Genomic DNA, 57,671 nt, shown 5'->3' on the forward strand with positions numbered 1-57,671 from the left:
GTTGTTATCGAGACCATCTTTGGTCTACCTGGTATCGGCAAGTTATTCGTCAATGCTGCTTTCAACCGTGACTACTCGCTAGTAATGGGGGTAACCATCCTGATTGGTTTCCTATTCATTCTATTCAACGCCATCGTTGATATTCTACTAGCAATGATTGACCCGAAAATTCGCTACTAACAGGGAAGTATGGTTATGTTAACGAAAAAAGAGAATCTTGAAGCGGTCGAGAAATTTGCAGAGAATCTGGAAGTTGAAGGCCGTAGTTTGTGGCAAGACGCCCGTATCCGCTTTATGCGTAACAAAGCGGCAATGGTGAGCTTGTTCATTCTTACATTGATGACACTGGCGGTAATCTTTTTACCAATGATTGCCCCTTACACATTTGATGATACTGACTGGTATGCGATGCACGTCGGTCCAAGTGCTGAACACTGGTTTGGCACGGACAGCTTAGGCCGTGACCTTTATGTGCGTACGCTGATTGGCGGTCGTATCTCTCTAATGGTTGGTGTTCTAGGTGCATTGGTTGCGGTTGTGATTGGTACGCTTTACGGTGCGGCTTCTGGTTTCATCGGCGGTAAAGTTGACCGTATCATGATGCGTATTCTTGAAATCCTATACGCGGTTCCGTTCATGTTCCTAGTTATCGTACTGGTAACATTCTTCGGTCGTAATATTGTTCTTATCTTCGTCGCTATCGGTGCTATTGCGTGGCTAGATATGGCTCGTATCGTACGCGGTCAAACGCTAAGTCTACGTAGTAAAGAGTTTATTGAAGCGGCAAACGTTTGTGGTGTGGGTAATTGGAAAATCATCACTCGCCATATCGTTCCAAACGTACTGGGTATTGTCGCGGTTTACTCGACACTGCTTATCCCAAGCATGATTCTGACAGAATCATTCCTTTCATTCCTTGGTCTTGGTGTTCAAGAACCGATGACAAGTTGGGGCGCACTTCTACAAGAAGGTTCGCAAACAATGGAAGTAGCAATCTGGCAGCTGGCGTTCCCAGCAGCGTTCATGGTTGTGACTCTATTCTGCTTCAACTACGTCGGTGATGGCCTGCGCGATGCGCTGGATCCAAAAGACAGATAATTAAAAATAGAAAGAATAAAGGAAGCAATGATGAGTTTATTAGATGTCAAAGATCTGCGCGTAGAATTTACCACTCAAGATGGTATCGTGACCGCAGTAAACGATTTGAACTTCTCTCTAAACCAAGGTGAAACCCTAGGTATCGTAGGTGAGTCGGGTTCAGGTAAATCACAAACCGTATTCGCTATCATGGGTTTGCTAGCGAAGAACGGTATCATTTCTGGTAGCGCGAAGTTTGAAGGAAACGAGATCCTTAATCTGCCAGAAAAAGCACTGAACAAGGTTCGAGCAGAACAGATCGCGATGATCTTCCAAGACCCAATGACGTCTCTTAACCCATACATGAAAGTTAGTGATCAGCTTATGGAAGTTCTGATGCTACACAAAGGTATGGGCAAGGCAGAAGCGTTCGAAGAGTCTGTTCGTATGCTTGAAGCGGTAAAAATTCCAGAAGCTCGCAAGCGTATCACTATGTACCCACACGAGTTCTCAGGCGGTATGCGTCAGCGTGTAATGATCGCCATGGCGCTGCTGTGTCGTCCAAAACTGCTTATTGCGGATGAACCAACCACGGCATTGGACGTAACGGTTCAAGCGCAGATCATGGATCTGTTGAACGAGCTTAAATCCGAGTTCAATACCGCAATTATCATGATCACGCACGATCTTGGTGTTGTAGCGGGCTCTTGTGACAAAGTACTCGTAATGTACGCTGGTCGAACTATGGAGTACGGCACAGTAAACGAGATTTTCTACAACCCAAGCCACCCGTATGCGGAAGGTCTGTTAAAAGCGATTCCTCGTCTAGATACAGAAGGCGAGATCCTGCCAACAATTCCAGGTAACCCGCCAAACTTACTGCGTCTGCCACCTGGTTGCCCTTACCAAGAGCGTTGCCACCGCGTGATGGATCGTTGTAAACGCGAAGCACCAATCTTGACACCATTTGGTGATGGTCGTCAGCGTGCATGTTTTTCTGAATGGGAGGCTTGGAGCAAATGAGTACAGATAAAAAACTAATTCTGGATGTGTCTGATCTGAAAGTTCACTTCAGCATTGCATCGAAATCAGCGTGGCCTTGGTCAAAGCCTTCGAGCCTAAAAGCCGTAGACGGCGTAAATGTTCGTCTGTACGAAGGCGAGACTCTTGGTGTAGTAGGTGAGTCTGGTTGTGGTAAGTCTACGTTTGCTCGCGCGATCATTGGTCTTGTTGAAGCTACCGACGGTGAAGTGGTTTGGTTGGGTCAAGACCTGACGAAAATGAAAGACGTTCAACGCCGCGAAACGCGTAAAGAAATCCAAATGATTTTCCAAGATCCTTTGGCTTCTTTAAACCCGCGAATGACAGTGGGCGACATCATCGCTGAGCCGCTAGAGACATTCTACCCAGAACTCAATAAGCAAGAAGTGAAAGACCGCGTTAAAGAGATGATGGCGAAGGTAGGTCTATTACCTAACGTGATCAACCGTTACCCACACGAATTCTCAGGCGGTCAGTGTCAGCGTATCGGTATTGCTCGTGCTCTTATCCTAAAGCCTAAGATGATCATTTGTGACGAGCCAGTATCGGCGCTTGATGTATCGATTCAGGCTCAGGTAGTTAACCTACTGAAAGAGCTACAAAAAGAGCTTGGTCTTTCTTTGGTATTTATCGCGCACGATTTGTCCGTTGTAAAGCACATCTCTGATCGTGTACTGGTTATGTATCTTGGTAATGCGGTTGAGCTCGGTGAATCAGACGCTTTATTTGCCGATCCAAAGCACCCATACACTCGTGCCTTGATGTCAGCGGTTCCAATTCCTGATCCGGAGTTAGAACGCAACAAAAAGATTCAAATGCTAGAAGGGGACTTACCGTCACCTATTAGCCCACCATCAGGTTGTGTTTTCCGCACTCGTTGCCCACAAGCGACGGATGAGTGCTCGAAGACTAAACCAAATATCCAAGGCTCTGATGTTCACGCAGTTTCCTGTTTGAACGTAGCGATATAATCTAATTCAGCCTGTGACGGGCTTAAGCGCGGCTCCTTTTATAGGGTCGCGCTTTTTTTATGCCTACGATTTTTGTTGGTTTAAGTTCATTCGAAATTCTTGAACAAGATGTACTAAGTGAACGGATTCTAAGCTCAGTATGAATCGCTAATATAGTAGAAGACAAGATATGAGGAGAGCAGTTATGGGTAAGTTAGTTGAAGGCGTTTGGCAAGACGTATGGTATGACACTAAATCAAGCAGTGGGAAGTTCGTTCGTGAAGATGCGGGTTTTCGCCAGTGGGTAAAGAATAAACCGGATGCAACATTCCAACCTGAGTCAGGCCGTTACCACCTTTATGTTTCGCTTGCTTGTCCCTGGGCACATCGCACACTGATCTTCCGCAAACTCAAAGGTTTGGAAAAACACATAGACGTCACGGTCGTTTGCCCAGATATGCTAAGTGAGGGCTGGCAGATGGGGTTGCCAGAGCCACTGTTTGGTCATACTCGAATGCACCAAATCTACACTCAAGCCAAGTCTGATTACACAGGTCGCGTTACTGTTCCGGTTTTATGGGATAAAAAGACCAACACCATCGTGTCGAATGAATCGTCTGAAATCATCCGAATGTTTAACACCGAGTTTAACGATTTAACGGGGAACAAAGATGACTACTACCCAGAGCAACTTCAAAGTGTGATCGACCAGTGGAACGACTACATTTATCCGAACGTGAATAACGGTGTTTACCGTTGTGGGTTTGCGACAACGCAAGAGGCGTACGAAGAGGCGTTTGATTCATTGTTCGCAGCACTGGATAAAATCGATGCTCATCTTGCGACGCATCGCTACCTAGCGGGCAACAAAATCACCGAAGCCGACTGGCGCTTGTTTACGACTCTTGTTCGCTTTGACGCAGTATACGTAGGCCATTTTAAATGTAATAAACAACGCATTGCCGACTACGCAAACATTCAAGGCTATTTGAAAGAGCTATACCAAGTAGAAGGTGTGGCAGAAACTACAGACTTCTACCACATTAAGCGTCACTACTATTTCAGTCATACGGGTATCAACCCTACGCAAGTGGTACCAAAAGGCCCTGAACTAGATTTGGATTCACCACATCGGCGAGATGTTTTGAGCTTGCTATAAATTGCAGTAGAAAACTCTTTAATTGGACTTTTCTGAAGCGAAGCTGAACAGCTGTCCTATATGGTTTCTGCCCGTAATATTGCGGGTGGTATAGTGGTCGGCTGTTTTTTAGTGAGATACCTACAGTGAACAGCTTTGCTACTCAATCTTTATCAGCTTTTAGCTCACAGCTTAAGCGTGAATTAACGTCAATTTTAAAGTTTATACAAGGCGATTACCCAATTTATTTTTTGATTGGAATCGTTACGCTTACGGTAACTACATTTGCCCACTTGAATGGTTTCAGTAATCATATTTCACTATTTGCCTATATGTATGCGATGCCATTCGTTGTGCTTATTACGCTCTCTGTTGTTGGTGTTGGCTACTTTTTTATTTTAGCGGCACGCCGCGAGCCTAGACCTATCCAATGCTATTTGAATCTTCTGAAAGTTGCGCTTAATCATCGTGCTAGGCTGTGTGCAGCTTTTGTCTTGCTAACTGCAATTAGTGTGTTTATTTCAAGCTTTTCGACCATGAAAGGCTTAATTCCTCTTGTTCATCCTTTTGAGTTTGACCTTCTCTTTCACGATCTCGACTTCTGGTTACTTGGTGGGCACGAACCTTGGCTTGTTTTTCATTCAATATTTACATCGCCATATGTCATTTTAGCCATCAACTATAGCTATAAAATTTGGTTTTTTCTTCTATGGGGAACACTAAGCTATTTCCTTCTTCTTAGGCCATCAGTTCTTCGTTCACAATATTTATTAAGCTGGATACTTTGTTGGACTATTTTGGGTATGGTTGTCGCAATGACCCTGTCGTGTGCTGGGCCTGCCTTTACCGCAAGACTAAACCCAACTAACCATGATTATGACGCACTGATGTTTATATTGAATCAACACAACCTTTGGCTGGAGTCACATCAACTAACTGGAGTAATGGCACTCAAAACTCAAGATGACCTATGGCACGCTTATGCCAACGGGAAAGAAATGCTTGGAAGCGGTATTTCAGCAATGCCAAGTATGCATGTATCGATGGCGGTTTTAATGATGCTTGGGATGAATAAGGTAAATAAAAAGCTAGGTATCCTATTTGGCTTGTTCGCTAGCATTATTTTTGTTGGTTCATTTTCGCTAGGGTGGCACTACATGATTGACGGCCTTGTTAGTGGGCCAATGACATTATTTATATGGCGTGCGACAGGGCGTTTCGTTAGCTCATTATCCTTGCAGAAGAAAATCTAGTTTATAGTTTGCTTTTTATGGAGATACTCACAACATTAGGAGCGAAACGACTTAAACTTATGATATGAAACCGATCTTTTGTGAGGTGGGAAATGGATATCAATGAGTTTGTCAGTGGTGAGCATCTAATTTGGAATCTGTTTATTGCCCTGTTATTAGGTGCAATTGTCGGAACCCAACGCGGTTGGGTAATGCGTAACAGTGTTGAAGGCAGTCGAGTTGCGGGGATTCGCACTTTCTCTTTGGTGGGGCTACTTGGCGGCCTGATCGGTATTCTTGCTAAGATCTACACGCCTTTGTTACTTGGCTTTGCTCTTATTGCTTTGGTTATTCTTGCTTGTATTGCATTTGTGATTCAGCAAAAAAAGAGCGAGGACATCAGCATTACAGGTGTGGTCAGTTTAGTGATTACGTTTGTACTCGGTAGCCTGGCTGTTTCTGGTGAGGCCGTTCTTGCAGCAGCGGCGGCAGTTATCACTGCAGTTGTGCTGGACAATAAGAAAGAGCTTCATCAAGCGTTGCAGCGTTTACAAGAATATGAGTTGGATGCGTCTTCTGCTTATTTCCATCGTTTTATTGCCTCTTCTACCTAACCAAGCGTACGGTCCTTGGAAGGCACTGAATCCTTATGAGATTTGGTGGATGGTGGTGCTGATCGCCAGTATTTCATTTGTCGGTTATTTCGCGATTAAGATCGGCGGAGCGAAGCGGGGCATATTGTTTACGTCTGTCTTTGCTGGCTTAAGTTCTTCTACCGCACTTACGTTGCAGTTCTCTCATCTTTCACGTGAGCAGGAAGGTATCAGCCCTCTGCTCGCAAGCGGAATCTTGTTGAGTTGCGGCACTATGTTTCCTCGCTTGTTGATTGTCCTATCTGTTCTCAATCCTCAATTAGTCAGTCTGTTATGGCCGATAGTCTTGGTCATGATGATTGCACTTTATTTGCCGGCTTGGTGGATGTGGCGTCGAAGTGAAGTCGAGAAAATAGAGCAATCGAACAAACAGACTAACCCGTTGGCGCTTCAATCGGCACTGTTCTTTGGTGTTGTATTAGCGATCATTATGTTGTTATCTCATGCGCTTTCAGATTGGTTTGGTAGTGCGGGTATCTTAGTTCTATCTGCGGTGTCAGGGATTACGGATGTTGATGCCATTTCACTGACTTTAGGGCGTCAAAGTACTCAGTCATTGGCGATAGAGGTTGCTGTGCTCGGGATATTTATCGCGGCGTCAGTGAATACCATTGTTAAGATGGGGATGGTACTCATGATAGGTGCTCGTCAACTGTGGGCTAAGGTTGTTCCACCTATGTTGAGTGCGGTTTGTTTGGGTGGGCTTGTCTATTTGGCGCTTTAGAACAAATAACCGTCTGATGCAAAAACAATTTATTAGGTCGCGAGCTAGGTTCCAATCTGTACTTATCAATCAAGTAAAACTCATTCCTTTTTCTATACTGATTCACCAAGTGCTGGGCTTTCGTTCCAAGCGCTAGGAATCTGAACAAGGAAGAAACGATATGATTACTGTATTTCCAGGAGTGGTCGAAGGGACGGGCTTTAAATGGAAAACCGTGGAACAACCTATCACTAAATATAACGACGCTGTGGCCTATTTACGTCAATCTAGTGCGGCGGCAGCACTATTAGATTTTCTTTCGGGAGGCGAAGAGGTCACGTTGCTTTGTACAACTGATACTACCAGCAGCTTTTTTCCTGCAGAAATCGTAAAACAAGCAGGCTGCAATGTTCGCGGCAGTTTGGTGACTTGGAATCCTTTTGATAGCTTGAATGTAAACGACATTAAGCGCAATAAACCCGTTGGACGCAGTCGTGTGCCAAATAACAATGTATCTAGAGGGACGCAGTCACCAGCGGTTGGGCTTATTCATGAGTTTGGCCACGCGCGTCAATACATGTTGAAACGAGATTGGTTCATGACGCACTATCGCGCTGCCTCAAGTGGTAGCGATAGCGATCGACTCATCATAGAAAATGATAACTTGCTTACCGTAGAGTCCGTTGTTGCTCGCCAGCTCAATGAAGGTGTGCGTTGGAAGTATAGGGACATCGGATCGAGTAATACGAATTTGAACGTTCAGTATCAATTGAATCGTCCAATGGACCCGATTCTTGTATAGCAACATGAAATAAAAAACCTCGCCGTGGCGAGGTTTTTTCATTCAGAAAGGTGCGGTTAATTAGTTAACTGCTTTTTCTTTTGCTTGGTCAGCTTGATCTGCCTGAATCGCAGTTAGAGCAACTGTGTATACGATATCGTCTACTAGTGCACCGCGAGATAGATCGTTTACAGGCTTGCGCATACCTTGCAGCATTGGACCGATAGAAACTAGGTCTGCTGAACGTTGTACCGCTTTGTAAGTCGTGTTACCAGTGTTTAGGTCTGGGAATACGAATACTGTCGCTTTACCTGCAACTGGAGAGTTTGGTGCTTTAGAAGCAGCAACGTTTTCCATGATAGCCGCGTCGTACTGTAGAGGACCGTCGATTACTAGGTCTGGACGTTTCTCTTGAGCAAGTTTTGTTGCTTCACGTACTTTATCTACGTCTGCACCCTTACCAGATTCACCAGTAGAGTAAGAGATCATAGCAACGCGAGGGTCGATACCGAATGCCGCTGCAGAATCAGCAGATTGGATAGCGATTTCAGCAAGCTGTTCCGCTGTAGGATCTGGGTTGATCGCACAGTCACCGTAAACCAGTACTTGGTCAGGTAGCAGCATGAAGAATACAGAAGATACGATAGACGCATCAGGTGCAGTCTTGATGATTTGGAACGGAGGTACGATAGTGTTCGCTGTGGTGTGAACCGCACCAGAAACTAGACCGTCAACTTCGTCGTTCTCAAGCATCATAGTGCCTAGGAATACTGAATCTTGTAGCTTCTCACGAGCAACAACTTCAGTCATGCCTTTCGCGCCACGTAGCTCAACTAGACGAGCAACGTAGTTTTCACGAACTTCATCAGAGTTGATGATCGTTACGCCAGCACCTAGTGTTACACCTTGCTGCTCAGCAACGCGACGGATTTCGTCTGGGTTACCTAGAAGCACACATTCTGCAATGCCGCGCTCAGCACAGATCGCTGCAGCTTTCACTGTACGTGGCTCGTCACCTTCAGGAAGAACGATACGCTTGCCTGCTTTACGAGCGAATTCAGTTAGCTGGTAACGGAATGCTGGTGGGCTTAGACGACGAGACTTCTGAGTGCCCTCAGTCATAGACTCGATCCAGTTACCGTCGATGTGACCCGCAACGTGTTCGTTGATGAACTCGATACGCTCTTTATCGTCAGCAGGAACTTCAATGCTGAAGCTCTGTAGGTTTAGAGAAGTCTGCCAAGTGTTACCTTGTGCTTTGAAGATCGGCAGGCCTGTTTCGAATGCTGGCTTACATAGACCAGAAATCTCTTCAGGGATGTCGTAACCGCCAGTCAATAGAATAGCACCGATATCAACGCCGTTCATTGCCGCAAGCGCTGCTGCAACGATAACGTCTGGACGATCTGCTGAAGTAACAAGTAGAGAACCTGGTTTGAAGTGCTCAATCATGTTTGGCAGAGAACGTGCACAGAAAGTGATGCTCTTAATACGACGAGTCGCAATGTCACCTTCGTTGATGATGTCAGCATTTAGGTGCTGAGCCATATCAATAGCACGAGTAGCGATCAGATCGATGCTCCATGGCACACAACCTAGTACACGAATTGGAGAAGTGTTGAAGATTTCCATCACTTTCATTTCGTTTTGCTTCGCGCTGTCTGCATCGTCAAAGATTTCAGATAGGTCAGGGCGAGTACGGCCAGCTTCGTCAACAGGTGCGTTTAGCTTGTTGATGATAACGCCAGAGATGTTCTTGTTCTTAGTACCACCGAAGTTAGAACATGCTACTTCGATGCGCTCTTTAAGTTGAGCTGGGTTATCGGTACCTGGAGTTGCAACAAGAACGATTTCCGCACCTAGAGTTGCTGCGATTTCCGCGTTCACTTGGTTAGCGAATGGGTGCTTACGAGTTGGTACTAGACCTTCGATAAGCGTCACGTCTGCGTCTTTGTTGATTTGGTTGTAACGTTCAACAACCGTTTCTAGCAGCTCGTCCATGTTGTCGTTACCGATTAGGCTTTCTGCAACAGACATCGCTAGAGGTTGACCGATCTTCATATCGCTGTTGTAACCAACGATTGTTGAAGTTAGATCAGGTTGATCGCCGCCAGAACGTGGCTGTGAAATTGGTTTGTAGAAAGAAACCTTAACGCCTTTGCGCTCCATAGCGCGAAGAACACCCATGCTTACGCTAGTTAGACCGACACCAGCACTTGCAGGGATAAGCATAATAGTACGAGACATTCGTAGAGTACCTTTAGCTATTGGGGGATAAAAGCTCAACTCTTATTCCATGAGGTTCAGAGAATAGGAGTTGAGCCCCTAAGAAATTCGTTTGGAAGAAAAACTGGCTAGCCGAGGGCTAGCCAGTTCATTCTATTAAAGACCTGCTAGGCGTGCAGTGTCTTCAGCAATTACTAGCTCTTCGTTAGTAGAGATAACCATTGCTGGGATACGGCTGCTTGCTGTAGTGATAGTACCTTCGCCGCCGAAACGAGCTTTAAGGTTAGCTTCACCATCAACTTCGATACCGAAGATACCTAGACGGTTTAGAACCATTTCACGGATAGGGCCAGAGTTCTCGCCGATACCACCAGTGAAAGTGATTGCGTCTAGACGACCTTCCATAGAAGCCGTGTAACCTGCTACGTATTTAGCTAGACGGTGACAGAACACGTCCATTGCACGAGTTGCTTCTTCTTTCTCACCGTAGTTGTCTTCAACGAAACGACAGTCAGAAGTCACTTCAGTTAGACCTTGTAGGCCAGACTCTTTAGTTAGCATGTTGTTGATTTCTTCAACAGAGTAACCTAGAGCATCGTGTAGGTGGAATACGATAGCTGGGTCGATGTCACCACAACGAGTACCCATTACTAGACCTTCAAGAGGAGTAAGACCCATAGAAGTATCTACAGATTGACCGTTCTTGATCGCACAAACAGATGCACCGTTACCTAGGTGACAGTTGATGATGTTAACTTCTTCAACTGGCTTGTTTAGTAGACCTGCAACTTCACGAGTGATGAATAGGTGTGAAGTACCGTGCATGCCGTAACGACGGATACCGTGTTCTTTGTATAGTTTGTAAGGAAGAGCGTATAGGAAAGACTCTTCAGGCATAGTTTGGTGGAACGCAGTGTCAAATACAGCAACGTTTTGAAGCTCTGGGAAGTTGTGCTTAGCAGCTTCGATACCGATGATGTGCGCTGGGTTGTGAAGCGGTGCGAAAGTCGCAGCGTCTTGAATACCCTTAAGTACTTCGTCAGTGATCAGTGCAGATTGAGTGAACTGTTCGCCACCGTGAACGATACGGTGACCGATAGCGCCTAGGTTAGCTTTAAGCTCTGGCTTAGAAGCAAGAATAGTTTCAACCATGAACGCTAGCGCTTCTTCGTGTGCTGCACCGTTGCCTAGTTGAGCTTCGTGTTTACCATCAAGTTTCCACTTGATACGTGCTTCAGGAAGGTGAAGACATTCAGCAAGACCTGATAGGTGCTCTGCACCTGTTTCTGCATCAACAACAGCAAATTTAAGAGAAGAACTACCGCAGTTTAAAACTAAAACTAGCTTAGACATGTGTGACTACCTGTTATTCGTCTGATCAAAATCAGTTAAAGGATGAAAAATTAATCACAAGAATAGACGATACCATCGAGGGTGCGTACTAATCTTGGTCAAAAATCGTTCTAATTCCGTATAAAAGAATAGTGATGAACCCATCCATCACTATGATGCGATCCGTGCAGATAGGAATCTCAAGTTGCTTAAATTGTAAATAACGGCAACAATGAGATTGAGGGTCTGCAAAGGATAGCGATAATAGGCAATGATAACAAAAAAATTTTGAAAGAATATTAACTTTCATCAATTTTTTGCGCCTTCAGTTGAAATGTTCAACTATTTTTTAGTGAGAGAGTGGTATGAGTAATAAAGTCGGATTGTTCCATAGCCTGAAAGATGGCCAAAACTACATGGAGATCTGGCCGGTTCGTAAAGAGCTGACCGCCATTTTTCCCGAACAACGCATTATCAAAGCAACGCGTTTCGGCATTAAAGTGATGCCGGCAGTAGCGGCGATCAGTGTTCTCACTCAAATGGCTTTTAACAATTACAATGCGTTACCGCAAGCCATTGTCGTCGCATTATTTGCCATCAGCATGCCTTTACAAGGGATGTGGTGGTTAGGCAGTCGTTCTAATACCAAATTGCCTCCAGCACTTGCGTCTTGGTACCGAGAACTGCATCAAAAGATCACTGAGACTGGCTTTGCACTTGAGCCAGCAAAAGCAAAACCAAGATACAAAGAATTGGCGATTATCTTGAACAGAGCTTTCCGTCAGTTAGATAAAACTGCGCTGGAGCGCTGGTTCTAATCTCGACAACAACAACCCTCAAGTCAATGTTATGAAAATGGAGTGAGCCTTTGTCACTCCATTTCTGTCTGTTCTACATTTCTCCATCCCACCGTTTTCTGGGCTGTCAAAACTATCTTTAATAGCGGCGTCGCGATCACAAATGTTACTTTGTTGTTAAATCTTACTTTTATTTACCGAGAGTTAGCGTTAATAATGAAAACGAGATGCACAAAAAGTGCACAGAAAACACGACATCCCATCTTCTGATAACCATGCTGGCATCATAATTTTTACGAACGCTCGTGGTACAAGGATGAAGAGACATCAAGGAGTAATGATGAGAACGAAACGTTTACTAGCCACCGCCATTTTAGCTGCTACGGCGACTTTTTCTTCCGCCAGCGTGTTTGCCAACACCGCAACCGTAGCGGTGTCCCAAATCGTTGAGCATCCAGCGTTAGATGCTACCCGACAAGGCTTATTAGACGGTCTAAAAGCCAAAGGTTACGAAGAGGGCAAAAACCTCGAGTTTGATTATAAAACTGCCCAAGGTAACCCCGCGATTGCCGTACAGATCGCTCGCCAATACGTCGGTGAGAATCCAGACGTTTTAGTGGGTATTGCAACGCCCTCTGCTCAAGCTCTGGTTTCAGCGACACGTTCAATTCCTGTGGTATTTACTGCGGTAACGGATCCGGTGGGCGCAAAGCTTGTGAAATCCATGCATCAGCCGGGGAAAAACGTCACTGGCCTTTCTGACTTATCACCTGTGGCACAGCATGTTGCTTTGATTCAAGAAATACTCCCAGCCGCTAAAACCATTGGTGTGGTTTACAATCCAGGAGAAGCAAACGCGGTGACGCTGGTACAACTGCTAAAAGAAAGTGCAGCAGCAAATGGATTAGAAGTCGTGGAAGCGACAGCATTGAAGAGTGCGGATGTTCAATCGGCGACGCAAGCCATTGCCGCTAAGTCGGATGTGCTTTATGCGCCAACAGACAACACAGTCGCAAGTGCGATAGAAGGGATGATTGTTGCGGCAAATCAGGCGAAGAAGCCAGTGTTTGGTGGTGCAACGTCTTACGTTGAAAAAGGTGCCATTGCCAGCCTCGGGTTTGACTACTATCAGGTCGGTGTGCAAACCGCGGATTATGTTGCTGCGATATTAGAAGGTAAAGAACCGGGTGAGTTAGATGTCAAAGTTGCGACGGGCTCTGACTTAGTGGTGAATGAAGGTGCTGCGACCAAACTCGGTATACAGTTACCTAGCGCTGTAGTGAAACGTGCAACTAGCATGCAATAAGAGTCCTTATCAGGTTGGTAAAATGCTGACCTGATTTATGCAGAGGGAGCAGTTATGTCTGCATTTGCTTTTTTTGGTGCGCTTGAGATCGGCTTGATTTATGGCTTGGTTGCATTAGGCGTTTACCTAACTTTTCGTGTTCTCGACTTTCCCGACTTAAGTGTTGATGGCAGCTTTCCAATGGGGGCTGCCGTGGCTGCAACTGCGATTGTTGCGGGCATCAATCCTTGGATTGCCACCGGAATGGCTGTCATTGCTGGTGGGATGACAGGGTGGGTAACGGCTTTTCTAGCGGTTCGATGTGGCATTCTTCACCTATTAGCTTCCATCCTTACCATGATTGCGGCGTTCTCTATCAATATTCGCATCATGGGCAAGCCCAATATGGCCCTTCTAGGTGAAGACACCATTCTTACCCCGTTTGAAGCCATAGGGGACTCTATGTACATCCGGCCGTTAGTTGTCGGTGTACTGGTCTTGTTCTCTGCTTGGTTTGTGGTGCGTTTACTGAACAGTGATTTTGGCCTTGGTTTAAGGGCTACAGGCGTCAATGCGCGTATGGTTGCAGCGCAAGGAGCCAGTACAGGGTTTTACACCTACTTTGGCTTGGCGCTATCTAACGGTTTTGTTGGCTTTGCTGGGGCCTTGTTTGCTCAGACCAATAGCTTTGCTGATGTGACCTCTGGTGTCGGTACGATAGTGGTTGGTCTTGCGGCAGTGATTCTTGGCCAGACACTCATTCCAGGTCGCAAAATATGGGTGGCGGTATGTGCGGTCATTATTGGCTCGGTTTTATACCGACTTGCTGTCGCGTTTGCTCTGAGCTCTGGCATGTTTGGCTTACAGGCTTCCGACCTGAATCTCGTTACGGCGGTGCTTGTAGCTGTAGCTCTAATTGCACCAAAGCTAAAACAAAAAATGAAAGCCAAACAACGCGTTAATGACGCCAAACAAACGGCATCTAAAAATGGTTCAGGGGAGGCGCTATGATTGAGTTAAGTAATATTCAAGTAACCTTTAACCTCGGAACGATTTTGGAAAACCGAGCGTTAAAAGGCGTATCTCTGGATGTGCCTGAGCACCAGTTCCTCACTGTGATTGGGTCTAACGGTGCGGGAAAGTCGACTCTGCTTGGTGCGGTGACTGGTGAAACACCGATGATTGGTGGGCAAGTCATTATCAACGGGCAAGACGTAACACGAAAGAGTGTGGACCAACGTGCTACGCAGTGTGCGAGAGTTTTCCAGGATCCTTTAGCAGGGACTTGTGGGGACTTATCCATCGAGGAGAATATGGCTCTAGCGTACATGCGCGGTAAGCGTCGTGGTTGGGGAATGGCGATTTCTTCCAAACGACGTAAACTTTTCCAGGAGAGAATCAGTATTCTTGGTTTGGGTTTAGAGGACCGGCTAGGAGACAGTATTGGTCTGTTGTCAGGCGGCCAACGTCAAGCCGTGAGTTTGGTCATGGCAACACTATCAGACAGTAAGCTGTTGTTGTTAGATGAGCATACTGCTGCGTTAGATCCGCGCATGGCGGCTTTTGTTATCGATCTAACCAAGCGTATCGTCAGCGAGTTCAACCTCACAGTGATGATGGTGACGCACTCAATGAAAGACGCGCTGGCTTGTGGTGACAGAACGGTCATGCTGCACCAAGGTGAGATTGTTCTTGATGTCGCAGGTGAGCAACGTGCCAATATGCAAGTTCCGGATCTCCTAAAGATGTTCTCAAAGGTGCGAGGAGAGGAATTAGCGGACGACAGTTTATTGTTGAACTAATCTAAGCAAACACAGAACTACGCCTACCAAACGTGATCCTCCTTGAGAAATAACCTGAATGGTCGTTTTAAAAGGAGGATTTTTCGGTAAATACTCTTAATTAAAATAGTGGAATATTCCAATACTAAGAGCACTTGCCATGACCCTTCCATTTATCTTCCATAGCCAAACTGATGATGGCCTCACTTTTGATGGCGATTTGCTAACCGTCATCCTGAAAACCGAGAACACTGATTTTGATACCGTGCACGTTCGTTGTGAACCGGATAATGAAGAATACCTGATTAGCATGTCACGCAGCGGAGAAGCTGGTGAGCTTACTCTCTGGAAAGCTCAGTTTGCGTCAAATAAAGACCGTGATGTGACTCACTACGTCTTCAAACTGCTCAAAGGCAAGCAGCAGTTTTGGCTCGATGGCAGAGGTGTACATAAACGTATGCCGCCCAAAGAGTTTCACTTCAAACTCAACACTCAATCTCAACCGCCAAGTTGGGTACAAGAGCAGGTCTTTTACCAAATTTTCCCGGACCGTTTTGCCTCAAGTCGGTCTGAGCAAGTCACCCAAGATGATTATGCTGCCTATGACCCAGACGCACTGGTTAAGTCATGGGGAGACCCTGTTGGTTCTCATAAAAATACGGGTGCGCGCGAGTTCTTTGGTGGCGACTTAAAAGGCGTAGAGAAAAAACTGGATTACTTGGCCGAACTTGGTGTAACAGCACTTTACTTCAACCCAGTTTTCACAGCGCCAAGCAACCATAAATACGACACCACAGACTACTTCAAGATTGACCCAATGTTTGGCTCGAATGAGCAGTTTGCGCAGTTGTGTGAGCAAATTCGTGGTAAGCAGATGAAGATTGTTTTGGATGCGGTGTTTAACCACACATCAGTTCATCACCCTTGGTTTGATCTTAAACAAGAAGACCAAGGGGCTTATGGGAATCCAAATTCTGACTTTCGTGATTACTACTTCTTCGAGGGACAAACCAACAATTACATTGGATGGAAAGGTATTGGCAATCTACCGGTTCTGAACTTTGAGAATGAACAAGTTCGTGACCATATCTACCAAGGTGAAGAGTCGGTCATCAAATATTGGCTTAAACCGCCTTATGCTGTCGACGGTTGGCGCTTCGATGTGATTCATATGTTAGGTGAGGGCGATGGCGCAAAGAACAACGCACACTATGTGGAAGCTTTTCGCAAGGCCACAAAAGAGGTCAATCCCGATGCCTATGTGTTAGGGGAGCATTTCTTTGAAGCGACACAATGGCTTCAGGGGGGACAAGAAGATGGCGCGATGAATTATTACGGCTTTGCTCATCCGGTTCGCGCTTTGATTGCCAAACAAGACATCATGTATGACCCAATTGATATTGATGTCATGGAGTTTAAAGAGTGGATAGATGAAGCTCGGGCTAAAATCCCATTTGCAAACCAACTCTCTCAGCTTAATCAGTTAGATAGCCATGATACTGCCCGTTTTCTGACGCTTTTGAATGGCGATGAAGAAAAAATGCGAGTGGCATTGTTGTTGTTAATGACTTATGTCGGTACTCCATGCCTTTACTATGGTAGCGAAGTGGGGTTAGAAGGGAGTTTAGATCCGGACAATAGACGTTGCTTCCCTTGGGAGGAATTAGATGGTTCTCAGTGGTTTCCTTTCTATCAGGTATTGATTGGAATTCGTAATAAATACAGGTCATTACAGTCAGGGAGTATACAATGGTTGCACTGTGATAAAAGCACAATGGTGTATGCCAGACAGTGGAAAGAAGAAACAATAGTTGTGGCATTTAACTTAAGCGAATACGACAAAATTGTTAATTTACCTTTATGGCAACTTGGCTTAAATGCAAAGCACTTGCATCAATTATTAGACAATGGTGAAGTTATCGATGCGCAACGTCATTTTTCTGTCAATATCCCAGCAATGAACTGCAAATTATGGCAGTTGGAGTGACACGTTAGCTCAGATTTATTAAAATTTATGAATACATAAATGAAAAACTATAAATAGCCCTTTGGTAACTTACGCTGTCGAAGGGCAAATAATAACTGAAACAATGGTGTTTAATGGGTAATAAAAGGCGATTTAGCCTCAAGTTTGTCATCTTCTTCCCGCTATTTTTGTTTATCGCAGTCATGATCGTGACTGCGAAGAACTATTACGATGCAATGAATCGCTACATTACGTTGGAATATGCGCAGATTGATCGCGCGCTTAACCGAGCGATTAAAGTACTTACCGCTTTAGACTACAGCTTTGTTAATTACTCAAATCCAGCCCATCCTTTGTTTCAAGAACACAACCATATGATAAGAAATGGCATGTGTTACGTATGGCCCATCGATGTATTGCTCTTAGAAAATAAACATTCGGGAGGTTTACCTGCGGTCGAACTGGATTACATGATTGTTGGTCAAAAAGAATTGTGTGAGCAAGGTTCTGATCTGTTTAATTTGGCAGAAAAGAAAGCGGGTTTTGCGCCGTCTTTGTCGTTCCTGCATGACATTGAATCGCACATTATAGGTATTCACTATATCGACCAGCGTGGCTACGTTATCTCATCACCAGATACCTATGCAGAGAACTTTTCCCAAGAGCTATGGAATACGCTAAAAGCGCGACCATTTTGGCAAAAGACAGCTCAAGAAACCGTAAAAGTCACCATGTCTGGTCCTGCGCCGATGCTGGCACGTCGTGATGGTCAAGTTATCAGCTTGACAGTGCCGATTTATGAGAAGGCTGTTCATCAAGGGGTTCTATCCATTGATTTTGATGTCGATGCACTCCTCAAGACCAATGAGAATCTCGCGGGTAAGCTGCATATTATTTCTAACGTCACGCCGATACCTCAAAACGCAATGCGAATTCAACCTGTGGAGCACGACCGTTTAAGTGCTAACCACAGTATTTTTTATGAATACAAGCTTTGGGATGAATTTAAAAACCTGATTGCGTTTGAGAAATACAGTGTGGCTGTGGCTTTCTTTATTTACGTTTTGAGTACAGTGGCGTTGTTCCTAGTGAATACACAAACAGAGCGCCGTTACTTCAAGGAATTGGCCGCTAAAGACCCCATGACAGGACTATTAAACCGCCGCGGTATTCAAGCGGTGTGGCGAAACAAAATGACCAAAAAGCACGTTGCTTTAGCAGTGTTTGATATTGATGATTTTAAGGCGATTAACGATACTTATGGTCATGATGTAGGTGATGATGCGATTCGCTTAGTCGCCAAATGTATTCGAGATAACATTCGACATTCCGATGTCGCGTCACGCTTTGGTGGAGAAGAGTTTGTCTTGGCTATCTATGATGAAGACTTTGACAGCATGCTAAGAATTTTAGAGCGTGTAAGAAAAGCGATTGCCAAACACTCCATTAAAATCGTCGACGGAGGCTTTACGGTTTCGGGTGGGGTTGAATTTAAGTCTGCGGCTCAATTGGAAGGTTTTGATGAGCTGTTTAAGCTTGCTGATGAAAAGCTTTATGAAGCGAAAAGTACAGGTAAGAACAAAATCTGTTATTAAGCGACTTAAGCAATTTGTTGTTGGAAATTAGACATAAAAAAGGGCGAATTCATCGCCCTTTTTTAATGTCGGTAGGTTAAGCGACGCGCGCGTGCAATTCATCTCGATAACGTTGAATGTACTCGACAATAGGGGCGGCTTTGTTAAACGTACGGATTTCTCGGAACAGTTCTTTCGCTTCTGGATACGCTTGTCGCAGATAAGAGAACCATTGTTTTACGCGATTCGGGTAGTACAAGCCTTTGTCGCCCTTCATTTCAAACTGTGAGTAGTAAATCAATAGATCAACCACTTCTGACCAAGGCATAGGCTGGTGGTTGTGTTTAACCATGTTTCCAAGGTTAGGAATGTTGAATGCACCTCGGCATACCATCAAAGAATCAACGCCTGTGGTCGCAATGCAACGTTGGCCATCTTCATAATTCCAGATTTCGCCGTTAGCGATTAATGGGATATCGAAACGCTCACGAATCTTCGTAATGTATTCCCACTTAATTTCAGAAGCTTTGTATCCGCCTTCTTTGGTACGAGCATGAACCGTGAGCTCATTCGCTCCAGCTGTTTGAATTGCGTCTACAATCTCAAAACAGTCTTCAGGGTTCTCCCAGCCAAGACGAATCTTTGCGGTCACTGGAATATCATTAGGCACGGCATCACGACATGCTTTAACCACATTGTGGATGAGTTCAGGGTGCTGTAACAAGGCTGCACCACCTTTACTCTTGTTCACCAACTTTGCTGGACAGCCAAAGTTCAAATCAATACCGCGCGCGCCAAGCTCCGCCGCTTTTATCGCGTTTTCAGCCATCCAGTTTGGTTCTTGCCCGAGTAGTTGGACATGGACAGGTACACCAGATGCAGTTTGAGAGCCTTGCAGAAGTTCAGGGCATAAGCGATGGAAAACATGATCTGGAAGAAGCTGATCGATCACACGAACAAACTCTGTCACACAAAGATCATAGTCGTTTATTTCAGTCAGGATTTGACGCATCAAATGGTCCAAAACCCCTTCCATCGGGCCTAATACAACTCGCATAGCTTGCCTAATACAGTTTGGTGAGAAAAAGGAGGGCGATTGTAGCGATGTGAGTGAAGTTTGTCATTAAAAGAGTCATCCGCTTGGAGTGACATCAACTTGCATTCTATATACCCAAGCATCTCGAGGTTACTTGGGTATAAGCTCTGAGGTATAATGCCGCCAAATTCATGGGAAACCAGATGTCATGCAATATACATTGATAGAAAAAGGTGAAGTCCAATTAGATGAGTCTTCACTTTTTATTGAAGGCGCGGTACTCGCAGCCAACTTAACGACGAAACCTTTAGCTCCAGAAACTTGGCTAGAGCCGCTATTAGGTGAGGGTTTTAAAGCGATTCAACCAGCAGTAGAAGAACAGATTCACAAGCAGCACAACTATATCCTGCGTAATGAATACTCGATTCTAGAGTTAACAGATAGCAATACAGAGCAGCTAGCAGACTTTGCAGAAGGCTTTATGTCTGTATGGACAACCATTGAGGAACAATGGCATGACGTTGCGCTTAATGATGGCTTAGAGCGCATGCTGCAAGCATTATTGACGACAATGATGTTGGCGATTGATGAAGAGCAAACACAGCAACAAATGCGTGATGCTGGCATCGTAACACCGCCTGCGCTTTCTGATTTTGTGGACCAGCTTGACTTGATGATCAATGAAGTCGCATTAGGCGCTGATGAGCTGATGGTCGGTAAAAAGTCGAAGAGCTTAAATCCATTCAAAGGTGTAGGCCGTAATGATGCATGCCCATGTGAGAGTGGTAAGAAATTTAAGCAGTGCTGTGGGAAGTAGATTTCACTCGCTGACTTGACGTGAAAAAGCCGACCTGAGGTCGGCTTTTTCATAACTATCGCCTGGTTATTGAACCGTGTTATTGGATCGGGTTCTTTCTTTTTGGGCTTACAAATTGAGCAATAAGAACGAAAGCAAAAGCGATCAAGTTACCGGCAAAAATAACCACGAGCCATTGTGGCATCGATAATCCAAAGAATTGCCATACGATTTTTGCACAATCACCATACGCTTCAAACATCCATGGTGCCCATTGATTTAATGGCGCCCAGCTTGGGAACGTAACAAAGAGATCGCATGTAGCAAACGGCGATGGATTAAATTGGTAATCGACATGCTGCATTGCCAGCATTAAACCCTTATATGCACTTGCTCCCCAAGCTGCAAGCGCAATCCAACGCGTTATTGGGTTGTTTGGTGCAATAAGGCCGAGCATTGCAGCTGCCCCAATACCTAGCATGGCTACGCGTTCATAAATACACATAACACAAGGGGCGAGCATCATAACGTGCTGGAAAAATAGGGCACAGGCTTCAAAGAAGACAATAGCAAGAAGAAGTAGAAGCCAAGATAAGCGTCCCTTCGAAAACTGGTTTAGTGATGCGAAAATAGTCACGGGTTTCAATCCTGTCTGAAATATAAAAAAGCTCTGATTACTCAGAGCTTTTTAACGTGGATAAGTTTCCTAATCAACTCATATTTTTAGTGTCCACCTGACACAACGGGTGCTAGATCACCACTACTAGGCACAATCCAACCAGCATCGTAGAAGAATGCGGTTGCAGGTTCTAGGAAGAACATGATGCCCATCAAACCTACAAGAGCAAGTACGATAGTGTATGGCAATGCCATGACAACCATGCGGCCGTATGATAGACGAATCAATGGTGCCAGTGCAGATGTTAGCAAGAATAGGAAGGCTGCTTGACCGTTTGGAGTCGCAACAGAAGGTAGGTTAGTACCTGTGTTGATTGCTACTGCAAGTAGGTCGAATTGTTCACGGGTGATTTGACCGTCGATCAATGCCGCTTTCACTTCATTGATGTAGACTGTCCCTACGAATACGTTATCCGATACCATCGACAATAGACCGTTTGCGACATAGAACAACGCAAGTTGCGTACCTTTGTCTTCAACGGCGAGAACCGCGTCGATAACAGGTTTAAACAACTCTTGGTCAATGATAACGGCTACAATCGCGAAGAATACCGCTAGTAGTGCCGTGAATGGCAGGGCCTCTTCAAAAGCTTTACCCATTGAGTGTTCTTCAATCACACCCGTGAACGAAGTCGCGAGGATAATTACCGAAAGGCCAATCAGACCAACTGCTGCCAAGTGTAGTGCAAGTGCTGCAATTAACCACACGGCAATAAGACCTTGAATCCAAAGTTTAGCGACGTCTTGATTTGTACGTGTTTTGCGTTCTTCTCGGTCGAAATCAACAAGGATTTGACGAACGTTATCAGGCAGTTGTGCACCGTAACCACAAATTTTCAGCTTCTCTACAACTGCACAAGTGATCAAACCGCAGAAGAAGACTGGAAGTGTTACCGGTGCCATGCGAATCAAGAACTCACCAAAGAACCAACCAGCTTGGTCAGCAATGATTAAGTTTTGTGGTTCGCCAACCATCGTCGTTACGCCACCTAGTGCGGTACCTACACCAGCATGCATAAGCAGTGAACGTAAGAAAGCACGGTAGTTTTCTAGGTCGTCACGAGTTAGCTCAGTGATGGTGTCATCTTGAGTATGATCGTGGTCGCCAATTGGGTTTCCTGAAGCCACTTTGTGGTAAATCGAGTAGAAACCAACGGCAACGCTGATAACAACTGCGATTACGGTCAGCGCATCCAAGAATGCTGACAAAAACGCGGCAGCGAAACAGAATGCGAGCGAAAGTAACGTTTTAGAACGGATACCAAGCAGGATCTTCGTAAAAATGAACAGCAGAAGCTGTTTCATGAAGTAGATACCCGCAACCATGAATACCAATAGTAGAAGTACTTCGATATTGGCAACTAGCTCATGCTTCACCTGGGCAGGGCTAGTCATACCGATAGCAACCGCTTCTATTGCGAGGAGGCCTCCGGGTTGAAGTGGGTAACACTTCAGCGCCATTGCTAATGTGAAAATAAATTCCGCTACTAGCAACCAACCTGCAACAAATGGGTCAATTAAGAAGAAAACAATCGGGTTAATAATTAGGAAGGCTATAATGGCAACTTTGTACCAATCAGGCGCTTTACCAAGGAAGTTCTTGATAAAGGCATTTCCGAGCGACATCGGCATGATAATTCTCTTTATAACAAAATTATGAATAGACACTACAATAGTGCTTAAGTATCTGTTTGTTAGACTTATTATTTAGTCTTTTAAAACAATAACTTAGAAAAACAACAATCCATTGTCTTACTGTAGTCTTGCCAAGTTACTTCCCCTGAACTTAAGCACCGCTCACTTTCGACCGCAACTCTACACCTCGGCATTTTATAGTCAATAACAAAACGTGATGCTTCCGACTAAAACTGCTTTTTATTTGTAATAACGCGATCAAAACGGCGTTACTATACCACGAAAAGCTTAAAAAAAATCACCTTGGAATTTAAAACGAAGTCAATTACGAGAAAAGAGCAATTAAGAAAGAATATTAATCGTAAAACACAAATTTATTTTGCATATTTTGAGCAGAAAAATGTGACGAGGTAGGCTTTATTTTATATGACTTTATGACTGCTGTATTTTATACAGAATATGACTTTTGCGCCTTTGGTTCCAAGTGGTTGGTATTTTAAATTGAAGATATATGTAGAGTATTAACTCTATATTGAGAAATCGTTTCATTTATTGATCGTTAATTTTCGCTAATCGTTAAGTAGTGGTATGATGAGTGGTATCGACCCTTAGAAATCAATATTGGATAAAAACAGAATGGTCATTAAGGCTAAGAGCCCTGCGGGTTTCGCAGAAAAATACATAATCGAGAGCATTTGGAACGGCCGTTTTCCTCCTGGCTCAATTTTACCCGCTGAACGTGAACTATCTGAACTGATCGGGGTTACTCGAACTACACTACGTGAAGTATTGCAACGTCTTGCTCGTGATGGATGGTTGACTATCCAGCATGGTAAACCAACCAAAGTGAACCAATTCATGGAGACTTCTGGTCTGCATATCTTGGACACGCTAATGACGTTAGATGTTGATAACGCGACAAACATCGTTGAAGATTTGCTTGCGGCACGTACGAATATCAGTCCAATTTTTATGCGCTATGCATTCAAAGCAAACAAAGAGGCGTCTGAGCGTACAATCCAGAACGTAATTGAATCTTGTGAAGCACTTGTTAGCGCACCTTCTTGGGATGACTTTATTGCCGCGTCTCCATATGCAGACAAAATCCTGCAAAGTGTCAAAGAAGACAACGAAAAAGATGAAGCAAAACGCCAACAGATTCTGATTGCTAAGACGTTCAACTTCTATGACTACATGCTGTTTCAACGCCTTGCATTCCATTCTGGCAACCAAATTTACGGCTTGATTTTTAACGGTTTGAGAAAGCTTTATGATCGTGTAGGCAGCTACTACTTCTCGAACCCAGCATCACGTGATCTGGCATTGAGATTCTACCGTCAGTTGTTTGAAACCTGTGAAACAGGTCAGCGTGATCAGCTACCGATTTTGATTCGTCATTACGGTATGGAAAGTGCACAGATCTGGAATGAGATGAAGCTGCAACTTCCAACCAACTTCACTGAAGACGACAGCTAAGCTTCAACTTAACGACGTTTTCAAGAATAAAGAAACCGCAGTCACTCGACTGCGGTTTTTTATTTTAACTACTAGGCTAAAGATAACTTTGGTAGCGGTTGATACAGGACTTCAATAATATCTGACAGAATGTGGTCGTAAGTGTTAAATATGGTCAAAGATAAATCCGAAGTAATATCATACAACTTCTCTACTTTAAGCGTGTTGATATCCCCATCAATGTATTCGTTGAGTGCCTGTATGGAACTTACTGATGTAGGAGAGGCAAGGCTCAAAGGGCTGATAACCACAAGCTGATTAAGCCTTCTTATCATTACTGACGCATAATTGCGCATTCGTTCAGGACCGCCGCGATCTTCCATATCTTGGATACTGATCCGTAACTGAGTTAATGTTTCTAAGCTGTCGATGACAGTTTGCCAATTCATGTGATATTCGTCATTAAGTTCATCTCTTTGAGCGATAGCCAACCACGCAATGGTCACTTCATCCATCAGGAACAAACAGTGACGAATTAACCGGCCATGTTCCATCTGATTACGTGCTACAGAGTTATCCTCCCACTGCTCCATCAGTTTATCGATTTTGATTTGCAGCACGCGATACATGGGTTTGTTCTCGAAGTGTGACGTATCAAGTAATAGGTGTAACTTATTGCTCAACTCACGATGGACGTGTTCTATCTCATTTTCGTGGTTTTGATGATATTGGAGAGAGTGGTGAGTCATTGCTCGATGACGCCGTAATAGGTAGACAACATCACGCAATAAACTGAGTAGCTGGTATCTACGAGCACGTTGCTTCTCGCGCTTCGCAGCCAAGTGATAAATCCCCGCCAGAATGGCAATTGAAATGAAAGTTGAAATCAAAACAAACATAACCAACTCCTTGTTAGTGCTTTTGACCTAGCAAGTAAGTAGGAGCAGTTTTAATGCCAATAATTAAAGTCAATAAAAACAGGGTGTTATGAGTTTTGATTAAAATCAGGCGTACAAATTTGGTGCGTACTCTCACCAAAAGTGTGAATTTGGTCAAAAAAAAATCCCCGCCGAATTGGCAGGGATTTTTAAGCAATACGATAACGTAATGAATTACATTACACGCATACCTGGCTGAGCACCTTCGTGTGGCTCAAGGATCCATAGGTCGCTGCCGCCAGGGCCCGCTGCTAGGATCATGCCTTCAGACATACCAAACTTCATCTTACGAGGTTTTAGGTTCGCTACCATTACGGTTAGCTTGCCTTCTAGCTCTTCAGGTTTGTAAGCTGACTTGATGCCAGAGAATACTTGGCGAGTCTCACCACCGATGTCCAGTTGGAACTTCAGTAGCTTGTTTGCTTTTGGCACTTCTTCACACGAGATGATGCGCGCGATACGCATATCAACGGCTGCGAAAGCATCAAACTCAATCTCTTCAGCGATAGGATCTTTGTCTAGCTCAGTTTGGCTTGCTTTTTCTTTCTCAGCTTCAGCTTTCTCTTTTGCTGCTATTTCTGCCGCTGCATCTTCTTTAGAAGACTCAATCATCGCTTCCACTTTCTTAGGATCAATTCGGTTAAATAACGCTTTGAACTTAGTGATCTCGTGATCAGTTAGCGGAGTAGCAACGCCTTCCCACGTTAGCTCTTCGTTTAGGAAAGCTTCAGTGCGAGCCGCAAGCTCAGGCATCACTGGTTTCAGGTAAGCCATTAGTACGCGGAATAGGTTGATACCTACAGAAGAAACTTCTTGAAGCTCTTTCTCTTTACCTTCTTCTTTTGCAAGAACCCAAGGTGCTTTCTCATCGATGTACTGGTTCGCTTTGTCTGCTAGCGCTGTGATTTCACGGATAGCACGGCTGAATTCACGAGTTTCGTACAGCTCACCGATACGCTCAGCAGCTGCAACAAATTCGTTGTAAAGCTCTGGTTCCGCAAATTCAGCAGATAGCTTGCCTTCAAAGCGCTTAGTGATGAAACCTGCGTTACGAGAAGCTAGGTTAACAATCTTGTTTACTACGTCAGCGTTTACACGTTGAGTGAAGTCTTCAAGGTTAAGGTCAAGGTCGTCGATACGGCTATTTAGTTTCGCTGCGTAGTAGTAACGTAGACACTCAGGGTCTAGGTGGTTTAGGTACGTGCTCGCTTTGATGAATGTGCCTTTAGACTTAGACATCTTAGCGCCGTTTACTGTTACGTAGCCGTGTACGAATACGTTGTTTGGCTTACGGAAACCAGAACCTTCTAGCATTGCTGGCCAGAATAGGCTGTGGAAGTAAACGATGTCTTTACCTATGAAGTGGTAAAGCTCAGCAGTGCTGTCTTTCTTCCAGTATTCGTTGAAGTCTAGGTCATCACGCTTGTCACATAGGTTCTTGAATGAACCCATGTAGCCGATAGGTGCATCTAGCCATACGTAGAAGAACTTGTCTTTTTCACCAGGAATTTCGAAACCGAAGTAAGGCGCATCACGAGAGATATCCCACTGTTGCAGACCAGACTCGAACCATTCTTGCATTTTGTTTGCTGTTTCAGCTTGCAGTGAGCCAGAGCGTGTCCACTCTTTTAGCATGCTTTCGAACTGAGGTAGGTCGAAGAAGAAATGCTCAGAGTCTTTCATTACTGGAGTTGCGCCAGATACTGCTGATTTTGGGTTAATCAGTTCAGTTGGGCTGTACGTCTCACCACAGTTATCACAGTTGTCGCCATATTGGTCTTCTGACTTACACTTAGGGCAAGTACCTTTAACGAAGCGATCTGGTAGGAACATTTCCTTCTCAGGATCGAACAACTGAGAAATAGTACGGCTAGAGATAAAACCGTTTTTCTTCAGCTCAAGGTAGATGTGAGAAGCCAGTTCACGGTTCTCTTCTGAGTGTGTGCTGTGGTAGTTATCAAAGCTAATATCAAAGCCAGCGAAGTCTTTTTGATGCTCTTCGCTCACTGCAGCGATCATCTCTTCTGGCGTAATACCCATCTGTTGTGCTTTTAGCATGATTGGCGTGCCGTGAGCATCGTCAGCACAGATGAAGTTTACAGTGTTGCCACGCAGGCGTTGGTAGCGAACCCAGATGTCAGCTTGAATGTGCTCAAGCATGTGACCTAGGTGAATCGAACCATTAGCGTACGGAAGGGCACAAGTTACCAGCAGTTTTCTTGGATCGTTTGCCATACTTAATAATCGCTTTTTGATAGGTATAAAAAATAGAGACTAATACTACCCCATGAGTTCCCTAACGCCAAGGCATCAAACCATGGATTGCCTTAGTTTTTTTGGGGTTCTGAATCTCGCCGCTGGGTGCTACGATTAGATGCATAAAGGAGGCCTCATGCATCAGTTCACTTCAAAACAAGATTTTTGTCATTGGCTTAACCAGTTTCAACATCCGCAGTTGGTGGAAAACTGGGCAGATATTAATGGTATGGTTGCGATCCCCGTGCAAGGTGGTATTCAAATTACCCTGCCGTTTGCGAGCAACGAACTCCAAGTTGCGTTGAGCCATTGGGTTAAAGAGCAACAAGCATCGGGTGATGTTCCAGCGTTCGATTTTCAAATCGAGTTGAATATCAAAGCGCTTGAGACGCAAGTTACCAATGCCGTTAAAGGCGTGAAAAACATTATCGCAGTTAGCTCAGCAAAGGGAGGCGTGGGTAAATCGACAACGGCTGTCAACCTTGCTTTAGCCATTGCACAGTCGGGGGCGAAAATTGGCTTGTTAGATGCTGATATCTATGGCCCATCGGTTCCTATGATGCTAGGTCAAGAAGACGCAAAACCAGAAGTTCGCGATGCGAAATGGATGGAGCCTATTTTCGCACATGGTATCTATACTCATTCTATCGGTTACTTAGTGGATAAGTCGGAAGCGGCCATTTGGCGCGGCCCGATGGCCTCTAAAGCGCTTTCACAGTTGCTGACGGAAACCGATTGGCCAGAGCTTGATTACTTGGTGATTGATATGCCACCTGGTACGGGTGATATTCAATTAACGTTGTCACAGCAGATTCCAGTAACAGGTACTGTGCTTGTTACGACACCACAAGATCTTGCATTAGCGGATGTTCGTAAAGGGGCGGCGATGTTCCATAAAGTGAACGTCCAAGTTGTCGGTGTAGTTGAGAACATGAGTTATCACATTTGTGGTCAGTGTGGTGCGGTCGAGCACATTTTTGGTACTGGCGGAGCTGAAAAAATGTCGCAAGAGTTTGGCTTAGCCTTACTGGGTCAAATCCCATTGCACATTTCAATGCGGGAAGACATTGATTTGGGCACTCCAACGGTCGCAAGACGTCCGGAGAGTGAGCATGCTGGCTACTACAAGCAATTGGCCGATCGTGTTTGTAGCATCATGTATTGGCAAGGAAAGACCAAGCCAGATGCAATCAGTTTTACAATGGTAAACTAAGTTCTTAAACAGTACTGGTTGAAAACTGTTCGTTTTATCGTTTGCCTAGAGGTTGATCCTCTAGGTAGACAGAAACTTATAACGAAACTCTAATTCCAGCTAGTAACTATGGGGTGAACTCCCTATAATCACGCAGTTTATCTTTTTATGTGACTAGAAAATCATCATCGGGTGCAAACTAATGTCTGATAATAATCAATGCGTCATCGTAGGTATTGCTGGCGCTTCTGCTTCTGGAAAAAGTCTGATCGCGAGCACGATTTACAATGAGCTTCGCGAGAAAGTGGGCGATCATCAAATCGGTGTCATCACGGAAGATTGCTACTACAACGACCAAAGCCAACTAAGCATGGAAGAGCGTGTAAAGACTAACTACGATCACCCGAGCGCGTTAGACCACGACCTACTTTGTGAACACTTGGAAAAATTGGTGCGTGGCGAAGCCGTAGAAGTGCCTGAGTACAGCTACACTGAGCACACTCGTACAAGTAACACCACACCAATGACTCCTAAAAAGGTAATCATTTTAGAAGGCATCTTGCTGCTAACGGACCCACGCCTGCGTAACCTAATGCACGCAACTGTGTTTATGGATACGCCTTTGGATATTTGTCTACTTCGTCGTGTTAAGCGTGACGTTGAAGAACGCGGTCGTACAATGGACTCTGTTCTTAAGCAATACCAACAAACTGTTCGTCCGATGTTCATGCAATTTATTGAACCTTCAAAGCAATACGCAGATATCATCGTTCCTCGTGGTGGTAAAAACCGTATCGCAATCGACGTTCTTAAAGCGCACATTGCAAAACTTCTGAAAGCTTAAGCCTTTAGACGGCTATATCGCTTTATTTTTGTGATAAGAAGTGGCACCTTAGGTGCCACTTCTTTTTTTTGTTTTTAAATTAGTCAGTTGCAGATAAAAATTGGATGTTTTTCACGCTTTTGCGGAACTGTCTGCGATAAGTGGCGTCAGCTATTATAATTTTAAAAACACACGAGCAAGGAAAAAGTGAATGAAGAAACTGCTCTTAATTATCGCCATACCTGTTGTGGCAATTTTGGCCGTTGTTTTAGCATTAATTATTTTCGTCAATCCGAATCAATTTAAACCCCTTATTGTGGAACAAGCGCAGAAGCAAACGGGTTTAGAGTTGGTGATTGAAGGCGATATCAGTTGGCAGTTTTTCCCATCGATTGGTTTCGAACTGGGACGCACCGAGCTGCGCAATCCTCAAGGTTTTAGCCAACCAAACTTATTCAAAGTCGACGCCGTCGGGGTGGATGTTTCAGTTACGCCTCTGTTGAGCAAACAATTAGAAATTGGCAATGTCACACTGGATGGCGCTGAGTTCTATTTAGAAACCTTGAAAGATGGCAGCAAAAATATTGATGCCCTTACCAAGGCGCAAACTCAACAAGCTGAGCAAACAACGGATACTACGTCGGAGCAGGAGAGTGCAACACAAGGTTCTGGTTCCGATTGGACAATCAATCTTGCAGGAGTCACCATCTCAAATGGTTATGTTGAAATCCAAGACAAGCAAGCAGACAGCCATATTAAGCTTTCTGATATCTCTTTAAATCTCTCCCAGTTTGCTTTTGATAACTGGACCACCGCAGATTTTGGTGTGAAAGGTGAGATGAATGAGCAGAAGTTTACCGCCCAAGGTAAAGCTGACTTTAAGTTGGCGAAAGGTCTTGCAAACTATGCTCTGAAAGACATTAACTTTGATGCGACTTATGCGGATGCGACAAACAAGATTGATTCGGCAACTATCGGTCTGGACACTTTTGAGTTCGATAAGGCCAATAACCTAAGCTATGCGCTCAAAGGCGAAGCGGGTGGCATGAAACTCGATATGAAAGGCGGCGGTGAGCTGAACGTTGATAAGGCGATTAGCAAAGTGCAATTAAACAAGTTGACGCTCAACTCAACTTTTGAGGGGGATACGCTGCCGCAATCACCAATGAAAGTGGATATGGCTTCGGATCTTTCGTTTGACCTAACTAAGAGTCACCTGAGCTTTGTGTTGGAGAAGCTAACGGCGAACGCCATTGCACTTGATGGTAAAGCGGATGTCACTCTGGGGGATATTCCTAAGGTACGCTTTGCTGTGCACAGCCCTAATATCGATTTAGATGAATTTTTGGGCTTGAATAATCAAGCTCCTGCGGGTGATAAACCAGCATCTGGTGGTAGCAAAGCACCAGCAGGACCAGAAGTTGAACCGGACCTGTCTGCATTGAAAACGTTAGACGTGAAAGGCGATATCACGATCGATAAATTCAAAGCGGCGAATGCAAAGATGGAAGCCGTAAAAGCAAGCTTCTCTATCAATCGTGGTGTGTTTGATCTGAACTCGTTCACCTCTAAGCTATATCAAGGTACGATTTCTGCAACAGCTAAGTTGGATGCTCGTAAATCACCTGCGACTTATACGGCTAAGAAGTCGATCAAAGGTATTCATGTTCAACCGCTACTTATTGATGTAGCGAACAACGATATGCTTGAAGGAACAGGTAATATTGACGTTAATGTGAAGGGCAGCAGCCTCACTCCAACAGGCATCAAAAAGAACTTAGTTGGTACTATCGCGATTAACTTTACCGATGGTGCAGTTAACGGCATTAACGTTGCTCACTTGATTCGTGAAAACTACGCACGTTTCAAAGGACAGAGCTTAGACGGCACAGATGAAGTGAAGAAAACCGACTTCAGTGCTATGACAGCAACATTGAAACTGAATAAAGGTGTCGTTTCAACGGATAACATGAAAGCCCAATCACCGTTATTGCGTGTGCGCGGTAAAGGTAAAGCCAACTATCTGAATGAAACCGTCGATTTTACGATCAGTACCTCAGTGGTTGGTTCTTTAGAAGGGCAAGGTGGTAAGAACATCGATGAACTTAAAGACATTACCATTCCTATCAATGTATCTGGAAAATGGGCAGAGCCTAAATTCAAACTGGTCTTTGATGATGTGTTAAAACAAAAAGCGCAGAAAGAAATTGATCGTGGTGTAGAGAAGCTAACGGACAAGATCAAAGATGAGAAGACCAAAGAAGCCGTTGATGGCCTATTGAAAGGCTTGTTCAATTAACTGCGGTCTAAATCTAAAAGAAAAAAGGGTTGGCAATACGCCAACCCTTTTTTATTAATTATTGCACGATGAATAGATTACCAATCCACACCTTTTAAAGCTTTTACGCCAGATTCAAAAGCGTGTTTGACGTTCTTTACTTCCGATACTGTATCGGCCATTTCAATCAGAGTGCGGTGTGCTCCGCGGCCAGTGATCACGACAGACTGCATTTTAGGACGGTTGTTTAGGGCTTCTACGACCTCATCCAAGTCTATGTACCCATAGCTCACCATGTAAGTTAATTCGTCAAACAGAATCACATCGATCGATTCGTCTTTAAGCATACGCTTACATTCTTGCCAAACTAACTGAGCAGCATCTGTATCCGCCGTTTTATTCTGTGTTTCCCATGTAAAACCCGTGGCCATCACTTGGAATTCTACCCCAAGTTTTTCAAGTAGATTACGCTCGCCGTTGTCCCAAGTACCTTTAATAAATTGAGCAACGGAACAATTCAAACCGTGACCAACTGCACGAGCGATTGTTCCGAAGCCCGAAGTTGACTTCCCTTTACCGTTACCTGTGATAACCAGTAGCAAGCCTTTTTCCTCTTGAGCCGCAGCAATTTTTGCGTCTACCTGTTCTTTTACTTTTTGTTGGCGAGCCTTATGGCGTGCTTCTTTGTTTTCTTCGATAGACATATTACTTCCTCAATTCCTTGTCGTGCCTTGCCCAAGCTGACTTGGGTTCATTGGATTATCTCGCTATGATAGACCAACACATCGTGAAGAAAAACCATCGATAATTCAGGGAATAAAATGAAGAAAATACTCGTTGTTTGTATGGGAAATATTTGTCGCTCTCCAACTGGAGAGGCGGTACTGAGAGCGAAAGCCGAAAAGCTTGGTGTGGATGTCGAAATTGACTCGGCTGGCACAATTGGTTACCACGCAGGTAATTCACCAGATGCACGCTCTATGCAAGCCGGTAAGCAACGAGGCTATTCTTTTAAAGGAATACGTTCACGTCAGGTAAAGGTTGAGGATTTTGGAGAGTTTGATCTTGTACTCGCAGCAGACAAGGCGAATCTTGCGGATCTTCTGGATATTTGCCCGGTAGAGCATCGCCATAAAGTCTCGCTATTTTTTAGCCATTCGGACTCCAAATACGATGAAATTCCTGACCCATATTACGGTGGAGAAAGGGGGTTTGAATTGGTATTAGATTTGATTGAAGAAGCTTCAGAAGCGATTTTGAACAAGCTATAAATGTAAATAACAGATAACAAAAAGGGACGAGTATGACTCATCCCTTTTTCGCTTTCTAAAGAACTATACCTGAACAATCTAATTTGGGATTAACCCGCTAGAATGTCTGTTGCTACTTTATAGCTTGGATCTTCTTTCACATTGATTTCAACCAAGCTACCAGCTTTATCAAGAAGCTTGCGGCAGTCTGGGCTCAAGTGACGTAGGTGAAGTGTTTTACCTAGTGCAGCGTAGCGCTCTGCCAAAGTTTCAATCGCTTCGATTGCGGAGTGATCTGTTACGCGAGAGTCAGCGAAGTCAACGATAATATCTTTTGGATCGCCGTGCGCGTTAAACAGTTCTAGGAAGTTTGCCGCTGAGCCGAAGAAGATAGGGCCATGGATTTTATATTCTTTAGAGCCTTCTTCATTCAAACGAGTGTCTGCGTAGATGTGTTTTGCGTGCTGCCATGCAAACATCAGCGCTGATGCAATAACACCGACAGCAACGGCGACCGCAAGGTCAGTCAGCACCGTAACGACAGTTACTAGAACGATAACGAAGAAGTCTTGTTTAGGTACACGACGTGCAAGCTTGAAGGTCGCCCATTCAAATGTGCCGATTACAACCATGAACATCACACCGACTAGCGCAGCTAGAGGGATCATTTCGATAAGCGATGATGCAAATAGGATAAAGATCAGAAGTGCACTTGCTGCAACGATGCCAGAAAGTCGACCACGACCACCTGAATTTACGTTGATCATTGATTGACCAATCATTGCACAGCCACCCATCGCACCAAATACTGAACACGTCATGTTTGCCATGCCTTGACCGATACATTCACGGTTCGATTGACCGCGAGTATTCGTCATTTCATCTAGAACAGTCAGCGTCAACAGAGACTCAATCAGACCGATAGCTGCAAGGATGATTGCGTACGGCAGAATGATTTGTAGTGTTTCAAGTGTCAATGGTACCGCTGGAATGGAGAATGTAGGGAGAGAGCCCGCCAAAGTCGCTGCTTCGTCACCAGACATAGTACGTAGGAAGTCTACTACTGTGCGAGTTTCCAGATCCAAACCAACAACAAGCGCTGTCACTGTCACGATCGCAACAAGCGAAGATGGCACAGCTGTGGTGATCTTAGGTAGGAAGTGGATGATGCCCATCGTCAAAGCAACCAAACCTAGCATAAGGAACATTTGGTCCTGTGGTAACCAAGTTAGCATACCGTTGATATCAGGCGCTTTAAACTGACCTAACTGTGCTAGGAAGATAACAATAGCTAGACCGTTTACAAAACCAATCATTACTGGATGTGGAACGATACGGATGAATTTACCTAGTTTGAATAAACCAGCGGCAATCTGAAGAATACCCGCCAGCATAATCGCGGCAAATAGATATTGCACGCCGTGGGTTGCAACTAGCGATACCATTACCACTGCCATTGCACCGGTCGCACCTGAAATCATGCCAGGACGGCCACCAAAGATAGAGGTGATAAGGCCTACAATGAATGCAGCATATAGACCGACCATTGGATCTACACCTGCAACGAAGGCGAATGCTACTGCTTCAGGAACCAGCGCAAGCGCAACGGTTAAGCCTGAAAGCACATCATTTTTTACGGAGTGCTTAGAAAATTGAGGAAATTCGAACATGGTTTGTATTGAGTTCTCTTGGCGATGAATTTCTCTCGACACATATTCATATTTGCACAAGTACTGATAGGTGAAGTGTTAGCCACTTCGATCAGCACAAACCGTAGTAAAAAAAGAGCAGCATCAGAATGGTGTCGAAAACTTGAGTCGGCGAATGCTACCGAAAAGTGTGATTAAGTTCAAGAATGATAGGGATAATGACCGACAAATGTGATCAGTCGTTGATATTAATATGAACAATTTCAGTTAACACGATAAGTAACAAAAAAGGCTGCCAAATGGCAGCCTTTTATTTAGCTTTAAGCTATGACAGTTTTAAACTTAGTTAAAGTTCGGTTTTGTCATTGCCGCTGTTGCACTATTTGTTGCTACTTGGCTACCAGCGCCTTTCGACGTGTAACGTTCAGCTTTAAGTGGTGCTGCGGTAACAGAAATTTCGCGAATTTCTTGAGGGCCCGGTGCTTTCGTCATTGGTGCGCTAGCTTGTGGTTTAGCTATAACTTTGATGACTTCTGCTTTTGGCTCTGCTGTTACTGCTGGTGTTTCGATTGCAACGGCAACTTCTTCTGCTGCTTCTTCAATCGCTTCTACCACAGGTGCTGCTTCTACAACGGTTTCTGTTGCGTCAACCACTGGAGTTTCAACAGCCTCAACGACTTCAACAACTGGAGCTTGTTCAGCCACGACTGGTGCTTCAACAACAACCGTTTCTACAACTGGTGTTTCAGTTTTTGCTTCAACAATCTCTTGAACTTTCGGTTCAACAGCTGGTGCTTCAGTAACAACAGGTTGTTCACGACGAATGATAACTTTACCCATCGCCATTTCTGGACAAGCAAAACCACCTTGCATTGCTGGTACCGCTGATGTTGCAATAACGGTTTCTTCCTGAACTCGCTCTTCCTTCTTAGGCGCTGGTTTTGGAATGTAACGTGGCATTACTTTACCCATTGCCATCTCTGGAGAGGCTACACCACCTTTACGTAGGCGGAATGGGTTAGGGCGGCGATCACGACCACGACGACGACGTTGACCACTTGCACGTAGGTGACGTGGAGAACGACGGTTACGACGTTGCTTCGACTCTGCCTTGTTGTCTTGTTGTGCTTCTGCTGCTGCCTCTACTGGCTTTTCAACTGGCGCTTCAACAGGTTCAACGGCTTTTACAGTTTCAACTGCTTGCTCGGCGGCTTGTTGGTCCTTCACACGAACAGATTTGTTCAGTTTGCGACGTTGACGACGCTCTTTCACTTTTTCTGCTTTCGCGTTTGGCTTCGCTTTGTTTTCTTCAGGCTTCGCCTCTGAACCAGTACGAGCTTCGGCAGCTAGTTGTAAACCTTTTTCCGCAACTTTAGCGTTTGCCTTTTGCTCTTGAGTTTTTTCAGCTTGTTGAGCTTTTGGCTTGCGCTTTTGGTTACGGTTTTGCGGTTTATTAGACTGCTGCTGTGTTTCGTTCTGCTCTGTTGACTGCTCTTCACGTGGTTTACGACGACGTTTGTTGTCGCGGTTGCCATCACGGTTATCTCTGTCACCACGATTCTCACGGTTTTCGCCACGCTGATTGTTGCGACGGCGGTCGTTGCGATCACGTTTGTTGCGTTTATTGTCGCGGTTTGGTTTCTTCTCTTCTTGTTTCGGCTCTTCTTTAACTTCTTCAGAACCACCAAATAGGAAGCTACCTAGTGCTTTAAATAGACGGCTGAACAACCCAGGTTTCTCTTCCTGTACCACTTCTTTCTTCTTAGCAGCTGGTGCTGGTTTAGAAGCCGGAGCTGGTGCAGTTTGAGTTGGTGAAGCAAAGCCTTTTAGTACTGGTTCTTCAATACGTTTTGGTTTGATTTCAACTTCAACAGGTTCTTTGCCTTCTGCTTCTTTCATTGCTTCCAATTTCTTAGGAAGTAGGTAAGAAAGCAGGTCAAACTCTTCACCTTCGCGTACACGAATCACTTCGAAGTGTGGCGTTTCCATATCAGAGTTAGGAACAACGGTGATCTTAACTTCTTGGATACGCTCGATGTGGTTTACTGAGCGACGCTTTTCGTTCAAAAGGTAAGAGGCAATCGGAACAGGTACAACGGCAAGAACTTGCGCGGTGTTGTCTTTCAGTGCTTCTTCTTCGATTAAACGAAGGACGGATAGAGCTAGGGATTCATTATCACGAACGACACCTGTACCGCTACAGCGAGGACAGATATGGTGGCTCGCTTCTGCAAGAGAAGGGCTCAAACGTTGACGAGACATTTCTAGAAGGCCAAAGCGAGAAATACGACCAATCTGAACGCGAGCACGGTCTAGGCGAACAGCTTCACGTAGACGGTTTTCAACTTCACGTTGGTGGCGAACTGGTGTCATATCGATAAAGTCGATAACAACCAAACCACCAAGGTCACGTAGACGCAATTGACGAGCAATTTCGTCTGCTGCTTCTAAGTTAGTATTCAATGCTGTTTCTTCGATATCACCACCCTTTGTTGCGCGAGCAGAGTTGATGTCGATAGAAGTTAGCGCTTCTGTTGGGTCGATTACGATAGAACCACCGGATGGTAGACGCACTTCACGTTGGAAAGCCGATTCAATTTGGCTTTCGATTTGGTAGTGGCTAAATAGCGGTACTTCGCCTTCGTATTTTTTAACGCGGCTGATGAAATCTGGGCGTACCAGCTGAATGTGCTCTTTAGCACGTTCGTAGATGGTATTGCTGTCGATTAGAATCTCACCGATATCACGACGTAGGTAGTCACGGATTGCACGAACGATTACGTTACTTTCTTGGTGGATTAGGAATGGAGCAGGGTTAGAATCTGCTGCGCCCTTAATCGCACCCCAGTGGTTAAGTAGTACGTTCAAATCCCACTCAAGTTCTTCTGCACTCTTACCTACACCAGCAGTACGTACGATTAGACCCATACCTTGTGGTAGTTCTAACGTGCTTAAAGCGGCTTTCAGTTGAGTGCGCTCGTCACCTTCGATACGGCGAGAAATACCGCCAGCACGAGGGTTATTAGGCATGAGAACAAGGTAGCTACCCGCAAGAGAAATGAACGTAGTTAGGGCTGCCCCCTTACTACCACGTTCTTCTTTTTCCACTTGCACGATTACTTCTTGACCTTCAGTCAGCACTTCTTTAATGCTTGGGCGACCTTGGTAAGTGTAACCTTCAGGGAAATATTCGCGGGCAATTTCTTTGAGAGGTAGGAAACCGTGACGCTCAGCACCGTAATCAACAAATGCGGCTTCTAAGCTTGGTTCGATACGTGTGATACGTCCTTTGTAGATATTCGCTTTTTTAGATTCATGACCTGGACTCTCGATATCAAGATCGAAAAGTCGCTGGCCATCAACCAGAGCGACACGCAACTCTTCTTTTTGAGTTGCGTTAATTAACATTCTTTTCATTGAAAATTTCTCGTTGTCTTTTCTTTTATATTTCTTTGCAACTTGTCACTGGTTTTTCGCTCTTTCACGGTGCCTGATCCCATGGCTTATATTTTGCAGCCTCCCGGCTGGAAGGGGATGCTCTCGGGCACTTCAGTCATCACAAATTCTTTTGGGTTTCGTTGGAAACGGAAACTTGTGACCCGCTATTCGGGCGGTTGATACTCAACGTGAATATGCGAGGAGTAGAGTGACAAGTGTGTTGAACTCAATGTGTCTTACGCCAATGCTGCACCTGACATTCAACAACCTACTCACATTGCTTGGGGTAAATGATTGGTAATGAACAAAATGTAACCAAACCTTCCTTAGCAGCTGTGAACTATAGCAGCGCAGGTTGATATCAGCAATCTGCTTTAGCGCAAACCATGGAAAAATTGGCGCTAAATTCAATTTTTGTAATTTATAACTGGCTGTTTCATAAGCACTTGAGTCTCGCAAACTGAGAAAGACGAGAAACAAATAGAGAAGTTGATAAAGACTTTTAATAATCTAAACAAAAGCTTGGCGAGTTTTGGGACTATTTATGACTACAAGTGTTTCTTTTGCAGCAAGAATAATGTGAAGTCACACAGATTTGGGTTTACAATAGCGGCCATGAGCGAAATAAGAACACAAGTCCAGTTCGTCGATATCGACGAAGATATGGCGGGTCAACGCATTGATAATTTCTTGCGTAACCAATTAAAAGACATCCCAAAGAGCATGATTTATCGAATTGTGCGCAAGGGCGAAGTACGCGTAAATAAAAAGCGCATTAAAGCAGAGTACAAACTAAAAGCAGGCGATCTTGTTCGTATTCCTCCAGTTACGGTAGAAAAGAAAGAAGACGACGTTGCACCAAGTACGAAGCTAAATAAAGTGGCAGAGTTAGAAGATAAGATCATTTTTGAAGACGATCATCTTTTGATTCTCAACAAGCCATCCGGTACGGCAGTGCACGGTGGAAGTGGTTTGAAGTTTGGTGCGATTGAGGCACTCAGAGCACTGCGTCCACAAGCTCGCTTCCTTGAACTTGTTCATCGCATTGACCGTGATACATCCGGAATCTTACTTGTTGCGAAGAAGCGTTCAGCACTGCGTCACCTGCAAGCACAGTTCCGTGAGAAAACAGTGAAGAAGTTTTACTTCGCGCTTGTGATGGGCGAGTGGAAAAACAGCTGCAAAGTTGTTAATGCGCCACTTCTTAAAAACGAAGTGAACAGTATTGTTCGTGTGAATCCAAACGGTAAGCCGTCTGAGACGCGTTTTAAAGTGTTGGAGAAGTTCGAGCAAGCAACGTTGATTCAAGCCAGCCCAATTACGGGGCGTACTCACCAGATTCGTGTGCATACTCAATACACGGGCCACCCAATTGCATGGGATGACCGCTATGGGGATCGTCGTTTTGATGCGTACACTGGTCAGGTTGGTTTGAACCGTTTGTTCCTACACGCAGCTAACATCAAGTTCCAGCACCCATCGAATGATGAGTGGATGGAAATCAACGCGCCGATGGAAGCGAAATTAGAGAAAGTCTTAGCGGGTTTGCGTAAAAAGTAGAGGTAACAGTATCTACTCCTTCTGGACTGCAAAAAACTATGTAAAAGCCGATGTTAATACATCGGCTTTTTTGATCGTTGAGTTGGATTACAAGGGCGTTCGGAATGCAGCGCTCTAATATTCGGAAGCGCTCCGTTGGAGGGCATGTGAAAGAAGCTAAGTTCTAACTGGAGTTGACAGAATTGGTATGTAGAAAGACAAAATAGAGCTGATTCCTGATTCCTGATTCCTGATTCCTGATTCCTGATTCCCTACAAAATATCTAGCCCTTGTTTTTGCAGCATGTCGATCAAATCAATAAGCGGCAGCCCGACTAACGTATTCGGATCTTTGCCGACTAACTTCTTAAACAGACAAATCCCCATGCCTTCACTCTTAAAACTGCCTGCGCAGTAAAATGGTTCTTCTCTATCGACGTAACGTTCGATTTGTTCTTGGGTTAACGCTCTAAAATGCACTTCAAACGTATCGAAGCCGACCTCAGTATGGTTCGTATTAGTGTTGTGTACAGCAAGGCCAGTATAGAAAGTGATAGTTTTACCGCTTTGAGCTAATAATTGCTTAATGGCGTTTTCTCGGTTCAACGGCTTGCCAACTATATTACCGTCAATAACACAGACTTGGTCACTGCCTATCACTAAGCTGTTATCGGTTGTGTCACAAGAGGTGGCTTTACTAATTGCGAGCCTTTGCACCAATTCTAAAGGTGTCTCGTTCGGCAAAGGTGTCTCGTCGCTGTTCGGTGACAAGCAAGTAAAAGGCACTGCTAGTTTTTCCAGCAGTTGTTTACGAAAAGGGGAGGTTGAGGCTAAAACCAGTTGGTAATTTTTCATTTTGAATTACAATTCGCACAAGCATTTCCAATAGGATAATCGATCAAAATCGATTCTGGCTAATGCTCTGTATGTTAAGCGTAAAAAAGTACAACTTTTTTGCCTTTTTCTTTGACTAATTTTGATTTGGAAGATAATATTCGCGCCCTATGCAAAAGGTAAAAATACCGCGAACGGTTGATCCGGCGAAGTCCGCACAGAAACGATTAGATTACGATGGCATCATCCAAGCTAGTCTTTTCAAGCGCTTAGCGGAAACAACTGAAGGCGTAAAACGCGACGCAGAAGTCTCATTGTCATTTGATCTTGATGAACAGCGACTTGTTGTTATCTCTGGTAAAGCTAACATCGAAGTCGATTTAGAGTGTCAGCGTTGTAATGAGGTATTCACACATCAGTGTGAAGTTGAATTCCTTTACACTCCTTACTACGGTGAGAAGACGGAAGAGGAAGCACCAGAAATTTATGATTTGGTAGATCTAAATGAGTACGGTGAATTAGACCTTATACAACTAGTTGAAGATGAGTTCATCTTAACATTGCCTCAAATCGCAATGCACGACGAAGCGGATTGTAGCGTTGATTCAAATAACATGGTTTTTGGTGAGATTCCTGAAGAAATTGAGGAAGAAAAACCGAATCCATTCGACGTTTTGAAAAATCTGAAAAAGTAACTGGTGTGGTAGCCGCTTCTTCTTTAGGTTTTTAACCCAATAGTATAGGAGTAGGGTCAATGGCCGTACAGAAAAACCGTAAAACTCGTTCTAAGCGCGGTATGCGTCGTTCACACGATGCGCTAACTACAGCTGCACTATCTGTAGACGCGACTTCTGGTGAAACTCACCTACGCCACAACGTAACTGCTGAAGGTTACTACCGTGGTCAAAAGGTTATCAACAAGTAAGGTTGAACCTTTGCAAAGTATTACCGTTGCACTTGATGCAATGGGCGGGGATTTCGGTCCACGCGTAACAGTGCCTGCCGCCGTGCAGGCACTGTCTCATTTCCCAGAGCTAAAAGTGATTCTTATAGGTGATCAACCTCTGATCACGTCTCAATTATCCCAACTAGGCACCTCGACCAGTTCTCGTTTGAGCATTCTTCATAGCGAGAAAGTGATTTCAAATTCAGAAAAGCCTTCATTAGCATTACGTAACAGCCAAAACAGCTCTATGCGTATGGCTATCGATCTCGTTTCTGAAAACGGAGCAGATGCATGTGTGAGTGGTGGGAACACCGGTGCCCTTATGGCGCTCTCACGATTTATTCTTAAACTGCTTCCTGGTATTGAGCGTCCTGCTTTAGTTTCCGCATTACCAACCATCAGTGGCAAACGTACTTGGATGTTAGATCTTGGTGCAAATGTGTCGTGCGATGCTGACAGTTTATTTCAGTTTGCTGTAATGGGCAGTGCATTAGCCGAAGAGCATCTTGGCCACCCACCTCGAGTGGCGGTACTGAATATTGGTGCTGAAGAAATTAAAGGAAACGATTTAGTCAAACGCTGTGCAGAAATGCTTTCTCAAACCGACGCAATTAATTTTGTGGGTTATATTGAAGGTAATCAAATTTTGCATGACGTGGCCGATGTCATTGTTTGTGATGGCTTTGTCGGTAACGTATGCTTAAAAGCCAGCGAGGGAACAGCGCAACTCTTTATCGAAAAACTAAAAACCAGCATGATGGCATCAACGATAAAGGGATGGATTGCTAGAAAACTGTTTTCTCGGCTATTTAATGAACTAAAAACACTGAACCCCGACCAGTATAACGGCGCAAGTTTGCTAGGATTGCGCGGCATCGTCATAAAAAGCCATGGAAGTGCGGATGTATCTGCGATTGTCAATGCACTTGGCGAGGCAGTACACGAGGTCAAACGACAAGTACCAAGCCGTATTAGCGATCGTTTGGAAGCGGTTTTACTCGAGAGGCATTATTAGTCTTCATGTATAGCAAAATTTTAGGTACTGGCAGCTACCTGCCATCTCAGGTGCGTACTAACGCAGACCTAGAGAAAATGGTAGATACAAGTGACGAGTGGATCGTAGCTCGTACTGGTATTAAAGAGCGTCGAATTGCAGCTGAAGATGAAACAGTTGCAGATATGGCATTCTACGCAGCTGAAAACGCTATCGATATGGCCGGCATCGACAAAAACGATATCGACCTGATTATCGTTGCTACTACTAGCAGTAGCCATACTTTCCCTTCATCTGCGTGTCAGGTGCAAGGAAAGCTTGGCATTAAAGGTTGTCCTGCATTCGACTTAGCCGCTGCTTGTTCAGGCTTTGTATACGCATTGTCTGTTGCTGATCAACACATCAAATCTGGCATGTGCAAAAATGTGCTTGTGATTGGTGCAGACGCATTGTCGAAAACATGTGATCCAACGGATCGCTCAACTATCATCTTATTTGGTGATGCTGCGGGTGCCGTTGTCCTTGGTGCAAGCGAAGAGCCTGGTATTATCTCTACGCACGTATATTCAGACGGCCAGTTTGGCGATCTATTGAGCCTGCCTGTTCCTGAACGTGGTAAAGATGCGAACAAGTGGCTGCATATGGCTGGAAACGAAGTGTTCAAAGTAGCCGTTACTCAGCTTTCAAGGCTAGTAAAAGACACGCTTGAAGCGAACGACATGCATAAGTCTGAACTAGACTGGCTGGTTCCGCATCAAGCGAACTACCGCATCATTTCAGCGACAGCGAAGAAGCTTTCGATGTCACTAGACCAAGTCGTGATTACACTTGATAAACACGGCAACACATCAGCAGCAACCGTGCCAACAGCACTGGATGAAGCGGTACGTGATGGTCGTATTAAACGTGGTCAAACTCTGCTTCTTGAAGCGTTTGGCGGCGGATTCACTTGGGGCTCAACTCTGGTGAAGTTCTAACTTTCACAAGAATTCAAAATTTAAGATGCGCTGCGGTGCATCTTATTTCTTTTTACTTTGCTTAAAGGAAAACAACATGAGCAAGTTTGCTATCGTATTTCCAGGTCAAGGTTCACAAGCTGTAGGTATGCTTGCTGACCTAGGCGAACAATATGACGTAGTGAAACAAACATTTGCAGAAGCATCTGACGCACTAGGTTACGACCTATGGGCGCTTGTTCAAAATGGACCTGCAGAAGATCTAAACCAAACTTTCCGTACTCAGCCTGCATTACTAGCTTCATCTGTGGCTATCTGGCGTGTATGGCAAGATCTTGGTCTAGAGCAACCAGCAAACCTAGCGGGTCACAGCCTAGGTGAGTATTCAGCGCTTGTGTGTGCTGGTGTGATTGACTTTAAAGAAGCAATCAAACTGGTTGAGCTACGTGGTCGACTGATGCAAGAAGCGGTACCTGCGGGTACTGGTGCAATGTACGCGATTATCGGTTTAGATGACGAAGCCATTGCAAAAGCTTGTGAAGAAGCAGCACAAGGTGACGTCGTTTCTCCAGTAAACTTCAACTCGCCTGGTCAAGTTGTTATTGCAGGTAGCAAAGACGCAGTAGAGCGCGCCGGCGCACTATGTAAAGAAGCAGGCGCTAAACGTGCACTTCCTCTTCCAGTTTCTGTGCCTTCACACTGTGCACTAATGAAACCAGCAGCAGAGAAACTAGCCGTTGCGCTAGAGTCTATTGAATTCAATGCGCCACAGCTTCCAGTAATCAACAACGTTGATGTGGCAGCAGAAACAGATCCTGCAAAAATCAAAGATGCACTTGTTCGCCAGTTACACAGCCCAGTTCGCTGGACTGAGAGCGTGCAGCTAATGAGTGAGCAAGGCGTAGAAAATCTTCTTGAGCTTGGTCCTGGTAAAGTACTTACAGGTCTGACAAAACGTATCGTGAAAACACTAAGCGCAGCAGCTGTTAACGACGTCGCGTCGCTAGAAGCCGCTAAGTAATTTACTCACGATAAGAAAAGGGAAACACAACATGATGAATCTAGAGGGTAAAATTGCCCTAGTGACAGGCGCGAGCCGTGGCATTGGTCGTGCAATTGCTGAACTTCTTGTTGAGCGCGGTGCGACAGTTATCGGTACTGCAACGTCTGAAGGCGGCGCAGCAGCGATCAGCGAATACCTAGGTGAAAATGGCAAAGGCCTTGCACTTAACGTAACTGACGTTGAGTCAATCGAAGCGACACTAAAAAACATCAACGATGAGTTTGGTGCGATTGATATCCTAGTTAACAACGCTGGTATCACGCGTGATAACCTACTTATGCGCATGAAAGATGATGAGTGGAATGACATCATAAATACGAACCTAACGCCTATCTATCGCATGTCTAAAGCGGTTTTACGCGGCATGATGAAAAAACGTGCGGGTCGTATCATCAATGTAGGTTCAGTTGTTGGTACTATGGGTAACGCTGGTCAAACTAACTATGCTGCAGCAAAAGCGGGCGTGATTGGCTTTACTAAGTCGATGGCTCGTGAAGTTGCTTCTCGTGGCGTGACAGTCAATACAGTAGCACCTGGTTTTATTGAAACTGACATGACTAAGGCGCTAAATGATGACCAACGTGCAGCAACGTTGTCAAACGTGCCTGCAGGTCGTCTAGGTGACCCACGTGAAATTGCATCAGCAGTTGTGTTCCTTGCTTCACCTGAAGCGGCTTACATTACTGGTGAAACTTTGCATGTAAATGGTGGCATGTACATGGTTTAATGCACAGTTCGCGCAAAATAAGCTGTTTTACTTTGTGAAAAATAGCCTATAGTTGCTGTTAACTGTCATTAAGTTGTCATGCTCATGCGCAAGATTTGTGCATGATTTAAGTCAAAAATGTATTGAAATTCGGTTAAATTCGCTAATTTTGTGGTTTGACCAGCAAGGACCCCCTTGCAACTTTCAATAGTTCGAATAAACTACGGAATCATCGCATTAGGCGAAATCTGTAAAGGAAAAGAAAAATGAGCAACATCGAAGAACGCGTAAAGAAAATCATTGTTGAACAGCTAGGTGTAGACGAAGCAGAAGTTAAAAACGAAGCTTCATTTGTTGATGATCTAGGTGCTGATTCTCTAGACACTGTAGAGCTAGTTATGGCTCTAGAAGAGGAATTCGACACTGAGATTCCTGACGAAGAAGCTGAGAAAATCACTACTGTTCAAGCTGCAATCGACTACGTAAACAGCGCTCAGTAATTATCTCTCCCAGGCGGTCTCCTAGACCGCCTGTGTTCTTTCTAACTTCTTCTATCCTCTCATAGAAACATTCAATTCCCGGAGAATTATATCGTGTCCAAGCGTCGTGTAGTTGTCACTGGCATGGGTATGTTGTCACCGGTAGGCAACACAGTCGAATCATCTTGGAAAGCCCTGCTAGAAGGTCAAAGTGGTATTGTTAACATCGAACATTTCGATGCAACAAACTTCTCAACTCGTTTTGCAGGTCTTGTAAAAGATTTCGATTGCACAGAGTACATGTCTAAAAAAGATGCGCGTAAAATGGATCTATTCATCCAATACGGCATTGCTGCTGGTATCCAAGCGCTAGATGACTCTGGCTTACAAATTACCGAAGAAAACGCGGCTCGAGTTGGTGTTGCAATCGGCTCAGGTATTGGCGGCCTAGACCTTATCGAAACAGGTCATACAGCACTTGTTGATAAAGGCCCTCGCAAAGTTAGCCCATTTTTTGTTCCTTCGACCATCGTAAACATGGTTGCAGGTAACCTATCTATCATGCGTGGTCTTCGTGGTCCAAACATCGCGATCTCTACAGCATGTACTACTGGTCTTCACAACATTGGCCACGCGGCACGTATGATCGCATACGGTGACGCTGAAGCTATGGTTGCTGGTGGTGCTGAAAAAGCATCTACTCCACTAGGTATGGCTGGTTTTGGTGCAGCAAAAGCGCTTTCTACTCGCAATGACGAACCACAAAAAGCGTCTCGTCCTTGGGATAAAGGCCGTGATGGTTTCGTTCTTGGTGACGGTGCCGGTATTATGGTTCTTGAAGAGTATGAACACGCGAAAGCACGCGGCGCTAAGATTTACGCAGAGCTTGTTGGCTTTGGCATGTCTGGTGACGCTTACCACATGACTTCTCCAAGTGAAGATGGTTCAGGTGGCGCTCTAGCGATGGAAGCAGCAATGCGTGACGCAAACATCACAGGTACTCAAGTTGGTTACGTGAATGCTCACGGTACATCAACGCCTGCGGGTGACGTTGCTGAAATCAAGGGTGTGAAACGTGCTCTTGGTGAAGAAGGCTCTAAGCAAGTACTTGTCTCTTCGACTAAATCGATGACTGGTCACCTACTAGGTGCTGCAGGTTCGGTTGAAGCTATTATTACGGTTCTATCGCTGGTTGACCAAATTGTTCCACCAACGATCAACCTTGATGATCCAGAAGAAGGCTTAGATATCGACCTTGTGCCGCACACAGCGCGTAAAGTTGATATGGAATACGCTATCTGTAATTCGTTCGGCTTCGGCGGAACAAACGGTTCGCTTGTATTCAAAAAATTTGCTGAGTAAAAATCTCTAACACTGTTTAGAGACACGAAACTTGTATTCTAACGGCTCGATGCTTAGCATTGAGCCGTTTTGTTTTATTTGGCGCTCACAAAGCAAGGGTATTTGAATGTTCTGGGTAAATGGACTTCCACAAACGCACGTTTCAGTTAGCGATCGTTCTTTTCAGTATGGCGATGGTTGCTTCACCACTATTTTGACTAAAAAAGGTGAACTGGTTTATTGGCCAGAACATATCGAGCGGCTGGAGGCGTGCTTAAAAACATTACAAATACCTTCTCCAAATTGGTGCACTGTCCATGAATGGGCTACCCAAGCTATTTTGAAAGATGAATTGGCAGGTATCAAAATTCACATCAGCCGTGGTGAAGGTGGGCGAGGGTACAGTCCAAGTGGCATTGAGGGACCTACGGTCAGTGTCTCTAACTTTGCGTTTCCTTCTCGTTATCCTTTTTGGCAAAAAAATGGTGTCCACTTAGGGGTCTGTGAAACCCGCCTTGGTATTCAACCGCTTCTGGCCGGACATAAGCATAATAACCGAATAGAACAAGTTCTCGCCAAAGCAGAAATAGAGGGCTCTGAATTTACCGATGCTGTGACGTTAAATGTGCAAAATCATGTCATTGAAACTACAATGGCAAACCTTTTTTGGGTTAAAGATAATAGTGTGTTTACACCGGATTTGAGTTTATCTGGTGTCGCTGGCGTCCAGCGCCGTAAAGTTCTGGAATATTTAGATGTTATTGGTATTAAAGTGGCAGTAAGTACTTATTCGCTTGCCGAGCTGCTTGAGGCCGATGAGATCTGGGTGTGTAACTCTCTATTAGGTGTTGCTCCTGTTAGGAGTATTACGTCGCAAAACAATAAGACTCTATTTCCAATTGGAAAATTGACACAACGACTTCAAGGGAATCTAAATACGTGATTAAAAAACTGTTTGCTTTTGTTGTACTGATTGCCGTTATTGGTGCAGCTGGTGTTTTTTACGTTGTTTCACAGACTAAGCAATATGTTAACTCGCCAATTCTTATAGAGCAGCCTCAGCTGTTTACCGTAGAAAATGGCACCAGCTTTCACCGAGTGATGCGTGATCTTGTAAAAGACGACATCATAGAAGCTGCTGATTACATTCGTTTAATGCCCCACCTTTACCCAGAGCTTCTTCAGGTGCGAGCAGGCACTTACCAACTTGAGCCTAGTGTGTCGTTGTACGAAACTCTCGAACAACTTAATACTGGCAAAGAGCATCAATTTGCGATTACGTTTGTTGAGGGGAGCCGTTTTTCTGAGTGGGTCGAACAACTGAGTGCTGCGCCATATGTTAAGCATGATATGACAGATTTATCTGAAAAACAGATGGCGGAAAAATTGGGTATTAAACGAGATAAGCTAGAAGGTTTGTTTTTAGCAGAGACGTATCACTACACTGCGGGCGCAAGTGAAAGTCAAATTCTGAAGCGTGCTCATGATAAGTTGAATGCTATTTTGGATGCTCACTGGGGACAACGCCAAGAAAAACTGCCAATCAAAGATAAATATGAAGCATTGATCTTAGCGTCTATCATCGAGAAAGAGACGGCGATTGATTCTGAGCGTGAACGTGTAGCTTCTGTGTTTGTAAACCGTTTGAATAAACGTATGCGCCTACAAACTGACCCGACGGTTATCTATGGTATGGGCGATGCGTATGATGGCAACATCCGGAAGAAAGACTTACGAACACCAACGCCGTACAACACTTACACGATTAATGGCTTGCCGCCAACACCAATTGCCATGGCTGGTGAAGCATCGATTGAAGCGGCTTTAAACCCAGAAAACAGCAACTATCTATATTTCGTAGCAAGTGGAAAGGGCGGACATGTATTTTCGAAATCCCTTGCTGAGCACAATCGTGCTGTACGTGCCTATTTAAGAGAACTAAGAAAGAACAAATGATGAAAGCAAACTTTATTGTCGTTGAGGGCCTAGAAGGCGCGGGTAAAAGCACTGCCATTAAAACAGTTTTAGATACGCTAAAGATGGCGGGTATCGAAAACATTGTTAATACTCGTGAACCTGGTGGCACACCGCTAGCAGAAAAAATGCGTGCGCTTGTAAAAGAAGAGCATGAGGGTGAAGACCTAAAAGACATGACCGAACTGCTTTTGCTTTACGCAGCGCGTGTTCAGCTAGTCGAAAACGTCATCAAGCCAGCTCTAGCAAACGAACAGTGGGTGGTGGGCGATCGTCATGATTTGTCCTCTCAGGCTTACCAAGGTGGTGGTCGTCAAATCGATGCATCTCTTATGAAGAACCTACGTGATACCACGTTAGGTGAGTTCAAGCCTGCATTCACACTGTACATGGATATCGATCCGCGAGTCGGTCTTGAGCGTGCTCGTGGTCGTGGCGAACTTGATCGTATTGAAAAGATGGATATCAGCTTCTTTGAGCGTACTCGTGAGCGTTATTTAGAGCTGGCGAATGCAGACGACTCTATTGTTATTATCAACGCACAACAGACGATTGAAGAAGTGTCACGAGACATCAAAGCCGCTCTTAATGAGTGGTTAGAGCAACAATAAGTGATATCTGGATTGAGGTGATTCATGTTGAATGATTTTCCATGGTTACAGCCAGTTTGGGATAACCTAAAAACGAGCCTAGATTCCGAACGGGTTCCCGGCGCTTTGATGCTGCAAAGTGAGAAAGGTTTGGCCGTGGATAAGCTCGTGGAAGTTTTCAGTCATGCTTTGTTGTGCCAAAACTACGCCAGCGAAGCTTGTGGTTTTTGCCATAGCTGTCAGTTGGTGAAGTCTCAAAGCCATCCCGATTTACACTGGATAAGGCCAGAGAAAGAAGGCAAAGCTATTACGGTTGATCAGATTCGCGCCTGTAATCGTCTTGCTCATGAGTCTTCTCAATTGAATGGCTATCGTGTGTTTATTATCGAGCCTGCGGATGCAATGAATGAGTCTGCATCTAATGCTTTGTTAAAAACACTCGAAGAACCAGGACACAAATGCTTGTTCTTACTTGTCACGCACAATCAAGAGCGATTACTGCCAACGATTCAAAGTCGTTGTCAGCAGTGGGTGGTGGCATCCCCTTCGACTGAACAGGCAATGAACTGGATTAAAGAGCAAGGCGAGTCAAATGTGCCTGCTTATGCGCTGAAGTTGAATATGGGGTCTCCAATAAAAACCCTAGAAGCTGTGAAAAGTGGCGAGTTAGATGAATATCAAACGTTTGAACGCTGTTTTATCGACACGCTATCTTCGCCGATATCGGATGTTTTTCAGTGCGCGACTATGATTGCGAAGAACCCTGATAAAGCGTTGGGCTGGGCATGGTATTTATTAACAGATGCGCAGAAGGCTCAGTTTGGCGTTGTCGAGGTGGATCAACTGCCTGGCGCGACGAAGTTCCCAACAAATAATTATGATGGGTTGTACCTATCAACGAAAAAGCTCCTTGAGCTTAAAGCACAGGTCCAGAATTTTCCGGGTTTGAACCTTGAACTACTATCAATGAACTGGTTAATTGAATCACGAGAGGCATTATGTTCGTAGATTCGCATTGTCATTTAGACAAGTTGAATTACGACGATCTTCATATCAATGTTGAAGACGTTATTAACAAAGCAAAACAAGCTAACGTAACCGAACTTCTATCGGTCGGTGTGACGTTGGACTCTTTCCCTAAGATGTTAGAGCTGATCACGCCTTACGATAATGTATACGCGTCTTGTGGTGTGCACCCACTTGATGTGGAAAGTGCATTTTCACTAGAGACGCTGCATCGTCATGCTTCTCACGAGAAAGTCGTGGCGATTGGTGAAACGGGGTTAGATTATCATTACAAACCAGAGACAGCGGGACTGCAAAAAGAGCGTTTTGAGCAGCAAGTTGAATTAGCGGTAGAACTAAATAAACCACTCATCATTCATACTCGTAACGCTCGTGAAGATACATTAGAAATTCTACGTAAAGGTGGAGCGGATAAATGTGGTGGTGTGATTCATTGTTTTACGGAAGATCTGCCATTTGCAGAAGCTGCGTTGGATTTGGGGTTCTACATCTCAATTTCGGGTATTGTGACTTTCCGTCAAGCGACAGAATTGAAGGAAGTAGTGAAAGCATTACCGCTAGAAAAGCTACTTATTGAGACGGACTCACCGTATTTAGCTCCCGTGCCACATCGTGGAAAAGAGAACCAACCCGCTTACGTAGTCGAAGTTGCAGCCTATATCGCACAGCTAAAAGGATGCTCGCTAACAGAGGTAGGGCAAAAAACCACCGAAAACTTCCGAAATCTTTTTTTGCGATGAAAAATCAATAAGCGTAGTAAAAAAGGGGCAATAGCCCCTTTTTTGTTTAGAAATACGCCAAAAAGATCATTTAGTTTAATGTTTACTAAATTTGTTGATTTAACCGCATTCAAATCCCTCAAATGTAATTTTGTTACTAAAAATAACATCAGTCTTTATTTTATTTACGCCTTAAAATTAATTCTGTTGATAATAAAGTCTTTATAAAACAGTAATATAAGTTTAATGCAAACCTTTTCATTAGCGCTTTTTCGGTGTGATCTGAGACTTGTTTTGAAACTAAATTTCGTAACTGTGTGGAAAGTTTGAGGGCCATCAATATATATTTAGAGCCGGAAAATATAATGCAACGTGTGGTTACATTTTCATTGGGTGCTAACATTGAGGCTACGGGGGTGTGCCGTTAGTGCCCAAATAATACTTATAATTTATCAGGAGCATAAACATGTTTAAGAACCTTTTTGCAAACCTGCAAAAAGTTGGTAAAGCTCTGATGCTACCAGTATCAGTTTTGCCAGTCGCAGGTATTCTACTAGGTGTTGGTGCTGCCCACCTTAGCTTCATTCCAGAGATCGTTTCGAATCTTATGGAACAAGCTGGTGGTTCAGTATTCGGCCAAATGGCACTTCTATTTGCTGTTGGTGTAGCACTTGGCTTCACAAACAACGACGGTGTAGCAGGTCTTGCTGCTATTGTTGGTTACGGCATTATGACAGCAACGCTTGGCGTTATGGCTGGCATCATGGGCGTTGAAAAAATCGATACAGGCGTACTAGGTGGTATCCTTGTCGGTGGTGTTGCTGCTTGGGCATTCAACCGTTTCTTCAAAATTCAACTTCCAGAGTACCTTGGTTTCTTCGCTGGTAAGCGTGCAGTGCCAATCATCACTGGTTTTGCTGCGATTTTCCTTGCGGTAGTACTTTCTTTCGTATGGCCACCAATCGGCGGTGCAATCTCTGCATTCTCTGACTGGGCTGCACATCAGAACCCACAACTAGCATTCGGTATTTACGGTGTTGTTGAACGTTCTCTAATCCCATTCGGTCTACACCACGTATGGAACGTACCATTCTTCTTCGAAGCTGGTACTTGTGTGAACGCTGCGGGCGAAACTCAAAACGGCGTACTAACTTGTTACCTAGTTGCTGATGAAGCATCTCGTGCTGCTGGTAATGGCTTCGGTCAGCTAGCGGGTGGTTACATGTTCAAGATGTTTGGTCTACCAGCTGCAGCAATCGCAATTGCTCACTGTGCTAAACCTGAAAACCGTGCGAAAGTAATGGGTATCATGGCATCTGCTGCGTTGACTTCATTCCTAACAGGTATTACTGAGCCAATCGAATTCTCATTCCTATTCGTTGCTCCACTACTATACGGTATCCACGCTCTACTAGCTGGTTCTGCATACGTTGTTGCTAATACTCTAGGTTTCGTACACGGTACATCATTCTCACACGGTCTGATCGACTTCCTAGTTCTATCTGGCCACGCTCAGAAGATGGGTCTGATGGTTGCTGTTGGTCTAGTTTACGCGGTCATTTACTACGTAGTATTCCGCACAGTAATCACTGCTCTTGACCTAAAAACTCCTGGTCGTGAAGATGAAACAGAAACTGCTGCGGTTGCGACTGGTTCAGACATGGCTGGTGAGCTTGTTGCTGCATTCGGCGGTAAAGCTAACATCACAGGTCTAGACGCATGTATCACTCGTCTACGTGTAGCAGTTGCTGATACAGCAGCCGTTGACCAAGACAAGCTAAAACAACTTGGCGCTGCTGGTGTTGTAGTTGTTGCAGGTGGTGTACAGGCTATCTTCGGTACTAAGTCTGACAACCTGAAAACAGAAATGGATGAGTGGATTCGTAACCACGGCTAATCTCAGTCATTCATAAAAAAGGAGGCTTCGGCCTCCTTTTTTGATCTGTAAATTTTGGTCTACCTTTTTCTTTTCTATTGTTACTGTTTTCTCTCTTAGTCACAGTGCGTGATCTTCTTCTCAGCCTTACCTTTGTAGCTTTATTCGTACGTCATCCTTACTCGTTACTGACAAAATAAAATGGTGTTATGTTTGAATTATGCACGCTGTTTTTTAGAGGGGGAGATGTTGATGAAAAAACTAATTTTGTTGGCAGCAGCTGCATTGCCAAGCGCCGTAATGGCTGCAGATGGACCAAAGAATTTTTCTGTGGGTATGGCTGTTGATCAGCAGTTGAGTGTCGTGATTGAAATTGAAGATAAGTATCGCGGCATCATTGGTAATGATGGGATGGCGTTTGACTACATTGCGAAGCGCGGGACGTTCGATCAAAGCATGCCACTGACCTGGTACGTCGGTATTGGTGGTTGGTATGAGTGGGATGATGAATTTGGTGTCCGTGTTCCATTGGGTTTGAACTGGGACTTATCTAAAGGTTGGGACCTCTACGCTCAAATTCACCCAGAACTTGAGCTTTATAAAGGACCTGACCTACAAATCGGTGGGGCACTTGGTATCAAGTATAATTTCTAACAGACACAAAAATGCCGGCTTTGTCGCCGGCACTTTATTTTTTAACTTCTAATTATGATTATTGCTTGTTCATCGCACGTTTGATGCAAATTGCGGCTCCGCCCCAAGTAATACCCAGACCGATAATCATCATGATGATTGCACTTGTCGTCATTACGCTTTCTCCTTGCTCATTACGTTAATTAATACACCAAACACGAATAGCGCAGCAATCATTGCCCAACCTAGGGTTAGGTCGTAGCCACCGTAGCCTTCTGTTAGAAGCGCGTACAGTTTTGTTGCCAAGATAATCGCTAGCATGATAGGCGTCACGAAACGTAGACAGATTTCAAACCATTGACCGATAGAGAAGTCAGAGCGTTCATTAACGTAATTGCGAACTTCTGGCACTTGTTTCAATAACCAAGCCATCAGAACGATTTCTACAAGGCCGCCAACCATAATACCAACGTTGTTTGCGAAGTGGTCGACAAGGTCAAGTAGAAGCAGTCCGCCGTTGGTCGCGAATGCCATCGAGACAACAAATCCCGCACCAATTACGACGTTAGCGGCTTTTTTACGACTCCATTTTAGCTTGTCGATAACCGCTGAAGTGACTGCCTCCATGATCGAAATGTGCGAGCTTAAACCAGCAACAACCAAAGCAAAGAAGAACAGCGGGCCAAGAATGTATGGTGCTGGTAATAAGTTAATTGCCGCAGGTAATGTCACAAATGCCAATCCAACACCTGCAGATACAACTTCAGTGAGTGGTTTGCCTTGCTCTTGCGCCATATAACCCAACACCGAGAAAATCATGATACCCGATAGAATTGAGAAGCCACAGTTGATCAATACCGTCATAAAGGCGTTATTGGTGATGTCCGATTTCTCTGGTAGGTAGCTTGAGTACGCCAGCATGATCGCAAAGCCAATGCTCAACGTGAAGAAGATTTGACCATAAGCCGCAGCCCATACCTTCACATCCCAAATTTTGCTGAAATCAGGCTCGAACATGTAGTTCACACCATCTAGCGCACCAGGTAGGAAAATCATGCGGCCAATCAAGAAGATCACCATAACAAACAAAATAGGCATCATGATCTTAGAAGCGCGTTCAATACCCGATTTAACACCGCTCACAATGGCTGTGTAGGTAATCGCCCAAGCAATCAACATAGATACTGCGATCTTCCATTGAATACTGCCTAAATCCGTTGGTGAATTATCACCAAGCTTTAGGTATTCACTAAAGAAGAATGCATTCGTATCTGAGCCCCAACTTTGAGTAAACGACATACCAAAATAAGAAATTGCCCAACCAATAACGGCAACGTAATAGACTGCGATAACTGCAGCAACACCCACCTGAAACCAACCTAACCACTCAAACTTAGAGTGGATCTTCGCGAGTGTTTTTGGCGCAGAACCACGGTACTTTTGACCCATACTGAACTCTAGGATCATGAATGGAATACCTGCTGTGATCATGGCGAAAAGGTAAGGAATAAAAAAGGCACCGCCACCATTCTCATAAGCCATATAAGGGAAACGCCAGATGTTACCCAAACCGATGGCTGAACCGACTGCGGCTAAAATGAATCCCGCACGGGATCCCCATTGTTCTCGCTTCATATTTGACTCCTGTACAACTCCCTAAGGAATGAAGCTCTTTCAGGCATTATGAAAAAAACCAGTAGAAGAAAGGACAACTGTTATCCATCAGTTTTTGTCCTTAATTCCGAATTGTTACAAAATTCTGGTGTTTTACTTTGCAATGCCTGCAAAGAATTAGAATTAAATGCTTAGTATTTTGATGTGTGTTTGTAAAAGCTGAAATATTCTTCTGCTTTCTGTAGTTAGACTAACTTTTTACATTATTTAGCGCAATAGATTCTAAATGTTAATGGCAGGATTTTATGTGGTTTAAATATTGTTAAATGGTGTTTTTGTAGGGCATACGATCGGTAACTAGTGGTTATTTTTGAAATAAATATCTAATTTATCAATGTGATCTTGGTCTAATAAACTGTTTTTGTTTTATAGGGTGTCTGTCTGTATTGATGACACCCTATAGAAGATATTACGTTAAAACGACGTGTTAGAAGCGGAAGGTAAAACCAATATTTGACTGGAATTGGTTCATCCAATCGGTTTCAAACTTGATAATACAAGATGAACCGTCAGTCGGTAGGACGCAGGCTCCTGATGTGTCGTTATCGACAACAGTGCCCAACCAACGGATCTGAGCTGTCATCGCAAAGGTTTTCGAGAATTCGTATTCAAGACCGGCGAAAGCACTGCCAGAAAACCCGTATTTGTCATTAACCCAATCAACATCGGCATAAGAGGCTCCTAATCCCAAGCCAACATAGGTTTGCCATCCTTGAGAAAGAGGGTAGTAAATACTGCTTTGAAATTGGAGATAGTGAATATCTGCGGAATTATTGATGTCTTGTAGTTCTGAGGATTGGTTTGAATAGAAAAAACCAATACGACCCATCTCGAAAGGTGTTTCTACGGATATCGCATAATTGATGGAAGGGTCTAAATCGTAGGTGCGGCTGTTTTCATCCTCTACTTTTCCGCCCCCTGTAAAGCCGACGTAGGGAGTAACGATAACGTTTGCTTGAGCAGCCATAGAACTGCTCAATAAGATACTCCCAACTAGCCAGCCAATTTTATAGTTCATTTGCTATCTCCTTATTATGACTAAGCTAATTGTGATGCCTTAGTCAAAATCGTGCGACTAAATTAGGCAATTCTTGAACATAATTCACACTGGTGTTATTAATTTGTTACAACTAAAGGAGGTGTCTATGGAACACGATCTAAAATCCGCCCTACTCATTGTCGTCACGGTGTTCGCAGTTTTACTGTCTTTTGGCATTATTGCGATTACTACGGCTTAACTAACATACTGGCATCACGCCTATGATACGTAACAGCGGTATAATCACCGACAGCCATGCAGAGCTTGATGTAGATGTTTACGAGCGCTTTAGAAATGGCAAAACTGCCCTTGTCGCACAAGGTGGAGGGCAGAGAGGGATTTTTACCGCTGGTGTATTGGATGCATTTCTTCTTTCCAATTTCGACCCGTTTGATGAGTTCTATGGAACTTCAGCCGGCGCGCTTAACCTCTGTGCTTATCTCTGCCGACAACACGGAATGGGGAAAGCTTTCATTACTGACCTCACGACATCTGACGAATTCTTCAATCTCTTCCGCTACATCCGTAAAAAGCAGTATTTGGGGCTAGAATGGGCCTTAGAGCGGATTCAGGATTACCCTTACAAACTTGACTTAGATATGGGTAAAAGTGTGTTAGGAGCCCGTAACGCCTTCGCAGCGGTTACTAACGCCGACACTCTCTCAGATCAATACCTGCCGATTTTGAGCCAAAATTGGGTTAATACCATGGTAGCGACGTGCGCCATACCAAAATTGTACCAAAGCCCCGTGAGTATTAATGGTCAGCAGTTTGTGGATGGAGGTGTATCTGCGTCTATCCCAGTGCAAGAAGCATGGCGACAAAATGCACGTAATATTATTGTGATTCGTACCGAGCCTTTTTCTGAATCAGAAGCTAAAGCGCAAAGTGAGATTGGTGATGGTGGCGTTGAGTGGTATCGAGAATCTATTAATTCAGTACAAGAATCTTGGCAACAAAAAGTTACTCAATGGAAAGATGATTGGAGTGACTTCCTTCAACAAAAAATCAATGTCGCTCATGACTCTAAGTTAACTGGCCACAAACTGCTGAATGGCGGACGTTGGTTGTTTGGGGCGGACAATTTGTATCGTTTGAGTCATTTGATCGGGGAGAACTTCGACTCTGGGCTGGCAGATATGTTGATGATTCACTATCAAACGTTCGAACTGACACAAGCTTTCTTGTCTGCACCACCGGATGATACCTTTATCCTCCAGTTGGCTCCTAAAGAAGAACTCCAATCCTCTTCTCTACTTAGTGACCCAGAAGCGCTAGAGCATGACTACCAACTCGGACTACAAGCGGGTTTTAACCTAATTC

General features: G+C 44.5%; 51 protein-coding genes and 1 pseudogene (2 of these 52 running past the window's edge). 38 read left to right on the top strand and 14 right to left on the bottom strand.

Annotated features, from left to right (window positions below):
• From oppB to ATB76_RS17695, 8 genes and pseudogenes are all read left to right on the top strand, one after another.
• On the top strand, positions 1 to 180 hold the final stretch of the coding sequence (gene oppB, locus ATB76_RS17660) for an oligopeptide ABC transporter permease OppB (protein WP_038869362.1). Its footprint begins 741 nt before the window's first position; 180 of the gene's 921 nt are visible here — the last part of the coding sequence; its start codon lies beyond the left edge, outside the window; it ends in the stop codon at positions 178 to 180.
• 15 nt (positions 181 to 195) lie between these two features.
• Positions 196 to 1,098, top strand: a complete 903-nt coding sequence (gene oppC, locus ATB76_RS17665) for an oligopeptide ABC transporter permease OppC (protein WP_061035817.1) — start codon at positions 196 to 198, stop codon at positions 1,096 to 1,098.
• Positions 1,099 to 1,128: 30 nt separating this feature from the next.
• Positions 1,129 to 2,100 (top strand): ABC transporter ATP-binding protein, encoded by a 972-nt coding sequence (locus ATB76_RS17670; protein ID WP_038869383.1) that lies wholly within the window; start codon positions 1,129 to 1,131, stop codon positions 2,098 to 2,100.
• Positions 2,097 to 3,089: a murein tripeptide/oligopeptide ABC transporter ATP binding protein OppF gene (gene oppF / locus ATB76_RS17675; RefSeq protein WP_061035818.1), complete on the top strand. Its 993-nt coding sequence runs from the start codon at positions 2,097 to 2,099 to the stop codon at positions 3,087 to 3,089. Before ATB76_RS17670 ends, oppF begins: the two co-directional genes overlap by 4 nt.
• A gap of 184 nt (positions 3,090 to 3,273) precedes the next feature.
• A complete protein-coding gene (locus ATB76_RS17680) occupies positions 3,274 to 4,227 on the top strand; it encodes a glutathione S-transferase family protein (RefSeq protein ID WP_061035819.1) in 954 nt (317 codons plus the stop codon).
• A gap of 125 nt (positions 4,228 to 4,352) precedes the next feature.
• The gene (locus ATB76_RS17685) at positions 4,353 to 5,459 is read left to right on the top strand and encodes a phosphatase PAP2 family protein (protein WP_038881604.1); all 1,107 of its coding nucleotides are present in this window, start codon (positions 4,353 to 4,355) and stop codon (positions 5,457 to 5,459) included.
• 92 nt (positions 5,460 to 5,551) lie between these two features.
• A pseudogene (locus tag ATB76_RS17690) lies at positions 5,552 to 6,815 on the top strand (MgtC/SapB family protein).
• Between the two features lie 160 nt (positions 6,816 to 6,975).
• Positions 6,976 to 7,596 carry a hypothetical protein gene (locus ATB76_RS17695; protein WP_005439641.1) on the top strand — a complete coding sequence of 207 codons (621 nt, stop codon included), beginning with the start codon at positions 6,976 to 6,978 and terminating at the stop codon, positions 7,594 to 7,596.
• Positions 7,597 to 7,656: 60 nt separating this feature from the next.
• Here ATB76_RS17695 and pta read toward each other — a convergent pair whose 3' ends face one another.
• The gene (gene pta, locus ATB76_RS17700; protein ID WP_038869401.1) at positions 7,657 to 9,822 is read right to left on the bottom strand and encodes a phosphate acetyltransferase; all 2,166 of its coding nucleotides are present in this window, start codon (positions 9,820 to 9,822) and stop codon (positions 7,657 to 7,659) included.
• A 135-nt stretch (positions 9,823 to 9,957) separates the two neighbouring features.
• Positions 9,958 to 11,154: an acetate kinase gene (locus ATB76_RS17705; protein ID WP_061035820.1), complete on the bottom strand. Its 1,197-nt coding sequence runs from the start codon at positions 11,152 to 11,154 to the stop codon at positions 9,958 to 9,960.
• Between the two features lie 344 nt (positions 11,155 to 11,498).
• On the opposite strand from ATB76_RS17705, the gene yfbV reads away from it, so the two are divergent.
• The 6 genes from yfbV (at position 11,499) to ATB76_RS17735 (ending at position 18,557) form a co-directional block, all read left to right on the top strand.
• Positions 11,499 to 11,951 carry a terminus macrodomain insulation protein YfbV gene (gene yfbV, locus ATB76_RS17710; RefSeq protein ID WP_038869403.1) on the top strand — a complete coding sequence of 151 codons (453 nt, stop codon included), beginning with the start codon at positions 11,499 to 11,501 and terminating at the stop codon, positions 11,949 to 11,951.
• Between the two features lie 319 nt (positions 11,952 to 12,270).
• Positions 12,271 to 13,236, top strand: coding sequence for an ABC transporter substrate-binding protein (locus ATB76_RS17715; protein ID WP_038869404.1), 966 nt, complete (start codon positions 12,271 to 12,273; stop codon positions 13,234 to 13,236).
• A 54-nt stretch (positions 13,237 to 13,290) separates the two neighbouring features.
• A complete protein-coding gene (locus ATB76_RS17720; RefSeq protein ID WP_038881609.1) occupies positions 13,291 to 14,226 on the top strand; it encodes an ABC transporter permease in 936 nt (311 codons plus the stop codon).
• A complete protein-coding gene (locus tag ATB76_RS17725; protein ID WP_061035821.1) occupies positions 14,223 to 15,017 on the top strand; it encodes an ABC transporter ATP-binding protein in 795 nt (264 codons plus the stop codon). The genes ATB76_RS17720 and ATB76_RS17725 overlap by 4 nt, the downstream gene beginning before the upstream one ends.
• 139 nt (positions 15,018 to 15,156) lie before the next feature.
• Positions 15,157 to 16,983 carry a maltodextrin glucosidase gene (gene malZ, locus ATB76_RS17730; protein WP_061035822.1) on the top strand — a complete coding sequence of 609 codons (1,827 nt, stop codon included), beginning with the start codon at positions 15,157 to 15,159 and terminating at the stop codon, positions 16,981 to 16,983.
• A gap of 113 nt (positions 16,984 to 17,096) precedes the next feature.
• Positions 17,097 to 18,557 carry a GGDEF domain-containing protein gene (locus ATB76_RS17735; RefSeq protein WP_061035823.1) on the top strand — a complete coding sequence of 487 codons (1,461 nt, stop codon included), beginning with the start codon at positions 17,097 to 17,099 and terminating at the stop codon, positions 18,555 to 18,557.
• A 76-nt stretch (positions 18,558 to 18,633) separates the two neighbouring features.
• Here the strand turns inward: ATB76_RS17735 and dusC are convergent, their stop codons facing one another.
• Positions 18,634 to 19,593, bottom strand: coding sequence for a tRNA dihydrouridine(16) synthase DusC (gene dusC, locus ATB76_RS17740; RefSeq protein ID WP_038869415.1), 960 nt, complete (start codon positions 19,591 to 19,593; stop codon positions 18,634 to 18,636).
• Positions 19,594 to 19,780: 187 nt separating this feature from the next.
• On the opposite strand from dusC, the gene ATB76_RS17745 reads away from it, so the two are divergent.
• Positions 19,781 to 20,389, top strand: a complete 609-nt coding sequence (locus ATB76_RS17745; RefSeq protein ID WP_038869417.1) for an SEC-C metal-binding domain-containing protein — start codon at positions 19,781 to 19,783, stop codon at positions 20,387 to 20,389.
• 79 nt (positions 20,390 to 20,468) lie between these two features.
• On the opposite strand, the gene dsbB is transcribed toward ATB76_RS17745, so the two are convergent.
• Complete coding sequence (gene dsbB, locus ATB76_RS17750) at positions 20,469 to 21,005, bottom strand: disulfide bond formation protein DsbB (protein WP_038881615.1); 537 nt, start codon at positions 21,003 to 21,005, stop codon at positions 20,469 to 20,471.
• Positions 21,006 to 21,091: 86 nt separating this feature from the next.
• Positions 21,092 to 22,678 carry a Na(+)/H(+) antiporter NhaB gene (gene nhaB, locus ATB76_RS17755; protein WP_038881618.1) on the bottom strand — a complete coding sequence of 529 codons (1,587 nt, stop codon included), beginning with the start codon at positions 22,676 to 22,678 and terminating at the stop codon, positions 21,092 to 21,094.
• A 639-nt stretch (positions 22,679 to 23,317) separates the two neighbouring features.
• On the opposite strand from nhaB, the gene fadR reads away from it, so the two are divergent.
• Complete coding sequence (gene fadR / locus ATB76_RS17760) at positions 23,318 to 24,157, top strand: fatty acid metabolism transcriptional regulator FadR (protein ID WP_061035824.1); 840 nt, start codon at positions 23,318 to 23,320, stop codon at positions 24,155 to 24,157.
• Positions 24,158 to 24,228: 71 nt separating this feature from the next.
• Here fadR and ATB76_RS17765 read toward each other — a convergent pair whose 3' ends face one another.
• Both ATB76_RS17765 and metG read right to left on the bottom strand, forming a co-directional pair.
• A complete protein-coding gene (locus tag ATB76_RS17765) occupies positions 24,229 to 25,035 on the bottom strand; it encodes a hypothetical protein (RefSeq protein WP_061035825.1) in 807 nt (268 codons plus the stop codon).
• A gap of 213 nt (positions 25,036 to 25,248) precedes the next feature.
• Positions 25,249 to 27,309 (bottom strand): methionine--tRNA ligase, encoded by a 2,061-nt coding sequence (metG, locus tag ATB76_RS17770; protein ID WP_061035826.1) that lies wholly within the window; start codon positions 27,307 to 27,309, stop codon positions 25,249 to 25,251.
• Between the two features lie 157 nt (positions 27,310 to 27,466).
• Between metG and apbC the strand changes: the two genes are divergently transcribed.
• The 3 genes from apbC to ATB76_RS17785 all read left to right on the top strand — a co-directional run bounded on the left by apbC (position 27,467) and on the right by ATB76_RS17785 (position 31,644).
• Entirely contained in the window at positions 27,467 to 28,543 is a 1,077-nt protein-coding gene (gene apbC / locus ATB76_RS17775; protein WP_061035827.1) for an iron-sulfur cluster carrier protein ApbC, read from the top strand.
• Between the two features lie 181 nt (positions 28,544 to 28,724).
• The gene (gene udk / locus ATB76_RS17780) at positions 28,725 to 29,366 is read left to right on the top strand and encodes a uridine kinase (protein WP_038869428.1); all 642 of its coding nucleotides are present in this window, start codon (positions 28,725 to 28,727) and stop codon (positions 29,364 to 29,366) included.
• A 190-nt stretch (positions 29,367 to 29,556) separates the two neighbouring features.
• A complete protein-coding gene (locus tag ATB76_RS17785) occupies positions 29,557 to 31,644 on the top strand; it encodes an AsmA family protein (protein ID WP_061035828.1) in 2,088 nt (695 codons plus the stop codon).
• Between the two features lie 77 nt (positions 31,645 to 31,721).
• Here ATB76_RS17785 and cobO read toward each other — a convergent pair whose 3' ends face one another.
• On the bottom strand, positions 31,722 to 32,327 hold the full coding sequence (cobO, locus tag ATB76_RS17790; RefSeq protein WP_038869430.1) for a cob(I)yrinic acid a,c-diamide adenosyltransferase: 606 nt from the start codon (positions 32,325 to 32,327) through the stop codon (positions 31,722 to 31,724).
• 117 nt (positions 32,328 to 32,444) lie between these two features.
• On the opposite strand from cobO, the gene ATB76_RS17795 reads away from it, so the two are divergent.
• Positions 32,445 to 32,894 carry a low molecular weight protein-tyrosine-phosphatase gene (locus ATB76_RS17795; RefSeq protein ID WP_061035829.1) on the top strand — a complete coding sequence of 150 codons (450 nt, stop codon included), beginning with the start codon at positions 32,445 to 32,447 and terminating at the stop codon, positions 32,892 to 32,894.
• An 89-nt stretch (positions 32,895 to 32,983) separates the two neighbouring features.
• On the opposite strand, the gene ATB76_RS17800 is transcribed toward ATB76_RS17795, so the two are convergent.
• Positions 32,984 to 34,543 carry a SulP family inorganic anion transporter gene (locus ATB76_RS17800; RefSeq protein WP_038869435.1) on the bottom strand — a complete coding sequence of 520 codons (1,560 nt, stop codon included), beginning with the start codon at positions 34,541 to 34,543 and terminating at the stop codon, positions 32,984 to 32,986.
• A 321-nt stretch (positions 34,544 to 34,864) separates the two neighbouring features.
• Positions 34,865 to 37,939 carry a ribonuclease E gene (gene rne, locus ATB76_RS17805; RefSeq protein ID WP_061035830.1) on the bottom strand — a complete coding sequence of 1,025 codons (3,075 nt, stop codon included), beginning with the start codon at positions 37,937 to 37,939 and terminating at the stop codon, positions 34,865 to 34,867.
• A gap of 636 nt (positions 37,940 to 38,575) precedes the next feature.
• On the opposite strand from rne, the gene rluC reads away from it, so the two are divergent.
• Positions 38,576 to 39,520 carry a 23S rRNA pseudouridine(955/2504/2580) synthase RluC gene (gene rluC / locus ATB76_RS17810; protein WP_009707033.1) on the top strand — a complete coding sequence of 315 codons (945 nt, stop codon included), beginning with the start codon at positions 38,576 to 38,578 and terminating at the stop codon, positions 39,518 to 39,520.
• 251 nt (positions 39,521 to 39,771) lie between these two features.
• Here the strand turns inward: rluC and ATB76_RS17815 are convergent, their stop codons facing one another.
• Positions 39,772 to 40,353, bottom strand: coding sequence for a nucleoside triphosphate pyrophosphatase (locus ATB76_RS17815; protein ID WP_038869442.1), 582 nt, complete (start codon positions 40,351 to 40,353; stop codon positions 39,772 to 39,774).
• 149 nt (positions 40,354 to 40,502) lie between these two features.
• On the opposite strand from ATB76_RS17815, the gene yceD reads away from it, so the two are divergent.
• From yceD to ATB76_RS17890, 15 genes are all read left to right on the top strand, one after another.
• Positions 40,503 to 41,027 (top strand): 23S rRNA accumulation protein YceD, encoded by a 525-nt coding sequence (gene yceD, locus ATB76_RS17820; protein WP_038869444.1) that lies wholly within the window; start codon positions 40,503 to 40,505, stop codon positions 41,025 to 41,027.
• A gap of 59 nt (positions 41,028 to 41,086) precedes the next feature.
• Positions 41,087 to 41,257 (top strand): 50S ribosomal protein L32, encoded by a 171-nt coding sequence (gene rpmF, locus ATB76_RS17825; RefSeq protein WP_005396978.1) that lies wholly within the window; start codon positions 41,087 to 41,089, stop codon positions 41,255 to 41,257.
• Positions 41,258 to 41,267: 10 nt separating this feature from the next.
• Positions 41,268 to 42,293: a phosphate acyltransferase PlsX gene (plsX, locus tag ATB76_RS17830; protein ID WP_038869447.1), complete on the top strand. Its 1,026-nt coding sequence runs from the start codon at positions 41,268 to 41,270 to the stop codon at positions 42,291 to 42,293.
• Between the two features lie 5 nt (positions 42,294 to 42,298).
• Positions 42,299 to 43,249: a beta-ketoacyl-ACP synthase III gene (locus tag ATB76_RS17835; protein WP_061035831.1), complete on the top strand. Its 951-nt coding sequence runs from the start codon at positions 42,299 to 42,301 to the stop codon at positions 43,247 to 43,249.
• A gap of 76 nt (positions 43,250 to 43,325) precedes the next feature.
• Positions 43,326 to 44,249, top strand: a complete 924-nt coding sequence (gene fabD / locus ATB76_RS17840) for an ACP S-malonyltransferase (protein WP_061035832.1) — start codon at positions 43,326 to 43,328, stop codon at positions 44,247 to 44,249.
• A gap of 34 nt (positions 44,250 to 44,283) precedes the next feature.
• Positions 44,284 to 45,018: a 3-oxoacyl-ACP reductase FabG gene (gene fabG / locus ATB76_RS17845; RefSeq protein WP_026000247.1), complete on the top strand. Its 735-nt coding sequence runs from the start codon at positions 44,284 to 44,286 to the stop codon at positions 45,016 to 45,018.
• A 245-nt stretch (positions 45,019 to 45,263) separates the two neighbouring features.
• A complete protein-coding gene (gene acpP / locus ATB76_RS17850) occupies positions 45,264 to 45,497 on the top strand; it encodes an acyl carrier protein (protein WP_004406112.1) in 234 nt (77 codons plus the stop codon).
• A gap of 93 nt (positions 45,498 to 45,590) precedes the next feature.
• Positions 45,591 to 46,838, top strand: coding sequence for a beta-ketoacyl-ACP synthase II (gene fabF, locus ATB76_RS17855; RefSeq protein WP_038869452.1), 1,248 nt, complete (start codon positions 45,591 to 45,593; stop codon positions 46,836 to 46,838).
• Between the two features lie 106 nt (positions 46,839 to 46,944).
• The gene (gene pabC / locus ATB76_RS17860) at positions 46,945 to 47,760 is read left to right on the top strand and encodes an aminodeoxychorismate lyase (protein ID WP_061035833.1); all 816 of its coding nucleotides are present in this window, start codon (positions 46,945 to 46,947) and stop codon (positions 47,758 to 47,760) included.
• Positions 47,757 to 48,773: an endolytic transglycosylase MltG gene (gene mltG, locus ATB76_RS17865; RefSeq protein WP_038881630.1), complete on the top strand. Its 1,017-nt coding sequence runs from the start codon at positions 47,757 to 47,759 to the stop codon at positions 48,771 to 48,773. Before pabC ends, mltG begins: the two co-directional genes overlap by 4 nt.
• A complete protein-coding gene (gene tmk / locus ATB76_RS17870; protein WP_038869457.1) occupies positions 48,770 to 49,402 on the top strand; it encodes a dTMP kinase in 633 nt (210 codons plus the stop codon). Before mltG ends, tmk begins: the two co-directional genes overlap by 4 nt.
• A 24-nt stretch (positions 49,403 to 49,426) precedes the next feature.
• Entirely contained in the window at positions 49,427 to 50,389 is a 963-nt protein-coding gene (locus ATB76_RS17875; RefSeq protein WP_038869460.1) for a DNA polymerase III subunit delta', read from the top strand.
• Positions 50,380 to 51,147 carry a YchF/TatD family DNA exonuclease gene (locus tag ATB76_RS17880; protein ID WP_061035834.1) on the top strand — a complete coding sequence of 256 codons (768 nt, stop codon included), beginning with the start codon at positions 50,380 to 50,382 and terminating at the stop codon, positions 51,145 to 51,147. The genes ATB76_RS17875 and ATB76_RS17880 overlap by 10 nt, the downstream gene beginning before the upstream one ends.
• A 445-nt stretch (positions 51,148 to 51,592) precedes the next feature.
• Positions 51,593 to 53,023 carry a PTS glucose transporter subunit IIBC gene (gene ptsG / locus ATB76_RS17885; protein ID WP_038869464.1) on the top strand — a complete coding sequence of 477 codons (1,431 nt, stop codon included), beginning with the start codon at positions 51,593 to 51,595 and terminating at the stop codon, positions 53,021 to 53,023.
• A gap of 231 nt (positions 53,024 to 53,254) precedes the next feature.
• Positions 53,255 to 53,656, top strand: a complete 402-nt coding sequence (locus ATB76_RS17890; protein ID WP_038869518.1) for a hypothetical protein — start codon at positions 53,255 to 53,257, stop codon at positions 53,654 to 53,656.
• 58 nt (positions 53,657 to 53,714) lie between these two features.
• Here the strand turns inward: ATB76_RS17890 and ATB76_RS28240 are convergent, their stop codons facing one another.
• The 3 genes from ATB76_RS28240 to ATB76_RS17900 form a co-directional block, all read right to left on the bottom strand.
• Positions 53,715 to 53,810: a MetS family NSS transporter small subunit gene (locus ATB76_RS28240; RefSeq protein ID WP_095760653.1), complete on the bottom strand. Its 96-nt coding sequence runs from the start codon at positions 53,808 to 53,810 to the stop codon at positions 53,715 to 53,717.
• The gene (locus ATB76_RS17895) at positions 53,810 to 55,270 is read right to left on the bottom strand and encodes a sodium-dependent transporter (RefSeq protein ID WP_038869467.1); all 1,461 of its coding nucleotides are present in this window, start codon (positions 55,268 to 55,270) and stop codon (positions 53,810 to 53,812) included. The genes ATB76_RS28240 and ATB76_RS17895 overlap by 1 nt, the downstream gene beginning before the upstream one ends.
• A gap of 466 nt (positions 55,271 to 55,736) precedes the next feature.
• On the bottom strand, positions 55,737 to 56,327 hold the full coding sequence (locus tag ATB76_RS17900) for an outer membrane beta-barrel protein (RefSeq protein ID WP_038881634.1): 591 nt from the start codon (positions 56,325 to 56,327) through the stop codon (positions 55,737 to 55,739).
• A gap of 127 nt (positions 56,328 to 56,454) precedes the next feature.
• On the opposite strand from ATB76_RS17900, the gene ATB76_RS28245 reads away from it, so the two are divergent.
• Both ATB76_RS28245 and ATB76_RS17905 read left to right on the top strand, forming a co-directional pair.
• The gene (locus ATB76_RS28245; RefSeq protein WP_005444835.1) at positions 56,455 to 56,547 is read left to right on the top strand and encodes a YnhF family membrane protein; all 93 of its coding nucleotides are present in this window, start codon (positions 56,455 to 56,457) and stop codon (positions 56,545 to 56,547) included.
• A gap of 22 nt (positions 56,548 to 56,569) precedes the next feature.
• Positions 56,570 to 57,671, top strand: the 5' portion of a protein-coding gene (locus ATB76_RS17905) for a patatin-like phospholipase family protein (RefSeq protein ID WP_061035835.1). Its footprint extends 44 nt past the window's final position; the window shows 1,102 of its 1,146 coding nt (coding positions 1-1,102); the start codon lies at positions 56,570 to 56,572; the stop codon falls past the right edge of the window.

Origin of the sequence: Vibrio sp. MOR3 (assembly GCF_001557775.1) — a bacterium.
GTDB classification, from domain to species: Bacteria; Pseudomonadota; Gammaproteobacteria; order Enterobacterales; family Vibrionaceae; genus Vibrio; species Vibrio jasicida.

What these genes read in the sequence shown, in the direction of transcription:
- ATB76_RS17815 (WP_038869442.1), bottom strand. Translation starts at nt 40,353, where the DNA reads ATGAAAAATTACCAACTGGTTTTAGCCTCAACCTCCCCTTTTCGTAAA.
- fabG (WP_026000247.1), top strand. Translation starts at nt 44,284, where the DNA reads ATGAATCTAGAGGGTAAAATTGCCCTAGTGACAGGCGCGAGCCGTGGC.
- oppF (WP_061035818.1), top strand. Translation starts at nt 2,097, where the DNA reads ATGAGTACAGATAAAAAACTAATTCTGGATGTGTCTGATCTGAAAGTT.
- pta (WP_038869401.1), bottom strand. Translation starts at nt 9,822, where the DNA reads ATGTCTCGTACTATTATGCTTATCCCTGCAAGTGCTGGTGTCGGTCTA.
- ATB76_RS17835 (WP_061035831.1), top strand. Translation starts at nt 42,299, where the DNA reads ATGTATAGCAAAATTTTAGGTACTGGCAGCTACCTGCCATCTCAGGTG.
- ATB76_RS28245 (WP_005444835.1), top strand. Translation starts at nt 56,455, where the DNA reads ATGGAACACGATCTAAAATCCGCCCTACTCATTGTCGTCACGGTGTTC.
- ATB76_RS17705 (WP_061035820.1), bottom strand. Translation starts at nt 11,154, where the DNA reads ATGTCTAAGCTAGTTTTAGTTTTAAACTGCGGTAGTTCTTCTCTTAAA.
- rpmF (WP_005396978.1), top strand. Translation starts at nt 41,087, where the DNA reads ATGGCCGTACAGAAAAACCGTAAAACTCGTTCTAAGCGCGGTATGCGT.
- ATB76_RS17875 (WP_038869460.1), top strand. Translation starts at nt 49,427, where the DNA reads ATGTTGAATGATTTTCCATGGTTACAGCCAGTTTGGGATAACCTAAAA.
- ATB76_RS17670 (WP_038869383.1), top strand. Translation starts at nt 1,129, where the DNA reads ATGAGTTTATTAGATGTCAAAGATCTGCGCGTAGAATTTACCACTCAA.
- ATB76_RS17800 (WP_038869435.1), bottom strand. Translation starts at nt 34,543, where the DNA reads ATGTTCGAATTTCCTCAATTTTCTAAGCACTCCGTAAAAAATGATGTG.
- ATB76_RS17735 (WP_061035823.1), top strand. Translation starts at nt 17,097, where the DNA reads ATGGGTAATAAAAGGCGATTTAGCCTCAAGTTTGTCATCTTCTTCCCG.
- ATB76_RS17785 (WP_061035828.1), top strand. Translation starts at nt 29,557, where the DNA reads ATGAAGAAACTGCTCTTAATTATCGCCATACCTGTTGTGGCAATTTTG.
- ATB76_RS17880 (WP_061035834.1), top strand. Translation starts at nt 50,380, where the DNA reads ATGTTCGTAGATTCGCATTGTCATTTAGACAAGTTGAATTACGACGAT.
- fadR (WP_061035824.1), top strand. Translation starts at nt 23,318, where the DNA reads ATGGTCATTAAGGCTAAGAGCCCTGCGGGTTTCGCAGAAAAATACATA.
- malZ (WP_061035822.1), top strand. Translation starts at nt 15,157, where the DNA reads ATGACCCTTCCATTTATCTTCCATAGCCAAACTGATGATGGCCTCACT.
- ATB76_RS17715 (WP_038869404.1), top strand. Translation starts at nt 12,271, where the DNA reads ATGAGAACGAAACGTTTACTAGCCACCGCCATTTTAGCTGCTACGGCG.
- udk (WP_038869428.1), top strand. Translation starts at nt 28,725, where the DNA reads ATGTCTGATAATAATCAATGCGTCATCGTAGGTATTGCTGGCGCTTCT.
- yfbV (WP_038869403.1), top strand. Translation starts at nt 11,499, where the DNA reads ATGAGTAATAAAGTCGGATTGTTCCATAGCCTGAAAGATGGCCAAAAC.
- ATB76_RS17695 (WP_005439641.1), top strand. Translation starts at nt 6,976, where the DNA reads ATGATTACTGTATTTCCAGGAGTGGTCGAAGGGACGGGCTTTAAATGG.
- pabC (WP_061035833.1), top strand. Translation starts at nt 46,945, where the DNA reads ATGTTCTGGGTAAATGGACTTCCACAAACGCACGTTTCAGTTAGCGAT.
- ATB76_RS17890 (WP_038869518.1), top strand. Translation starts at nt 53,255, where the DNA reads ATGAAAAAACTAATTTTGTTGGCAGCAGCTGCATTGCCAAGCGCCGTA.
- dusC (WP_038869415.1), bottom strand. Translation starts at nt 19,593, where the DNA reads ATGCGAGTTGTATTAGGCCCGATGGAAGGGGTTTTGGACCATTTGATG.
- fabD (WP_061035832.1), top strand. Translation starts at nt 43,326, where the DNA reads ATGAGCAAGTTTGCTATCGTATTTCCAGGTCAAGGTTCACAAGCTGTA.
- ptsG (WP_038869464.1), top strand. Translation starts at nt 51,593, where the DNA reads ATGTTTAAGAACCTTTTTGCAAACCTGCAAAAAGTTGGTAAAGCTCTG.
- ATB76_RS28240 (WP_095760653.1), bottom strand. Translation starts at nt 53,810, where the DNA reads ATGACGACAAGTGCAATCATCATGATGATTATCGGTCTGGGTATTACT.
- acpP (WP_004406112.1), top strand. Translation starts at nt 45,264, where the DNA reads ATGAGCAACATCGAAGAACGCGTAAAGAAAATCATTGTTGAACAGCTA.
- cobO (WP_038869430.1), bottom strand. Translation starts at nt 32,327, where the DNA reads ATGTCTATCGAAGAAAACAAAGAAGCACGCCATAAGGCTCGCCAACAA.
- ATB76_RS17725 (WP_061035821.1), top strand. Translation starts at nt 14,223, where the DNA reads ATGATTGAGTTAAGTAATATTCAAGTAACCTTTAACCTCGGAACGATT.
- yceD (WP_038869444.1), top strand. Translation starts at nt 40,503, where the DNA reads ATGCAAAAGGTAAAAATACCGCGAACGGTTGATCCGGCGAAGTCCGCA.
- ATB76_RS17720 (WP_038881609.1), top strand. Translation starts at nt 13,291, where the DNA reads ATGTCTGCATTTGCTTTTTTTGGTGCGCTTGAGATCGGCTTGATTTAT.
- ATB76_RS17895 (WP_038869467.1), bottom strand. Translation starts at nt 55,270, where the DNA reads ATGAAGCGAGAACAATGGGGATCCCGTGCGGGATTCATTTTAGCCGCA.
- ATB76_RS17765 (WP_061035825.1), bottom strand. Translation starts at nt 25,035, where the DNA reads ATGTTTGTTTTGATTTCAACTTTCATTTCAATTGCCATTCTGGCGGGG.
- rne (WP_061035830.1), bottom strand. Translation starts at nt 37,939, where the DNA reads ATGAAAAGAATGTTAATTAACGCAACTCAAAAAGAAGAGTTGCGTGTC.
- ATB76_RS17900 (WP_038881634.1), bottom strand. Translation starts at nt 56,327, where the DNA reads ATGAACTATAAAATTGGCTGGCTAGTTGGGAGTATCTTATTGAGCAGT.
- tmk (WP_038869457.1), top strand. Translation starts at nt 48,770, where the DNA reads ATGATGAAAGCAAACTTTATTGTCGTTGAGGGCCTAGAAGGCGCGGGT.
- nhaB (WP_038881618.1), bottom strand. Translation starts at nt 22,678, where the DNA reads ATGCCGATGTCGCTCGGAAATGCCTTTATCAAGAACTTCCTTGGTAAA.
- metG (WP_061035826.1), bottom strand. Translation starts at nt 27,309, where the DNA reads ATGGCAAACGATCCAAGAAAACTGCTGGTAACTTGTGCCCTTCCGTAC.
- ATB76_RS17745 (WP_038869417.1), top strand. Translation starts at nt 19,781, where the DNA reads ATGCAATATACATTGATAGAAAAAGGTGAAGTCCAATTAGATGAGTCT.
- ATB76_RS17795 (WP_061035829.1), top strand. Translation starts at nt 32,445, where the DNA reads ATGAAGAAAATACTCGTTGTTTGTATGGGAAATATTTGTCGCTCTCCA.
- ATB76_RS17680 (WP_061035819.1), top strand. Translation starts at nt 3,274, where the DNA reads ATGGGTAAGTTAGTTGAAGGCGTTTGGCAAGACGTATGGTATGACACT.
- oppC (WP_061035817.1), top strand. Translation starts at nt 196, where the DNA reads ATGTTAACGAAAAAAGAGAATCTTGAAGCGGTCGAGAAATTTGCAGAG.
- apbC (WP_061035827.1), top strand. Translation starts at nt 27,467, where the DNA reads ATGCATCAGTTCACTTCAAAACAAGATTTTTGTCATTGGCTTAACCAG.
- rluC (WP_009707033.1), top strand. Translation starts at nt 38,576, where the DNA reads ATGAGCGAAATAAGAACACAAGTCCAGTTCGTCGATATCGACGAAGAT.